54 protein-coding genes, 1 tRNA gene and 1 pseudogene (2 of these 56 running past the window's edge) are annotated in these 55,515 nt (G+C 64.7%); 30 read left to right on the top strand and 26 right to left on the bottom strand.

Annotated features, from left to right (window positions below; all coding sequences use genetic code 11):
• The 4 genes from IVA96_RS10150 to IVA96_RS10135 all read left to right on the top strand — a co-directional run.
• On the top strand, positions 1-3,259 hold the 3' portion of the coding sequence (locus IVA96_RS10150; protein WP_247276314.1) for a helicase-related protein. Its footprint begins 164 nt before the window's first position; only the last 3,259 of its 3,423 coding nucleotides appear in the window; its start codon lies off the left edge, out of view; its stop codon occupies positions 3,257-3,259.
• 22 nt (positions 3,260-3,281) lie between these two features.
• Complete coding sequence (locus IVA96_RS10145; protein ID WP_346015473.1) at positions 3,282-3,533, top strand: S4 domain-containing protein; 252 nt, start codon at positions 3,282-3,284, stop codon at positions 3,531-3,533.
• Between the two features lie 132 nt (positions 3,534-3,665).
• Complete coding sequence (gene fdxA / locus IVA96_RS10140; RefSeq protein WP_018643465.1) at positions 3,666-4,004, top strand: ferredoxin FdxA; 339 nt, start codon at positions 3,666-3,668, stop codon at positions 4,002-4,004.
• Between the two features lie 344 nt (positions 4,005-4,348).
• Positions 4,349-5,158: a CarD family transcriptional regulator gene (locus IVA96_RS10135; protein WP_247276316.1), complete on the top strand. Its 810-nt coding sequence runs from the start codon at positions 4,349-4,351 to the stop codon at positions 5,156-5,158.
• A gap of 86 nt (positions 5,159-5,244) precedes the next feature.
• Here the strand turns inward: IVA96_RS10135 and IVA96_RS10130 are convergent, their stop codons facing one another.
• From IVA96_RS10130 to cyoA, 7 genes are read right to left on the bottom strand one after another with little or no spacing between them, the layout of a single operon-like run.
• Positions 5,245-5,778, bottom strand: a complete 534-nt coding sequence (locus IVA96_RS10130; protein ID WP_247276317.1) for a response regulator transcription factor — start codon at positions 5,776-5,778, stop codon at positions 5,245-5,247.
• On the bottom strand, positions 5,768-7,174 hold the full coding sequence (locus tag IVA96_RS10125) for an ATP-binding protein (protein ID WP_247276318.1): 1,407 nt from the start codon (positions 7,172-7,174) through the stop codon (positions 5,768-5,770). The genes IVA96_RS10130 and IVA96_RS10125 overlap by 11 nt, the downstream gene beginning before the upstream one ends.
• Positions 7,146-7,997: an SURF1 family protein gene (locus IVA96_RS10120; RefSeq protein ID WP_247276319.1), complete on the bottom strand. Its 852-nt coding sequence runs from the start codon at positions 7,995-7,997 to the stop codon at positions 7,146-7,148. Before IVA96_RS10120 ends, IVA96_RS10125 begins: the two co-directional genes overlap by 29 nt.
• A 13-nt stretch (positions 7,998-8,010) precedes the next feature.
• Positions 8,011-8,391 (bottom strand): cytochrome o ubiquinol oxidase subunit IV, encoded by a 381-nt coding sequence (gene cyoD, locus IVA96_RS10115; RefSeq protein WP_247276320.1) that lies wholly within the window; start codon positions 8,389-8,391, stop codon positions 8,011-8,013.
• Positions 8,388-9,017 (bottom strand): cytochrome o ubiquinol oxidase subunit III, encoded by a 630-nt coding sequence (gene cyoC, locus IVA96_RS10110; protein ID WP_247276321.1) that lies wholly within the window; start codon positions 9,015-9,017, stop codon positions 8,388-8,390. The genes cyoD and cyoC overlap by 4 nt, the downstream gene beginning before the upstream one ends.
• A 1-nt stretch (position 9,018) precedes the next feature.
• Positions 9,019-11,016 (bottom strand): cytochrome o ubiquinol oxidase subunit I, encoded by a 1,998-nt coding sequence (gene cyoB, locus IVA96_RS10105; RefSeq protein WP_247276322.1) that lies wholly within the window; start codon positions 11,014-11,016, stop codon positions 9,019-9,021.
• 11 nt (positions 11,017-11,027) lie between these two features.
• A complete protein-coding gene (gene cyoA, locus IVA96_RS10100) occupies positions 11,028-12,191 on the bottom strand; it encodes a ubiquinol oxidase subunit II (RefSeq protein ID WP_247416973.1) in 1,164 nt (387 codons plus the stop codon).
• A 181-nt stretch (positions 12,192-12,372) separates the two neighbouring features.
• On the opposite strand from cyoA, the gene IVA96_RS10095 reads away from it, so the two are divergent.
• Entirely contained in the window at positions 12,373-13,701 is a 1,329-nt protein-coding gene (locus IVA96_RS10095) for an MFS transporter (protein ID WP_247276324.1), read from the top strand.
• Between the two features lie 22 nt (positions 13,702-13,723).
• On the opposite strand, the gene IVA96_RS10090 is transcribed toward IVA96_RS10095, so the two are convergent.
• Positions 13,724-15,115, bottom strand: coding sequence for a M48 family metalloprotease (locus IVA96_RS10090; RefSeq protein WP_247276443.1), 1,392 nt, complete (start codon positions 15,113-15,115; stop codon positions 13,724-13,726).
• Between the two features lie 133 nt (positions 15,116-15,248).
• Positions 15,249-16,100, bottom strand: a complete 852-nt coding sequence (locus IVA96_RS10085; protein ID WP_247416969.1) for a thermonuclease family protein — start codon at positions 16,098-16,100, stop codon at positions 15,249-15,251.
• Positions 16,101-16,344: 244 nt separating this feature from the next.
• On the opposite strand from IVA96_RS10085, the gene IVA96_RS10080 reads away from it, so the two are divergent.
• The 4 genes from IVA96_RS10080 (at position 16,345) to IVA96_RS10065 (ending at position 21,488) form a co-directional block, all read left to right on the top strand.
• Complete coding sequence (locus tag IVA96_RS10080) at positions 16,345-17,550, top strand: ABC transporter substrate-binding protein (protein ID WP_247276326.1); 1,206 nt, start codon at positions 16,345-16,347, stop codon at positions 17,548-17,550.
• Between the two features lie 142 nt (positions 17,551-17,692).
• On the top strand, positions 17,693-18,481 hold the full coding sequence (locus IVA96_RS10075) for an enoyl-CoA hydratase (protein ID WP_247276327.1): 789 nt from the start codon (positions 17,693-17,695) through the stop codon (positions 18,479-18,481).
• Between the two features lie 2 nt (positions 18,482-18,483).
• Positions 18,484-19,230: a hypothetical protein gene (locus IVA96_RS10070; RefSeq protein ID WP_247416964.1), complete on the top strand. Its 747-nt coding sequence runs from the start codon at positions 18,484-18,486 to the stop codon at positions 19,228-19,230.
• Positions 19,231-19,373: 143 nt separating this feature from the next.
• A complete protein-coding gene (locus IVA96_RS10065; RefSeq protein WP_247416962.1) occupies positions 19,374-21,488 on the top strand; it encodes an acetate--CoA ligase family protein in 2,115 nt (704 codons plus the stop codon).
• A gap of 172 nt (positions 21,489-21,660) precedes the next feature.
• On the opposite strand, the gene IVA96_RS10060 is transcribed toward IVA96_RS10065, so the two are convergent.
• From IVA96_RS10060 to IVA96_RS10050, 3 genes are all read right to left on the bottom strand, one after another.
• A complete protein-coding gene (locus IVA96_RS10060) occupies positions 21,661-22,479 on the bottom strand; it encodes an enoyl-CoA hydratase/isomerase family protein (protein WP_247276330.1) in 819 nt (272 codons plus the stop codon).
• A 196-nt stretch (positions 22,480-22,675) separates the two neighbouring features.
• Positions 22,676-23,836 (bottom strand): acyl-CoA dehydrogenase family protein, encoded by a 1,161-nt coding sequence (locus IVA96_RS10055; RefSeq protein ID WP_247276331.1) that lies wholly within the window; start codon positions 23,834-23,836, stop codon positions 22,676-22,678.
• A gap of 16 nt (positions 23,837-23,852) precedes the next feature.
• Positions 23,853-24,917, bottom strand: a complete 1,065-nt coding sequence (locus tag IVA96_RS10050; RefSeq protein WP_247276332.1) for an acyl-CoA dehydrogenase family protein — start codon at positions 24,915-24,917, stop codon at positions 23,853-23,855.
• 233 nt (positions 24,918-25,150) lie between these two features.
• Here IVA96_RS10050 and IVA96_RS10045 point away from each other — a divergent pair, with 233 nt between their 5' ends.
• Positions 25,151-25,936: an SDR family oxidoreductase gene (locus IVA96_RS10045; protein ID WP_247276333.1), complete on the top strand. Its 786-nt coding sequence runs from the start codon at positions 25,151-25,153 to the stop codon at positions 25,934-25,936.
• Between the two features lie 130 nt (positions 25,937-26,066).
• Here IVA96_RS10045 and IVA96_RS10040 read toward each other — a convergent pair whose 3' ends face one another.
• Together IVA96_RS10040 and IVA96_RS10035 are read right to left on the bottom strand one after the other, a co-directional pair.
• On the bottom strand, positions 26,067-26,339 hold the full coding sequence (locus IVA96_RS10040) for a GlsB/YeaQ/YmgE family stress response membrane protein (RefSeq protein WP_247276334.1): 273 nt from the start codon (positions 26,337-26,339) through the stop codon (positions 26,067-26,069).
• Between the two features lie 28 nt (positions 26,340-26,367).
• Positions 26,368-26,943 carry a YidB family protein gene (locus IVA96_RS10035; protein ID WP_247276335.1) on the bottom strand — a complete coding sequence of 192 codons (576 nt, stop codon included), beginning with the start codon at positions 26,941-26,943 and terminating at the stop codon, positions 26,368-26,370.
• Between the two features lie 163 nt (positions 26,944-27,106).
• Between IVA96_RS10035 and IVA96_RS10030 the strand changes: the two genes are divergently transcribed.
• Both IVA96_RS10030 and IVA96_RS10025 read left to right on the top strand, forming a co-directional pair.
• The gene (locus IVA96_RS10030; protein ID WP_247276336.1) at positions 27,107-28,114 is read left to right on the top strand and encodes a 2-dehydropantoate 2-reductase; all 1,008 of its coding nucleotides are present in this window, start codon (positions 27,107-27,109) and stop codon (positions 28,112-28,114) included.
• Positions 28,115-28,132: 18 nt separating this feature from the next.
• Entirely contained in the window at positions 28,133-28,336 is a 204-nt protein-coding gene (locus IVA96_RS10025; RefSeq protein WP_247276337.1) for a hypothetical protein, read from the top strand.
• A 192-nt stretch (positions 28,337-28,528) separates the two neighbouring features.
• Here IVA96_RS10025 and IVA96_RS10020 read toward each other — a convergent pair whose 3' ends face one another.
• Positions 28,529-29,158 (bottom strand): hypothetical protein, encoded by a 630-nt coding sequence (locus IVA96_RS10020; RefSeq protein WP_247276338.1) that lies wholly within the window; start codon positions 29,156-29,158, stop codon positions 28,529-28,531.
• A gap of 260 nt (positions 29,159-29,418) precedes the next feature.
• On the opposite strand from IVA96_RS10020, the pseudogene IVA96_RS10015 reads away from it, so the two are divergent.
• The 5 genes and pseudogenes from IVA96_RS10015 to IVA96_RS09995 form a co-directional block, all read left to right on the top strand.
• A pseudogene (locus IVA96_RS10015) lies at positions 29,419-29,710 on the top strand (alpha/beta hydrolase); the annotation flags it as partial.
• Between the two features lie 111 nt (positions 29,711-29,821).
• Complete coding sequence (locus IVA96_RS10010) at positions 29,822-31,339, top strand: AMP-binding protein (protein ID WP_247416957.1); 1,518 nt, start codon at positions 29,822-29,824, stop codon at positions 31,337-31,339.
• A 34-nt stretch (positions 31,340-31,373) separates the two neighbouring features.
• Positions 31,374-32,012, top strand: coding sequence for an RraA family protein (locus IVA96_RS10005; RefSeq protein WP_247276340.1), 639 nt, complete (start codon positions 31,374-31,376; stop codon positions 32,010-32,012).
• 25 nt (positions 32,013-32,037) lie between these two features.
• On the top strand, positions 32,038-32,409 hold the full coding sequence (locus tag IVA96_RS10000; RefSeq protein ID WP_247276341.1) for a cupin domain-containing protein: 372 nt from the start codon (positions 32,038-32,040) through the stop codon (positions 32,407-32,409).
• A 49-nt stretch (positions 32,410-32,458) separates the two neighbouring features.
• On the top strand, positions 32,459-33,415 hold the full coding sequence (locus IVA96_RS09995) for a tripartite tricarboxylate transporter substrate-binding protein (protein WP_247276342.1): 957 nt from the start codon (positions 32,459-32,461) through the stop codon (positions 33,413-33,415).
• 13 nt (positions 33,416-33,428) lie between these two features.
• Here IVA96_RS09995 and IVA96_RS09990 read toward each other — a convergent pair whose 3' ends face one another.
• Positions 33,429-33,788: a VOC family protein gene (locus IVA96_RS09990; RefSeq protein WP_247276343.1), complete on the bottom strand. Its 360-nt coding sequence runs from the start codon at positions 33,786-33,788 to the stop codon at positions 33,429-33,431.
• Positions 33,789-33,924: 136 nt separating this feature from the next.
• On the opposite strand from IVA96_RS09990, the gene IVA96_RS09985 reads away from it, so the two are divergent.
• Positions 33,925-34,001: transfer RNA gene (locus IVA96_RS09985), tRNA-Arg, on the top strand.
• Between the two features lie 126 nt (positions 34,002-34,127).
• Positions 34,128-35,267 carry an amidohydrolase/deacetylase family metallohydrolase gene (locus IVA96_RS09980; protein ID WP_247276344.1) on the top strand — a complete coding sequence of 380 codons (1,140 nt, stop codon included), beginning with the start codon at positions 34,128-34,130 and terminating at the stop codon, positions 35,265-35,267.
• 11 nt (positions 35,268-35,278) lie between these two features.
• On the opposite strand, the gene IVA96_RS09975 is transcribed toward IVA96_RS09980, so the two are convergent.
• Complete coding sequence (locus tag IVA96_RS09975; protein WP_247276345.1) at positions 35,279-36,424, bottom strand: acyl-CoA dehydrogenase family protein; 1,146 nt, start codon at positions 36,422-36,424, stop codon at positions 35,279-35,281.
• A 122-nt stretch (positions 36,425-36,546) separates the two neighbouring features.
• Between IVA96_RS09975 and IVA96_RS09970 the strand changes: the two genes are divergently transcribed.
• The gene (locus IVA96_RS09970; RefSeq protein WP_247276346.1) at positions 36,547-37,224 is read left to right on the top strand and encodes an alpha/beta family hydrolase; all 678 of its coding nucleotides are present in this window, start codon (positions 36,547-36,549) and stop codon (positions 37,222-37,224) included.
• 3 nt (positions 37,225-37,227) lie between these two features.
• Here IVA96_RS09970 and IVA96_RS09965 read toward each other — a convergent pair whose 3' ends face one another.
• Positions 37,228-38,202 carry a ketopantoate reductase family protein gene (locus tag IVA96_RS09965; protein ID WP_247416953.1) on the bottom strand — a complete coding sequence of 325 codons (975 nt, stop codon included), beginning with the start codon at positions 38,200-38,202 and terminating at the stop codon, positions 37,228-37,230.
• Positions 38,203-38,355: 153 nt separating this feature from the next.
• Here IVA96_RS09965 and IVA96_RS09960 point away from each other — a divergent pair, with 153 nt between their 5' ends.
• Positions 38,356-39,159 (top strand): enoyl-CoA hydratase-related protein, encoded by an 804-nt coding sequence (locus IVA96_RS09960; RefSeq protein ID WP_247276348.1) that lies wholly within the window; start codon positions 38,356-38,358, stop codon positions 39,157-39,159.
• 4 nt (positions 39,160-39,163) lie between these two features.
• Here IVA96_RS09960 and IVA96_RS09955 read toward each other — a convergent pair whose 3' ends face one another.
• On the bottom strand, positions 39,164-39,304 hold the full coding sequence (locus tag IVA96_RS09955; RefSeq protein WP_247276349.1) for a hypothetical protein: 141 nt from the start codon (positions 39,302-39,304) through the stop codon (positions 39,164-39,166).
• A gap of 40 nt (positions 39,305-39,344) precedes the next feature.
• Between IVA96_RS09955 and IVA96_RS09950 the strand changes: the two genes are divergently transcribed.
• The 4 genes from IVA96_RS09950 to IVA96_RS09935 all read left to right on the top strand — a co-directional run bounded on the left by IVA96_RS09950 (position 39,345) and on the right by IVA96_RS09935 (position 43,629).
• Positions 39,345-40,706, top strand: coding sequence for an FAD-dependent oxidoreductase (locus IVA96_RS09950; RefSeq protein ID WP_247276350.1), 1,362 nt, complete (start codon positions 39,345-39,347; stop codon positions 40,704-40,706).
• 44 nt (positions 40,707-40,750) lie between these two features.
• Positions 40,751-41,755 (top strand): ABC transporter substrate-binding protein, encoded by a 1,005-nt coding sequence (locus IVA96_RS09945; protein ID WP_247276351.1) that lies wholly within the window; start codon positions 40,751-40,753, stop codon positions 41,753-41,755.
• 283 nt (positions 41,756-42,038) lie between these two features.
• Positions 42,039-42,812, top strand: coding sequence for an ABC transporter ATP-binding protein (locus IVA96_RS09940; RefSeq protein WP_247276352.1), 774 nt, complete (start codon positions 42,039-42,041; stop codon positions 42,810-42,812).
• Positions 42,805-43,629: an ABC transporter permease gene (locus IVA96_RS09935; protein WP_247276353.1), complete on the top strand. Its 825-nt coding sequence runs from the start codon at positions 42,805-42,807 to the stop codon at positions 43,627-43,629. The genes IVA96_RS09940 and IVA96_RS09935 overlap by 8 nt, the downstream gene beginning before the upstream one ends.
• 117 nt (positions 43,630-43,746) lie before the next feature.
• On the opposite strand, the gene gtdA is transcribed toward IVA96_RS09935, so the two are convergent.
• Positions 43,747-44,787, bottom strand: a complete 1,041-nt coding sequence (gene gtdA / locus IVA96_RS09930; protein WP_247276354.1) for a gentisate 1,2-dioxygenase — start codon at positions 44,785-44,787, stop codon at positions 43,747-43,749.
• Positions 44,788-44,963: 176 nt separating this feature from the next.
• On the opposite strand from gtdA, the gene maiA reads away from it, so the two are divergent.
• Entirely contained in the window at positions 44,964-45,596 is a 633-nt protein-coding gene (gene maiA, locus IVA96_RS09925; protein WP_247276355.1) for a maleylacetoacetate isomerase, read from the top strand.
• Positions 45,586-46,098: a MarR family transcriptional regulator gene (locus tag IVA96_RS09920; RefSeq protein ID WP_247416947.1), complete on the top strand. Its 513-nt coding sequence runs from the start codon at positions 45,586-45,588 to the stop codon at positions 46,096-46,098. The genes maiA and IVA96_RS09920 overlap by 11 nt, the downstream gene beginning before the upstream one ends.
• Before the next feature lie 183 nt (positions 46,099-46,281).
• Here the strand turns inward: IVA96_RS09920 and IVA96_RS09915 are convergent, their stop codons facing one another.
• From IVA96_RS09915 to IVA96_RS09895, 5 genes are all read right to left on the bottom strand, one after another.
• A complete protein-coding gene (locus tag IVA96_RS09915) occupies positions 46,282-47,895 on the bottom strand; it encodes a benzoate-CoA ligase family protein (protein WP_247276357.1) in 1,614 nt (537 codons plus the stop codon).
• A complete protein-coding gene (locus tag IVA96_RS09910) occupies positions 47,892-49,031 on the bottom strand; it encodes an FAD-dependent monooxygenase (RefSeq protein WP_247276358.1) in 1,140 nt (379 codons plus the stop codon). Before IVA96_RS09910 ends, IVA96_RS09915 begins: the two co-directional genes overlap by 4 nt.
• Positions 49,032-49,221: 190 nt before the next feature.
• Positions 49,222-49,437: a hypothetical protein gene (locus IVA96_RS09905; RefSeq protein WP_018316432.1), complete on the bottom strand. Its 216-nt coding sequence runs from the start codon at positions 49,435-49,437 to the stop codon at positions 49,222-49,224.
• A 132-nt stretch (positions 49,438-49,569) separates the two neighbouring features.
• Positions 49,570-50,406 (bottom strand): cysteine rich repeat-containing protein, encoded by an 837-nt coding sequence (locus IVA96_RS09900; RefSeq protein ID WP_247416945.1) that lies wholly within the window; start codon positions 50,404-50,406, stop codon positions 49,570-49,572.
• A 155-nt stretch (positions 50,407-50,561) separates the two neighbouring features.
• Positions 50,562-51,563 carry an NADP-dependent oxidoreductase gene (locus IVA96_RS09895; RefSeq protein WP_247416943.1) on the bottom strand — a complete coding sequence of 334 codons (1,002 nt, stop codon included), beginning with the start codon at positions 51,561-51,563 and terminating at the stop codon, positions 50,562-50,564.
• Between the two features lie 205 nt (positions 51,564-51,768).
• On the opposite strand from IVA96_RS09895, the gene IVA96_RS09890 reads away from it, so the two are divergent.
• Both IVA96_RS09890 and IVA96_RS09885 read left to right on the top strand, forming a co-directional pair.
• A complete protein-coding gene (locus tag IVA96_RS09890) occupies positions 51,769-53,067 on the top strand; it encodes a dicarboxylate/amino acid:cation symporter (RefSeq protein ID WP_247276360.1) in 1,299 nt (432 codons plus the stop codon).
• Between the two features lie 9 nt (positions 53,068-53,076).
• Positions 53,077-54,018, top strand: coding sequence for an amino acid ABC transporter substrate-binding protein (locus IVA96_RS09885; RefSeq protein ID WP_247276361.1), 942 nt, complete (start codon positions 53,077-53,079; stop codon positions 54,016-54,018).
• Between the two features lie 184 nt (positions 54,019-54,202).
• Here the strand turns inward: IVA96_RS09885 and IVA96_RS09880 are convergent, their stop codons facing one another.
• Positions 54,203-55,003 carry an ATP-grasp domain-containing protein gene (locus IVA96_RS09880; protein WP_247276362.1) on the bottom strand — a complete coding sequence of 267 codons (801 nt, stop codon included), beginning with the start codon at positions 55,001-55,003 and terminating at the stop codon, positions 54,203-54,205.
• 364 nt (positions 55,004-55,367) lie between these two features.
• Here IVA96_RS09880 and IVA96_RS09875 point away from each other — a divergent pair, with 364 nt between their 5' ends.
• Positions 55,368-55,515: the 5' portion of a ferredoxin--NADP reductase gene (locus IVA96_RS09875; RefSeq protein WP_247276363.1), read on the top strand. It continues 626 nt past the right edge of the window; 148 of the gene's 774 nt are visible here — the first part of the coding sequence; its start codon is at positions 55,368-55,370; its stop codon lies off the right edge, out of view.

The raw sequence follows: 55,515 nt of genomic DNA, 5'->3' as shown, positions 1-55,515 counted from the left end.
GGTCTATAACAAGATCGCCGATCGCGCGGGGCCAGAGAGCGTCGCGCTCGTGACCGGCGAGGAGAAGATCAAGCCGAAGAAGCCGCGCTATTGGGTCTCGACCGTCGAGGCGATGCCGCGCGATCTCGACGTCTCCTTCCTCGCCATCGACGAGGTCCAGATCGCCTCCGACCTCGAACGCGGCCACGTCTTCACCGACCGCATTCTCAACCGCCGTGGCCGCGACGAGACGCTGCTCTTGGGCGCCGCCACGATGCGCCCGATCATCGAGCGCCTCTTGCCGGGCGTGTCCATGATCACGCGGCCGCGCCTGTCGCAGCTCGAATTCGCCGGCGACCGCAAGATCACGCGCCAGCCGCGCCGCACCGCCATCGTCGCCTTCTCCGCCGACGAGGTCTACGCCATTGCCGAGCTGATCCGCCGCCAGCATGGCGGCGCCGCCGTGGTGCTGGGCTCGCTCAGCCCTCGCACCCGCAACGCGCAGGTGGCAATGTTCCAGAACGGCGACGTCGACTATCTCGTCGCCACCGACGCGGTCGGCATGGGCCTCAATCTCGACGTCGACCACGTTGCCTTTGCCTCCGATCGCAAGTTCGACGGCTACCAGTTCCGCCGCCTGACGCCCTCGGAATTTGCGCAGATCGCCGGCCGCGCCGGCCGCGCCACGCGCAACGGCACCTTCGGCACCACCGGCCGCTGCGCCCCGTTCGAGCCCGAACTCGTCAACGCGCTCCAGAACCACACCTTCGACGCCGTGAAGATGCTGCAATGGCGCAACTCGAAGCTGGATTTCTCTTCGCTCGGCGCGCTCCAGGTGTCGCTGAACCTGGCCCCAGGGCACGAGGCGCTGACGCGCGCCCCGATCGCCGAGGACATGCGCGTGCTCGATCATGCTGCGCGCGACGTCGATGTGCGCGATATCGCGCATGGCAAGGTGGCCGTGGAGCGCCTCTGGGAGGCCTGCCAGGTCCCCGATTACCGAAAGCTGTCGCCGGCCGCCCATGCCGAGCTGGTGACGACGCTGTACGGCTTCCTGATGCAGAAGGGATGCATCCCCGATAGCTGGTTTGCCGCCCAGGTCGATCAGGCCGACCGCGTCGATGGCGACATCGACACGCTGTCGGCCCGGATCGCGCAGATTCGCACCTGGACCTTCGTCGCCAACCGCCCGGATTGGCTGAAAGACCCCGAACGCTGGCAGGGGATCGCGCGCGAGGTCGAAAATAAATTATCGGATGCGCTCCATGAACGCTTGACTGAGCGTTTCGTTGATCGCCGGACCAGTGTATTGATGCGCCGCCTGCGGGAGAACACGAGCTTGAATACTGAAATCGGCAAGACCGGCGAAGTCATCGTCGAAGGCCACGTCATCGGCCGCCTCGACGGCTTCACCTTTGCACCGGACGCTGCGGAAGCCGGCTCCGATGCGAAAGCCTTGCAGGCTGCAGCGCAAGCGGTGCTCGCCGGCGAGATCAACGCGCGCGCCGAAAAGCTGGGCAATGCACCGGACGAGCAGTTCGTGCTGACCTCCGAAGGCATCATCCGCTGGACCGGCGATGCCGTGGCGCGCCTGTCCGCCGCAGACGACGCGCTGCATCCGCGCATCCGCATCATCTCGGACGAGAGATTGACTGGGGCGCCCCGCGAGAAGGTGCAGGCCCGACTCGAGCTCTGGCTCAAGACGCATATCGAAAAGCTGCTCGGGCCGATGTTCGAGCTGTCAAAGGCCGAGGATGTCACCGGCATCGCCCGCGGCATCGCCTATCAGCTGGTCGAGGCGCTCGGCGTGCTGGAGCGGCCGAAGATCGCCAGCGAGCTGAAGGATCTCGACCAGTCCTCGCGCGCGGTCTTGCGCAAATACGGCGTCCGCTTCGGGGCCTATCACATCTATTTCCCCGGTCTGCTCAAGCCCGCCGCGCGCGCGCTCGCAGCGCTGCTCTGGGCGTTGAAGCAGGACAATGTCGATCTCTCCGCGCTGTCTGGCGCTCAGCATCTGGCATCTTCGGGCCGCACCTCGTTCCCGGTCGACAAGCAGCTGCCGCGCGATGCCTATCGCGTGCTCGGCTACAAGCAGGCCGGCGAGCGCGCCGTGCGCGTCGATATTTTGGAGCGGCTTGCCGATCTGATCCGCCCGGCGCTGGCCTGGCGCGAGAACTCGCCCGGCGAAAAGCCGGCCGGCGCGTTCGACGGCCGCGGTTTTGTGGTGACGCAGGCGATGACCTCGCTCACCGGGTCGGCCGGCGAGGACTTTGCGTCCGTGCTGCGCGCGCTCGGCTATCGCATGGAGAAGCGTCCGCCGTTGCCGCCAAAGCCTGTGGTGACCGAGACGGTCGCGGCAGAGACGCCGCCCGTCGAGGGCAGCGCGGAGACGTCGACCGAGACCGCAGCGGAGGCCGTAGCGGGTCTGTCGGCAGAAGCATCCGGTGAAGTCGCTCCCGAAGCCGTCACGGTCGAAGACGCCCCCGGCATGGAGCAGCACGACGGGGGCGCGCAGGACGCAGAGCCTGCGCCGGAAGCTCCGCCTGAGGCTGCCGTCACGCCCGAAGATGCGCCCGGCATCGCGCCACCGGCGGAAGAGATTGCTGCGCCGGCAGAGGCTGCCGGCCTCGAAGCCGCTGCCGCCGAGACCGCGGCAACGGAAGCTGCTGCATCGCCTGATGCTGCCGCGCCTGAAGCCGTCGCGCCTGAGGCTGCGGCGACGCCGGCCGAGCCCGAGCTCGTCGAGGTCTGGCGTCCCGGCGGCCGTCACGAGGATCGCAAGCCGCGCCACGAGCGCCATCGCCATCAGCGTCACCATCAGCCGCGTCCGCAGGCGAGTGCAGAAGGCAGCACGGCCGCGTCCGGCGAAGCAGCCGAAGGCGCGAAGCCGGGCGAGCGCCATCGTCATGGTGGTGGTCATCGCCGCGACGGGGCCAAGGATTTTCGCAAGGGCCGCGAAGGTGGTGGAGACGGTGCGCCGCGTCCCGAGGGGCGTGACGACAGGAATCGCCGTTTCGAGGGCAAGGACCGCGACAACAAGGATCGCGATCGCAACCGCGACAACAAAGGCAAGTTCGGCGGCGATCGCGACAAGGGCCGCGACAACCGTGGCCGCGACCGCGACAAGGGCCGCGACCGCCGCGACCGCGAGTCCGGTCCGTCGCTGCGTCCCTATGCCTCCAGCGCGAATCCGCGCGAACGCGATCGTCCTGTTGATCCGAACTCGCCCTTCGCAAAGCTCGCAGCGCTGAAAGAGCAACTGGCGGGGCGCAAGGAGTAATCCTACGACCGAGCGGCAGCGCATCGACAAATGGCTGTGGCACGCCCGGGTGGTGAAGGCGCGCACCTCCGCCGCTGAGCTGGTGGTCACCGGCCACGTTCGCGTCAACGGCGCACGCGAGACATCGCCGGGGCATGCGATCAAGGTCGGCGACGTGCTCACCATCGCGCTCGATCGCACCGTGCGCGTCTTGAAGGTCATCGCCTTCAACGAGCGCCGCGGCGATGCCGCCTCGGCCCGCGTGCTCTACGAAGAGCTCGGCGAGCGCAATTAATTGCGCGGTGCATTCATTTCTTGGCTGGTCAAACGCACACAAGTGTCATGATCGGCCGTTCCCGACCTTGCGGCGCCGGGCCATCCGCGCTACGCAAGCCGCGACTTTTGAAAGAGCTTTTCGGAGCGTTGGATGACTTACGTCGTCACTGAAAACTGCATCAAGTGCAAGTACACCGACTGCGTCGAGGTCTGCCCGGTCGACTGTTTCTACGAGGGCGACAACATGCTCGTCATCCATCCCGACGAGTGCATCGATTGCGGCGTGTGCGAGCCGGAATGCCCCGCCGACGCCATCAAGCCGGACACGGAACCGGGCTTGGAAAAGTGGCTCCAAGTCAACGCCGACTACGCCAAGAGCTGGCCCAACATCACCCAGAAGAAAGAATCACCCGCCGACGCCAAGGAATTCGATGGCATGGAAGGCAAGTTCGAGAAATATTTTTCTCCGAACCCGGGCTCGGGAGACTAATTAGGGCCCAAACTTAACCCTAATAGCTGCGTTACCGCCGAAAACCAGCCCTGAAGACCCCTAAATCATTGATTTTTGCGGGAAATGTGCTATATTGGGCACATTAAGCCGAACCCCGTCAGCCCCGTTGGCCCCTCTGGGTTCCCGTGAAACCAAATGTCGAACAGGGGCGTGGCAGTTTCCGCGCGCAGGCTGTGTCACAGAAAACGCGTAAAAAGAGTACTTCAGCGAGGGCTTCCCATAAGGAGGCCAAAAAAGTCGCCGCGGCCAGCCGTAGCGCATCCAAGGGTCGGACCGCGACGAAGGCGCCGGCTGCAAAGTCCTCGAAGAACAAAAGAAGCGCAATGCCTAACAAGACTGCCAAATCGGCCGCGAAAGCGACCGTTGCCAAGCCTGCTGCTGCCAAGGCTCACCCGGCGAAGGCTCACGCTGCCAAGCCCGCCGCGCCGAAGGCTCCCGTTGCTGCTGCTCATGCCAAGGCTCCTGCCGCTACCAAGCCGGCCGCCAAGCCCGCTGCTGCGCCGAAAGTCGAGGAAAAGAAGGTCGTCACCCAGCGTCAGGGCTTTAAGGCCAACGAATTCGTCGTTTATCCCGCTCACGGCGTCGGCCAGATCCTGGCCATCGAGGAGCAGGAGATCGCCGGTGCCAAGCTCGAGCTGTTCGTCATCAACTTCATCAAGGACAAGATGACGCTGCGCGTTCCGACTGCCAAGGTCGCCAATGTCGGCATGCGCAAGCTGTCCGATCCGGCGCTGGTCAAGAAGGCGCTGGAGACCCTCAAGGGCCGCGCCCGCGTCAAGCGCACCATGTGGTCGCGCCGCGCCCAGGAATATGAAGCGAAGATCAATTCGGGCGACATCGTTGCGATCGCGGAAGTCGTGCGCGACCTCTACCGCTCGGAGTCGCAGCCGGAGCAGTCCTACAGCGAACGCCAGCTCTATGAAGCGGCGCTCGACCGTCTGTCCCGCGAGATCGCGGTGGTGCAGCATTCGACCGAGACCGAGGCGGTCAAGGAGATCGAGGCCCAGCTTGCCAAGAGCCCGCGCCGCAACGCCAAGGCGGAAGCCGCCGAGGGCGAAGCAGATACGGATGCAGAGGGCGATACCGACGACACCGATGGCGACGACACCACCGTTGCCGACGAGGCTGCGTAAGCAACCCGTCGTATCGATTGCAACAGATCAAAGCCCGGCCGTTCGGCCGGGCTTTTTGTTTGGGGGACGCTGGTCCGGACGACACCTTATTTGACCGGCCGTTTCTCCAGCTTCCTTGCCAGCGTCCGCCGATGCATGCCGAGCCTTCGGGCCGCTTCCGAGATGTTGAAATCCGTCTCGATCAGGGTCTGGTGGATGCGCTCCCATTCCAGCGTCTTGATCGATGTCGGTCGTGCATCGAGCGCGACCTCGGCGTTGCCTTCGGCCTTGTTGAAGGCGGCCTCGATGTCGTCGGTGTTCGACGGTTTTGCCAGGTAGTGGCAGGCTCCCAGCTTGATGGCCTCGACGGCGGTCGAAATGCTGGCAAAGCCGGTCAGCACCACGATCAGCATGTCGGGATCATGCGTGTGCAAGAGCTCGACGCAGGCAAGCCCGGAGGCGCCGCCGAGCTTGAGGTCGACCACGGCGTGGCCGAACGAGCGCTCCTCCAGCACTTGGCGTACCTCTTCGATCGAGGCGGCGAGCACGACCTCGTAGCCACGGCGCTCGAACGAGCGTTTCAGTGTGCGGGCGAAGCCGGCATCGTCCTCGACGACGATGAGCGAGCGGTCAGGCGTCAAAATTCCCTCCGATCGCGAGCGTTGCGAGCGGCAGCGTGAGACGAACGGTGGCGCCGCGCTTCCTGTGGTTCTCGGCGGTCACGCTGCCTCCTAATTTGCGCACCACGTTCACCACCAGGAACAGGCCGAGCCCGCCGCCGGCGCGGCCCTTGCTGGACTGATAGGGCTTTCCGAGCTGCGCCAGCATCTCCGGCGCAAAGCCCGGGCCGCGGTCGCTGATCGACAGCACGAGATTGTCGCCCTCGCGCTCGGCGACGAGCTCGACCCAATCGCGCGAGACCTCATAGGCGTTGTCGAGCACGTTGAAGATCACCTGCTTCAGCGCGATGTCGGAGACGATCGCGACGTCCTCGCCGAAGGTGTTGACGAAGTAGAGCGTCCGCGCCGAGCGCGCGTCGCGCCATTCCTCCACCAGCGCGGTGACGAACGCCGTCACCGTCGTCGGCGAGGAGCCTTCGCCGCGTGCTTCGCCCGCCGACACCAGGATGCCCGTCACGATCGATTTGCAGCGTTGCAGCGAGGTCTCCATCTCCGCGAGATCCTCGGCGAGCTCCTGATCGGCGGCGAGATCTGGCATGCGGCGCCAGTCGCTGAGGATCACCGAAAGCGAGGCGAGCGGGGTGCCGAGCTCGTGGGCCGCGCCGGAGGCGAGCAGGCCCATGCGCACGATGTGATCCTGCTCGGCCGCGTGCTGGCGCAGCGCCGCCAGATGCGCGTCGCGCTCGCGCAAATTCCTGTTGATGCGGGTGACGAACACCACCAGCAGCACGGCGTTGAGGACGAAGCCCAACAGCATGCCTGCTACGGTGAGGCTGTAGGTCTCGCTGATGGGATTTGGCGGCAGGTCGAGCGGCCTGTAGGCGAGCGTCAGCCACACGAAACTCGCGCAGGTCAGCGCAACCAGCGACCAGGTCGAGCGGGCGTCGAGCAGCACCGCGCCCAGCGTGACCTGGAGCAGGAACAGCGAGGTGAAGGGATTGGTGGCGCCGCCAGAGAGGTAGAGCTGCGCGGTCAGCGCGGCGACGTCGAGCATCAGCGCGACCAAAAGCTCGTTGTTGGTGATCGCCGCGCGATGGCGCACCCAGACCAGGCTGGAGACGTTGAGCAGCACCAGCGCGCCGATCACCGCGCCCATCCGTTCCAAGGGCAGGGGGATGCCAAGCCCGAAATGCACGGCGCCGATGGTCACGATCTGGCCGACCACCGCGGTCCAGCGCAGCTGGATCAGCAGCGCCATGTTCTTGCGGTTGGTCTCGTCGTCGGTGGGAGCAGTGCCGATCAGCTCGCCGCGCGCGTCCTCCTGCGATTGCAGCGTCACGGCCAGCTCGCCGCCATGGGCCAGCGTCCGGGGGCTCGACTTTGCGTCGTCAGGTCGGCTCGACGATCGTTCCAGCATCTGATCCCGTCCTGCGGGCAGCGGCGTCGGAGCCGCCGGCCGGTTCGTGGACGAAGCGTTTGCGGCGCAATAGCCCGCCGCCGAATGTGACGAAAAGTCGACCGGCTAGCATGAAAGCCAGGGCAAACCACGTCAGTGCGTAGATCAGGTGGTTATTGGGAAAGCGGATCACGGTCAATCCGCCGATCGGACCGCCGGCAATTTGTGATCCGGCGTCGGCATCCACGAAAAAGGGCGCGACCTCGTGGAGGCCGCGTGCCGCCGCGATCGCGGCGACATCCCGCGAGTACCAGCGGTTGTGCTGCGGCACGTTGTTCCTGAGGAATCCGCCCCTGCGCTCCGTGATGCGCAACAGACCCGTGATCTCAACCTCGCCGTCGGGATTGCCGTCCCGGCGCGTCGAGGCGTCGCGCCGCTCGGAGGGCACGAAGCCGCGGTTGATCAGGACCTGCGTGCCGTCGCTGCGCAGAAGCGGCGTCAGCACCCAATAGCCGGGGCCTTCCTCGGTGACGGCCTGCACCAGCGTCTCGCGGTCATGCAGGAAACGGCCGGTGAGGGTGACGTGCCTGTACTCGTCGTTCGCGGTGGAGATCGTGGGCCACGCAGCGGGCGAGGGAACCGGCTGGGCCGGGGCATGAACGCGCTGCTCGACCCGGTCGATCAGCGCCAGCTTCCAGGCGCGGCGTTCGACCTGCCAGATGCCCAGCGCGATCAGAACGGCAATCGCCGTGAGCGAGAGGACCGTGAGCCACAGGGAGGGGGATCGCGCAGCCTTGCCGCGCGTCCCGCCTGCCTTGTTCGTCCCGGTCCAGATCTTGCTCACGTCAGAGGCTCGCTCACTTCATTCCGCTCATCTGATGAATCGGCATCATGTTGCTGTTGAGGTGGTTCATCACCCACAGCGAACCGGAAAGCGCGATCACCACCATGACGATAGTGAAGATCAGCGCCATCATGCTCCAGCCGTTCTCCGACGTCGTATTCATGTGCAGGAAGTAGATCATGTGCACGACGATCTGCACGACTGCGAAGGCCATGATGAGCAGCGCGGTGATCTGCTTGCTCGGCAGCGCGCCGCTCATCACCAGCCAGAACGGGATCGCGGTGAGCACGACCGAGAGCACGAAGCCGAGCATATAGGTCGAGAACGTGCCGTGGGCGTGGCCGTCGCCATGGTGATGATCGTCGGCGTGCGCGGCGTGAGTATCGGTGTTCATCGCAGAACTCCCAGGAGATAGACGAAGGTGAAGACGCCGATCCAGACTACGTCGAGGAAGTGCCAGAACATCGACAGGCACATCAGGCGGCGGCGGTTGGCTTCGATCAAGCCGAACTTCCAGACCTGCACCATCAGCGTCACCAGCCAGATCAGGCCGCAGGAGACGTGCAGGCCGTGGGTGCCGACCAGGGTGAAGAACGCGGACAGGAAGGCGCTGCGCTGCGGCGTGGCGCCCTCGTGGATCATGTGGGCGAACTCGGTGAGCTCGATGCCGATGAAGGCGAGGCCGAACAGGCCGGTGATCGCCAGCCAGATCTGCGTCTGGCCGACCTTGTTCTGCTGCATCGTCAGCATGGCGAAGCCGTAGGTGATCGACGACAGCAGCAGCATCGAGGTGTTCACCGCGACCAGATTCAGGTCGAACAGGTCCTTCGGCGCCGGACCGGCGGCATAGTTGCCGCCGAGCACGCCGAAGGTGGCGAACAGGATCGCGAAGATGAGGCAGTCGCTCATCAGATAGATCCAGAAGCCGAGCGCGGTGCTCCAGCCTTCCGGATGCGGGTGCTCGTCGGCGAGGTAGAAGATCGGCTCGCCAGATTGGGTGGGATTGATCGCGACAGTCATTTTACTTGGCTCCGGCGAGCAGTTTGGTGCGCGCGTCCTCGGTCCGGATGACGTCTTCAGCCGGAATGTCGAAGTCGCGGTGATAGTTGAAGGTGTGACCGATACCGACGGCGAACATCGCGATGAAGCTCGCGGCGGCCAGCCACCAGATGTACCAGATCAGGCCGAACCCCATCGCGGTGGCAAGACCGGCGAGGATGATGCCGGTGCCGGTGCTGCTGGGCATGTGGATCGGCTTGAACCCGTTGAGCGGACGCTGGTAGCCGCGCTTTTTCATGTCCCACCACGCGTCGTTGTCGTGCACGACGGGCGTGAAGGCGAAGTTATAGTCCGGCGGGGGTGAAGAGGTCGCCCATTCCAGCGTGCGTGCATCCCAGGGATCGCCGGTGACGTCCTTGAGCTGCTCGCGCTTGAGGAAGCTCACCGCGAACTGCACCAGCATGCAGATGATACCGAGCAAGACGAGCCCGGCGCCGATCGCGGCGATGACGAACCAGATCTGGAGCGAGGGATCGTCGAACACGCGCAGGCGGCGGGTCACGCCCATTAGGCCGAGCACATAGAGCGGCATGAAGGCAAGATAGAAGCCGGTGACCCAGAACCAGAACGACAGCTTGCCCCAGAACGGATCGAGCTTGAAGCCGAACGCCTTCGGGAACCAGTAGCTGATGCCTGCGAACGCGCCGAACACCACGCCGCCGATGATCACATTATGGAAGTGCGCGATCAGGAACAGGCTGTTGTGCAGGACGAAGTCGGCCGGCGGTACCGCGAGCAGAACGCCGGTCATGCCGCCGATCACGAAGGTCAGCATGAAGGCAATGGTCCACATCATCGGTAGCTCGTAGCGGATGCGGCCGCGATACATCGTGAACAGCCAGTTGAACATCTTCGCCCCCGTCGGGATCGAGATGATCATCGTGGTGATGCCGAAGAACGAGTTGACGCTGGCGCCCGAGCCCATCGTGAAGAAGTGATGCAGCCAGACCAGGTACGACAGGATGGTGATGACGACCGTGGCGTAGACCATCGAGGTGTAGCCGAACAGCCGCTTGCCGGAGAAGGTCGAGGTGACTTCCGAGAAGATGCCGAAGGCGGGGAGAACTAGGATGTAGACCTCGGGGTGGCCCCAGATCCAGATCAGGTTCACGTACATCATCGGGCTGCCGCCGAAATCGTTCGTGAAGAAGTTGGTGCCGACGTAGCGGTCGAGCGAGAGCAGCGCGAGCACGACCGTGAGGACGGGGAAAGAGGCGACGATCAGGACGTTGGTGCAGAGCGAGGTCCAGGTGAACACCGGCATCCGCATCATGGTCATGCCCGGAGCTCGCAGCTTGACGATAGTACAGACCAGGTTGATGCCGGATAGCGTCGTGCCGACGCCGGCGACCTGAAGCGCCCAGATGTAATAGTCGACGCCGACGTCGGGACTGTAGCCGATGTTCGACAGCGGCGGGTAAGCCAGCCAGCCGGTGCGGGCGAATTCGCCGATGAACAGCGAGGCCATCACCAGCACTGCGCCGCCGACCGTCATCCAGAAGCTGAAATTGTTCAGGAACGGGAACGACACGTCGCGCGCGCCGATCTGGAGCGGCACGACGTAGTTCATCAGGCCGGTGACCAGCGGCATCGCCACGAAGAAGATCATGATCACGCCGTGGGCGGTGAAGACCTGATCGTAGTGATGGGCGTTGAGATAGCCTTCGGAACCGCCAAAGGCGAGCATCTGCTGGCCGCGCATCATCAGCGCGTCGGCGAAGCCGCGCAGCAGCATCACGATGCCGAGGATCATGTACATGATGCCGATGCGCTTGTGGTCGACGGTGGTGAACCACTCGCGCCACAGATAGCCCCAGAGACGGAAATAGGTGAGGGCGCCGAGCAACGCGGCGCCGCCGAGCGCGACCACCGCGAAGGTGCCGACGACGATCGGCTCGTGCAGCGGCAGCGATTCGAAGCCGAGCCGGCCGAAGATGAGCTTGAGAAGATCAGGAGACATGCGGGATCTCTTTAAGAATCTGACTTCGGACGCTGTCCGAGGAAGAAGGACGAGGACTTCAGCGGCGTGAACGACGGCCGCTTCAGGCCGGCGCCGAGCAGCGGCGCGGTGTCGGTCGGCGCCTTGATTGACGCGGTGGTCGCGGCGCCTTGCGGCGCATCCGGGGTGCAGGTGCCGGCAACGAAGCTCGGCTCCAGCCCAAGCGCCGTGCCGCGGCGGGCGTATTTGTCGTAGGCGAGCGGCAGCGTATTGTTCACGCCCTGATGGCCGGCTCCGCCCTTGGCGTCAATCGCCATCATCTCGCTCTGGCACATCTTGCCGGTCTCGACGCACATATTAAGGATCAGGCGGTAGAGATCGGAATCGATCGTGCCGTAGCGCCGGACCGGTTCGTTCTGACTGGGTTTTTCGAGCTGGAGATATTCGGCGCGGCCGAGCGAGCCGCCGGCCGACTTGGCGCTGGCGATCCAGGCATCAAAGCCCTTGTCGTCGAGGCCCTGGAAGTTGAAGTGCATGCCGGAGAAGCCGGCGCCGCTGTAATTCGCCGAAAAACCCTTGTAGGTGCCGGCGTGGTTGACGACGGCGTGGAGCTTGGTCTCCATGCCCGGCATCGCGTAGATCTGGCCGGCGAGCGCGGGGATGTAGAACGAGTTCATCACCGAGGACGCCGTGATGCGGAAGGTGATCGGACGGTCGACCGGAGCTGCGAGCTCGTTGACGGTGGCAATGCCGTAGTCCGGGTAGATGAAGAGCCATTTCCAGTCGAGCGCGACGACGTCGACCTCGAGCGGGGCCTTGGATTGATCGACGGCGCGCTCGGCATGGATGCGGCCGAGCGTGCGATAAGGGTCGAGCAGATGCGTTCCCATCCAGGTCAGCGCGCCCAGGCAGACGATGATCAAGAGCGGCGCCGACCAGATCACCAGCTCGAGCTTGGTCGAGTGGTCCCAATCCGGCTCGTAGCGAGCCTCAGTGTTGGACTGGCGGTAGCGCCAGGCGAACAGCACCGTCAGCGCCATCACGGGGACGACAATCAGGAGCATCAGGACGGTGGAGATGATGACGAGGTCGCGCTGCTGGGCAGCGATATCGCCGGCGGGCGCCAGCACGACGTAGTTGCAGCCACTAAGCGCAGCCGCCAGGGGTAGCAGCGCCAGAATCTTGAGACGGGACACGAGCCGAGCCTTTGAGAATGAGTTTCCTTTGCCGGCCCAACGGGTAGCTGCGGCGCAGCAATCCGGACATTGGACAATTTGTCCAATGTTGCAGTGCGGAATGTTGAGTCAGAGAGGTCCAGATTGCCTGGCGTCCCGCCGGGCGGTTGGCTTTGGTTTTCAGGACGTTAAGGGCGCACGCATGGCGACGGCACAGACCCCCGCAATGGCAGACCTCCACTCGGGCGAGCACGGCCACGACCAGGCGAGCCCCGGCGAGATCGCCATCGGCGTCATCATTGGCCGTACCTCGGAATTCTTCGACTTCTTCGTCTTCGCGATCGCCTCCGTGATCGTGTTCCCCCGCCTGGTGTTCCCGTTCGCGAGCGAACTGACGGGCACGCTCTATTCCTTCATGATCTTCGCGCTGGCCTTCATGGCCCGCCCCATCGGCACCGTCATTTTCATGACGATCGACCGCGCCTACGGCAAGACGGCCAAGCTGATCTCGGCGCTTTTCCTGCTCGGCACTGCCACCGTCGCGATCGCGTTCCTGCCGGGCTATCACGAGATCGGCGTTGCCGCGATCTGGCTGCTGGCGCTGGCGCGTATCGCGCAGGGTTTGGCCTGGGGCGGCGCCTGGGACGGTCTCGCCTCGCTGCTGGCGCTGAATGCGCCGCCCTCCAAGCGTGGCTGGTACGCAATGGTGCCGCAGCTAGGGGCCCCGCTCGGGCTGATCGTGGCGAGCGCGCTGTTCGCCTATTTCGCCGGCAACCTCTCGGCCGACGATTTCTTCGACTGGGGCTGGCGCTATCCGTTCTTCGTCGCCTTCGCCATCAACGTCGTGGCGCTGTTCGCCCGCCTGCGCATGGTGACGACCGAGGAATATGCTTCGCTGTTCGAGACTCGCGAATTGCAGCCGGCGCGCATCTCAGACACCGTCGCGCGCGAAGGTCAGAACATCATGCTCGGTGCGTTCGCGCCGCTGGCGAGCTTCGCGCTGTTCCACATGGTGACGGTGTTTCCGCTGTCCTGGGTGTTCCTGTTCACCCGCGAAAGCCCGGTGCGCTTCCTGATCATCGAAATCGTTGCTGCCGTGTTCGGCGTCGCCGCGATCGTGATCTCCGGCATCATCGCCGACCGTGTCGGCCGCAAGTCGCTGCTGATGGGATCGGCGATCGCGATCGCGATCTATAGCGGCTTCGCCCCGCAGCTGCTCGACGCTGGTGCGTTCGGCGAGACCATCTACATGGTGATCGGCTTCATCCTGCTCGGCCTGTCCTTCGGCCAGTCCTCGGGCGCGATCGCCTCGAATTTCAAGCAGACGTACCGTTACACGGCGTCCGCACTGACGTCGGATATGGCCTGGCTGTTCGGCGCCGGCTTCGCGCCGCTGGTGGCGCTTTTGCTCGCCACCAATCTCGGCGTCATCGCCTCGGGTGCGTACCTGTTGTCGGGCGCGTTCTGGACCCTGCTCGCGCTCTGGCTCAGCGGCCAGCGCGAGGCCGGCGACATGGACGCGGGGCGGTAGCCATCCGGGCTACGCGTCGATGTCAATCCGCGACGATCTTCACCCGATCACGCACCTTCACCTGCGCGTTGCGGTCGAGGCCGTTGAGCACGCGGAAACGCTCGGCGGGATGGTCGACGCCGGCCATGCGATGGGAGAGCGATTCCACGGTGTCGCCGGGCTGCACCGTGATGACCTTGATCCGTAGCGGGCGCGCGGCCTGGATCTCCTCGAGCGTCAGGCGGCGGAATGAATTGACGGTCTCGCGCGCGTTGCGGTCGCTCTCGGTCGACTTCTGCCTGGCCGCGAAGATGAAGCGGTAGACGTCGCTGCCGAAGCGCAAAGCATAGACCTTGAACTGCCACTGATCGCCCTTGGCGGTGGCGGATGCCGCCGGAAAGCCGTTGATGGTGAGATCCTCGGTGGAAGCCTTCTCGACACCTTCCATCCAGCCGGAGTTCAGGTAATCGCCGAGCGACTGCTCGGCGGGCACGCGCACCACGTCGAAGCGCATCGCCTGCGAGCCACCCTCGCGCACGCCGATCACCGCCTGCGCGGTGTTGTCGAGCGTGAAATTGTCCGGCGCCTGGAAGGTAAAGCCGAGCTTGGGATGCAGGAACCTGCGGCCGCGGACAAAGCCTTCGCTGGGGTCTTCGCCATAGACGAGATTGTCGATCGCGGCGAGATAGGTCTCGCGGTCGCGCTCGGCGCCTTCGGGCGCTGCATATTGTCGCGCGATGGTCTGCGCATTCTGCACGCGCTCCGGGGTGGCCGGATGCGACGAGGTGAAATCCTGCGCGCGCGGATCGAGCGAGCTTTTCCCGGCCTTCAGCTCGGCATTACGCTCCATCGCCGAGAGGAAGCGCGCCGCACCGTAAGGGTCAAAATGCGCGCGGGCGGAAATGCCGACGCCGATGCCGTCGGCCTCGATCTCCTGCTTGCGCGAGAAGCTCGCCATGGTGAGCTTGGTCTTGGCGAGCGCGAGCGCGGTCAGATCTGGATCGTTGCTCATGTCGGTGACGACACGGGTGACGATCGCGGCTTGGCGCGCCTGGTCCTCGCGCATCGCGGCGTGCTTGGACAGGACATGCGCCATCTCGTGACTGAGCACGGAGGACAATTCCGAGGTGTCGCTGGCGAGCGCGAGCAGGCCGCGCGTGACGTAGAGCTGGCCGTTCGGCAGTGCGAACGCATTCACCGCGCCGGAATTGAGGATGGTGACCTTATAGCCCTGATCGGGGCGGTCGGAGACGGCGACCAGCCGGTCGACGGTCTTGCTGACGAGCGATTCCAGCCGCGGATCGTCATAGGTGCCGCCATAGCTCGCCAGGATGCGCTCGTGCTCCTTCTCGGTGGCCGGGGTCTGCGCGACGGCGGGTTTCGGCTTGGGCATCGCGACAGCCGGTGGGGTCGCGGCGGCCTGGAACCTGCCCATGTCGCCGCAGCCGGCGAGAAGCCCGCCCAGAACAAGGCACAGCGCGGCCGGCGCAGCCCGCAGGCGGCGGCCATCACCTCGTTCGTGCCGTTCTAGCACCCCATTCACGTCGCTTAACCCGTGCCCGGCCCTTTTAGGGCCTTACCCCTGTCGGCTCGTTTGCGCCCAGCAACTCGACCTGTCCCACGAGGCGTATATCGATACGCGGCCCCGTATTCCCTTCAACCCAGCCCCGAACGCGAATACGTCGATTCTCCAAGGACTTGAGGGTAATTCCGGCGTTTTCGAATGCCGGCAGCGTGCGCCTTGAAATAGTCGCCGCAAAGCCCCGTGTCCAGTTTCGTCCGAAGTTGAGGTAGGTCATTGCCCCAGCTTGCCGGACCGACAGGACTTTGCCCTCGACCACCATAAAACGCCCAATCCCTGCCAAAATATCGTCCGGACTTTCCGCGTTTTTTATGGCCGACGGATCAGCCCAGCTGCCCATTTTTTGGCGCCGCGCCTCGGCTTCCGACGCCATCAGGGCGGCCGCGCAGTCCTTGTCCGTGATCTCGGCGGAGACGATGGCATCGCCTTGGGCGAGCAGCGTGGCCTGTACCGAGATATCGCTCTCGCCGACGAACACAAAAGCGCCTTGCCGGCCGTAGCGGTCAGGTGTGTCGTCTGTGCCGCGCAGGGCCACGTCGCGGCCGGCGAGCAGCGACGTCAGGGCCTGCTTTGTCGTCGCCGTCGTCTCGATGCCGATCAGGCGGATTTCGCGGTCATCGTCGAGACGCACGCTGCGCGCATCGACGATGGCCGCGACGCGGCCTTCGCCCTGAGACTCGAACTGGCATGGGCTCGCGGATGCGCTGTGACCCGCGACGAGAAGAAGTGCGACGATGAGGTGAAGGCGTGGCGTCACGTGACCCGGAGAGGTTGTATTGCGTGCCAAGCTTAGCTCATGCGTAGTGGCTCGCGAAGAGGCTTCCTCATACTCCGTCATTGCGAGCGCAGCGAAGCAATCCAGAGCCCCTCCGCGGAAAGATTCTGGATTGCTTCGCTACGCTCGCAATGACGTGGAGACATTTGTCCGCGCCTCACCATTCCGCTTTGCGGAAAACACACGCGGCAATCGTGCGCACGCAACGTACCTTCGCTTGCTGCGCTCTCGCGCATACGGCATGATTGCAGCAACACCAATAGCCAAGCCGCCATCAGAGCACGGCGCGATAAGGGAGACCTTTTTCATGAAGCGTATTTTGTCGGTCATTTTTGCCGCAGCGTTTGCCCTGAGCGCGAGCGCCGTGCAGGCGGAGGACAAGCCGCCGCTCAAGATCGGCGGCATCCTCGACATGTCGAGCCTCTATGCGGACATCACCGGCCCCGGCAGCGAGACCGCGGCCAAGATGGCTGTCGAAGACTTTGGCGGCGAGGTGCTGGGACGCAAGATCCAGGTGCTGGCGGCCGACCATCTCAACAAGGCCGATCTGTCCGCCAACATCGCCCGCGACATGCTCGACAATCAGGGCGTCGAGATGATCTACGACGTCGCGGCCTCGGCGACCGCGCTCGCCGCCGGAGAGATCGCGAAAGCGCGTAACAAGATCATCATCTTCAACGGCCCGGGCTCGATCCGCCTCAGCAACGAAGCCTGCGGTCCCTATACCGTGCACTACGTGTTCGACACGTTCGCCCAGGCCAACGTGACCGGCCTTGCCGCGGTCAAATCGGGCCTCGACACCTGGTTCTTTCTCACCGCCGATTATGCCTTCGGCCAGGATCTGGAGAAGGATACCAGCAACGTCGTCACCAAGACCGGTGGCAAGGTGCTCGGCAGCGTGCGTCATCCGCTCAACACCTCGGATTTCTCGTCGTTCCTGCTGCAGGCGCAGGCCTCGAAGGCCAAGGTGATTGGGCTCGCCAATGCCGGCGGCGACACCGTCAACGCCATCAAGCAGTCGGCGGAGTTCGGCATCATGAAGGGCGGCCAGAAGCTGTCGCCGCTGCTCGCCTTCGTCACCGACATCGACTCGATCGGGCTTGAGACCGCGCAGGGCCTGCTGCTGGCCGAAGCGTTCTACTGGGACATGAACGAGGAGACGCGCGCCTTCTCGAAGCGCTTCCAGGAACGCGTGAAGCGGCCGCCGACCTCGGCGCAGGCCGGCGTCTATTCCTCCGTCACGCATTATCTGAAAGCGGTGAAGGCAGCCGGCACGACCGACGCTGCGGCGGTCATGAAGGTGATGAAGGAGACGCCGATCAACGACTTCTTCGCCAAGGGTGGCAAGATCCGCGAGGACGGCCGCATGATCCACGACATGTACCTGTTCGAGGTGAAGAAGCCGTCGGAATCCAAGGGCCGCTGGGACGATTACAAGCTGCTCGCCACCGTCCCCGGCAATGAGGCGTTCCAGTCGCTGGAGCAGTCGCGCTGCCCGCTGGTGAAGAAATGACAGCGTGACGAACTCGCAACGTCATTGCGAGGAGCGAAGCGACGAAGCAATCCAGACTGCATCTGCGGAAACACTTCTGGATTGCTTCGCTTTGCTCGCAATGACGGTGTGGTGATAGCTAAAACAACAAGGGAGACGTCCCATGAACGACATGGTCCTGCAAAAGCTCGAAGGCGGGCTGCTCACCATCACGATGAATCGCCCGGAGCGGAAGAACGCGCTCAACCCCGACATGGTCGCCGGACTGGTCGAGGCGGCGCGGCGCGCGGCCGATGATCCGGAGGTGCGGGCGGTGCTGTTCAAGGGCGCGGGCGGCAGTTTCTGCGTCGGCGGCGACGTCAAGTCGATGGCGGAGGGCCGCGCGCCGCTGCCGTTCGAGCAGAAGCTCGCAAACCTGCGCCGCGGCATGGAGGTCTCGCGCATCCTGCATCAGATGCCAAAGCCCATCGTGGCGCAGCTCGACGGCGCGGCGGCCGGCGCCGGCCTGTCGATGGCGCTGTCCTGCGACCTGCGCATCGCCAGCGAATCCTGCAAGATCACCACGGCCTTCGCCAAGGTCGGCTTCTCCGGCGATTACGGCGGGACCTATTTTCTGACGCAACTGCTCGGCAGCGCGCGGGCGCGCGAGCTCTATCTGATGTCGCCGGTGCTGACTGCAAAAGAGGCGCATGCGATCGGCATGGTGACGAAGGTGGTTCCCGACACCGAGATCGACGCTGCCGCGCACGAGCTCGCGCTGTCGCTGGCGCAGGGCCCATCGATTGCGCTTGGCTTCATCAAGCGCAACATCAACAATGCCGAGCATCTGGCGCTGGAGGATTGCTTCGATGGCGAGGCGATCCATCACACCCGATGCGGCGACACCGAGGACCACAAGGAGGCCGCCAAAGCCTTCGTCGAGAAGCGCAAGCCGACCTTCAAGGGCGCATGACGATGGCGCCCTATATCCGGCTGCGTCAGATCTGCCTGGTGGCGCCGCAGCTTGAGCCTGTCATCACGGACATCGCCAGGATCATGGGCCTCACTGTGTGCTATCGCGACGGCAATGTCGCGAAATACGGTCTGGAGAACGCGCTGCTCCCGGTCGACACAATCCTGCTGGAAGTCGTGGCGCCCTTCAAGGACGGCACCACGGCCGGCCGCTTCATTGAGAAGACCGGCGGCCGCGGCGGCTACATGGCGATCTTCTGCTGCAACGATCCGGACGAGCGCGGCTGCAACGCCAACGCGCTGGGCGTGCGCACCGCCAACGTCATCGACCATGCGCCCTATCACGGCGTGCAGCTCCACCCCCGCGACTGCCGCGCCGCCTTCATCGAGTTCAATCACACCGAAGGCAGCGACGACATTCTCGGCGTCTATCCGCCGGCGGGACCCGACTGGCAAAAATTCATCCGCAAGGATGTGACGCAGGCGCTGAGGACCGTGGAGATGCAAAGCCCAGACCCGCAGGGGCTGGCGGAGCACTGGGGTAAGATCATTGGTATTGCGCCGCGCGACGCCGAACTGAAGCTGCCCAATGCAAGCTTCCGATTCGTGAAGGGGGCCAGCGAGATCATGAGCGCGCTGGAGTTTCGGGTGGCTGACGTGGCGGGCGTGCTGCATGCGGCCAAGGCGAAGGGGCTGGCCGTTGCCGGCAACGAGTTCTTGTTAGGTGGTGTAACGTTCCGCGTCGCTTGATTTGTCGGCTCATCTCTCACCGTGTCGTCGTGCCCGGGCTTGTCCCGGGCATCCGCGTTCTTGAGCTGGAATGACGGCGTTGGATGGTCGGGACAAGCCCGGCCATCACGGATAGACTAATCGAAAAACAACAGGGACACGCCATGCCGCATCCGCTCGACAGCTTCTTTGCGCCCGCGAGCATCGCGCTGATCGGGGCCTCGCGCGATCACGAGAAGATTCCGGGGCGGCTTTTGTCGATGCTGCGCAAGAACGATTATCCCGGCAAGATCTATCCGGTGAACCCGAACTATGCCGACATCGACGGGCTCGCCTGCTGTAAATCGATCGCCGAGATCGGCGCTCCGGTCGATCTCGCCGTCATCGTCATTCCGGCCCGCGCAGTGCTGCCAGCGCTCGAGCAATGCGCCGCCGCCGGGGTCAAGAACGCCGTCATCATCTCCTCTGGCTTCGCGGAGGAGGGCGGCGACAGCGCAGCAATGCAGGACGCGATCGCGGCGCTGGCGAGACGCACCGGCATGCGGATTTCCGGCCCCAATGCCGAGGGCTTCTTCAGCCAAATGCAGCGCGTGGCGGCCACCTTCAGTCCCGCAGCGGACGTCAAGCCGGGTGTGGTACCGCTGGTCGCTACGCAAAAGCGGATCGGCATCGTCGCGCAGAGCGGCGGCATCGGCTTTGCCTATTATCATCGTGCGAAGGCGATCGGTATCGCCGTGAGCTACGTTGTCAGCGCCGGCAACGAATCCGATCTCGGCGCCGGCGAGTTCCTGGACTATTTGGTGCAGGACGCCTCGACCGACGTGATCCTGCTGTTCATCGAAGGCATCCGTGACGTCGACAAGTTTCTGGCCGCGGCGCGGCGCGCTGCCGAGACGAGAAAGCCCGTCATCGTGACAAAAGTCGGCCGTTCCGGCGCAGGCCAGCGGGCGGCAGCCTCGCACACGGCGAGCATGGCCGGCTGGTCGACGGCCTATGACGCGGTGTTCGCGAAATACGGATTCATCGTCTCCAACGATCTCGACGAGGCGCTGACGATCGCGGCGCTGCTCGCCAGCAATCCGCTGCCAAAGGGCGATCGCGTCGCCGTTGTCACCGTCTCCGGCGGCGCCGGCATCTGGGCCGCGGATGCTGTGGCACTGCAAGGCTTGCAGGTGCCGGAGCTCTCCGAAATGATCCAGGCCGGGATCCGAACGCTGATGCCATCCTACGGCACCGCACGCAACCCGATCGACGTTACGGCGCAAGGCGTGACCTCCGGCGGATTGCAGAAGAGCGTCGACCTGCTCACCGCCTCCGACGAGGTCGACGCGGTGCTGGTCGTGCTCTCACTGTCGAGCGAGGTGCGCAAACCGTTCGACGAGGCCGAGCTGACGCCGGCGCTGGCGGCGCAGAAGAAGCCGGTCGCGTTCTATTCCTACACGGTGCCCTCCGACTTCGCGCGGCGGGAGCTCGCGAAGTCCGGTGTCGTGGTCCTCTCCGGTTTGACTCATGTCGGCGTCGCGATGCGGCGGCTCGTCGACTACGCAATGTTCAATCTGCCGAAGCCCGCGGACGAGACGCGGTTGCCGGTGCGCGATCTCTCTGCGCATTTGAAGCAGCAGGCATTGTCCGAGGCCGACAGCAAGGCATTGCTCCGCGGCGCCGGCATCGGGCTGCCGGACGAAGTGTTGGTGACGGAAAAGGCCGGGCTGGATGAAGCCGTCGCCCGCGTAGGCTTTCCGCTGGTGATGAAGATCCAGTCGCCCGACATCGCGCACAAGAGCGAAGTCGATGGCGTGCGGGTCAACATCACCACCAAGGGCGAGGTCTTCCTGGCATTCGAAGCGTTGCTCAACAATGCGCGCAGGCAGCGGCCGGCGGCGGTCATTCAAGGTGTGCTGGTCGGGCCGATGGCGAAGAAGGGCGTCGAGATCATCGTGGGAACGATGACGGACAAGACATTTGGCCCGATGGTGATGGTGGGGCTCGGCGGCGTCACGACCGAGCTATTCCGCGATGTGATCTATCGTCCGGCGCCTGTCGGTGCGGAGGAGGCCGGCGCGATGCTGGCAGGATTGAAGGCTGCGCCGCTCCTGAACGGTTTTCGCGTAGGGGCGAGGGCGGATGTCACGGGTCTGGCGCAGCTCGTCGCCGATATCTCCGTGCTTGCCGCACGGCATGCAGCGGAGATCGCGGAGATCGAGCTCAACCCGGTGCTGGTGCACCCGGAGGGGCAGGGCGTGACGATCGTCGACGCGCTGGTGGTGGGGCGCACTTAAACCCTCTCCCCTTGTGGGAGAGGGGGGCTCGCCGCATCCCGGCGAGACGGGTGAGGGGTATCTCTCCGCAAATACGGACTTGATCGCATGGATAGATACCCCTCATCCGGCGCTTCGCGCCACCTTCTCCCACAAGGGGAGAAGGAACAAAGAGGTGCCTTCACCCGACGAGCTACCTTCCCCTAAAATTCGCCACGCGCCGTTCTTCCGTCGCCTTCACGCCCTCCTTAAAATCCTCCGTCGCGCGCAGCCGCGTCTGCTCGGCGAGTTCGTGATTGGTCGCCGCCATGACGCGGTCGGCCAATCCGGCGCGCATCGTGGCGCGGGTGGAGAGCAGGCCGAGCGGGGAGCATTCGGCGATCTCGCTGGCGAGCTTCATCGCGGCCGCCTTGACCTGGTCCTGCGGCACCAGCTCGTTGGCGAGGCCCCATTTGTAAGCCTCCTCGCCGGTGACGCGGCGGCTGGTATAGAACATCAGCTCGGCGTTGTTCTTGCCGATCAGCTCGGGCAGCGTCACGGTCAGGCCGAAGCCGGGATGGAAGCCGAGCTTGGTAAAGTTCGCGGAGAAGCGGGCTTCGGGACAGGTGACGCGGAAGTCCGCGGAGACCGCCAGGCCCAGGCCGCCGCCGATGGCAGCGCCCTGCACGGCGGCGACGATCGGCTTCTTGGCGCGGAAGATGCGCACGGCCTGGATGTAGAGATGGTTGATCGGCCCGAGACTGTCGGCCGGATCGCCCTTGGCGGTCTTCTCCGCTTCGCGCGCTTCCTGCGCCTGCCGCGCCGGATCGCCGAAATTGGCGCCGGCGCAGAATGCCTTGCCCTGTGCCGATAGAACCGAGGCGCGGATTTCGATGTCGCGGTCGAACTCGTCGAGCGCATCCGCGATCTGGTTGATCAGCGAGATGTCGAAGAAGTTGAGCGGCGGGCGGCGGATCTCGATGGTGCCGACATGTCCGACCTTCTCGACGCCGATGTCATTATAGGTGCTCATAGGTTGTCTCCAAACATCTCGATCTCTCAGTAGCGAAGAACCACCTCTCCCATCGGGAGAGGTCGGCGCGTAGCGCCGGGTGAGGGGCTGCGGTCCTGGTGAGGGCGTAACCCCTCACCCGATTTGCTGACGCAAATCGACCTCTCCCTATGGGAGAGGTGGCCGGAGCGAGCCGCGATCGTGTCGTCCATTCGTCCTAACGCAAGCCCAGTCCGCGGGCGATGATGCCGCGCAGCACCTCGGTGGTGCCGCCCTGGATGGTGAGTTTCGGTGCGGTCTTGATGGCGAAATCGAGCTGCCGCTCCAGCGTCTCGCGGTTGGTCGCGGTCTCCTCGACGAAGGCGGCGAGATCGCGCACCCGGTGCGGCAGCTGCTGCTCCCAGACCGTGCCGATATCCTTGACGATGGACGCTTCCACCACCGGCTCCTTGCCGGCCTGCAGCATGCCGGCAACCGAAACCGACATGCGCCGCATGGTGTGGAGCTGCGCAACCAGGCGCCCGATGCCCTCGGCGCTGCGCGTGTCCGGGTTGGGGCCGATCGCGCGCACCAGCTCGGTCAGCACGTAATAGGTTTCGAGGAAGCGTTCGGGGCCTGAACGCTCATAGGCAAGCTCCGATGTCGCCTGCTTCCAGGCGCCATCGACCTCGCCGAGCACATGATCGTCGGGAATGAAGTGATCAGTGAAGACGACCTCGTTGAACTCGTACTGGCCGGTGATCTGGCCGATCGGGTTCACCTTGATGCCCGGCTGCTTCATCTTGACCAGGAACTGGGTCAGGCCGTGGCGGCGGTTTTCCTTGGTCGGCGGCGAGGTCCGGAAGATCGCGATCATGTAGTCGGCAATATGCGCCGACGAGGTCCAGATCTTGGTGCCGTTGATGAGATAGCCGCCGTCGGTCTTGGTCGCGCGTGTCTTTGCCGCGAACAGGTCGGAGCCGGAGTTCGGCTCGCTCATGCCGATAGCGAAACAGATCTCGCCGCGGCAGATGCGCGGCAGGATCTCCATCTTGATGTGCTCGGGCGCATATTTCAGCAGCACCGGTCCGCTCTGGCGATCGGCGACGAAGAAGCGCCGCGTCGGCGCATTCGCCACGCGCATCTCTTCGGTCACGACGTAACGTTCGAGGAACGAGCGCTCCTGGCCGCCATATTTTTTGGGCCAGGTCATGCCGAGCCAGCCCTTGGCGCCGACCCGGCGCGAAAATTCCGGCGCGTCGGTGTCCTCGCGGTTGGGCTTGTGCGGATCGAAGGTGCCGGCGGCAATTTCTTCGGCGAGGAAGGCGCGCACTTCCTTGCGCAATTGCTCGCATTTTTCGGGGAGGCGGATCGGATCGAAACGGAGGGCAGCGGTCATTGTGGTCGTCCCCTGATCAGCGCGAAGCCACGAGCGGCCACAATTCATCGGCGCCGCGGTTTGCAACGAGCCTGCCGAGCTCGACGGCCCAATGGCTCTCCGACCCGAAATCGTCGCGCCATGCCAGCGCCCGCAGCGAGTAGCGGTGCAGGATATGCTCCATGGTGAAGCCGATCGCGCCGTGGACCTGGTGCGCGATGGCGCCGCCCTTTTCCGCAGCTTCCGCGCAACGGATTTTTGCGGAGGCGGCTTCGAGATAAACCTCGTCGTCGAACGCCTTGGCGTTCGCAATCGCATCGGCGGCAGAGGTCGCGGCCGCCAGCGCTGCGGCGGATTCACCAGCGAGGCGTGCGAGATTGTGCTGCACCGCCTGGAATTTCGAGATCTTCTTCTCGAAGGCGACGCGCTCGTTGGAATAGCGAACGGAGATATCGAGCATGGATTCCAGCGCGCCGGCGATCTGAAGGCTGCGCGCGACGCCGCCCATCAGCATCAGCGTGGTCTGCTCAAAGCTTTGTGGCGCGGGCTTGAGGGTGACGGGCTGAACCTTATCGAGCGTCACGGTGTCGCTGTGGTCGTAGCCGACATTGAGCCCGGCTTCGATCCGGGACTTGTTCGCATCGACCAGCGCGATGGACATGCCGTCCTTGCCCCGCGCCAGCACCGCAAAATGCTTCGCCGCCTTGGCAAAGGGCACGCCGCGCGCGCGGCCGAAGAGCGCGCCGTCGGCATCGAGCGTGATGTGATCCTTTGGCGAGGCCGGCAGCACCGTCATCTCGCCCTCGGGCGAGGCAATCTTGGCCTGCGCGAGCAGCCAGCCCGCGAGCATGGTCTCGGCCAGCGGAACCGCGACCGCAAAGCGGCCCGCAGCGTTCAGAAGGGCAAAGCCGTCGGCAAGGCTGGCGCCGGAGCCGCCGAGGTCGTCAGGCACCCACGAGAGCGGCAGGCCGGCCTCGCTCAGCGCCTGCCACAGCGGCGCCTGCCACGAATTCTTCTTGTCGTTGTTGATGGTTTGCGGATCGGCGAGATCAGCGAAGATTTTTTCCGCGGTCTCGACGACGATATTGTCACTCTCCGCCACAGCGTTCCCCGTGCTTTGCCATTGGCGCGTCCGCCCGTGGATGGGCGCGCGGTGTCTTCTTGCGCCCGATGATCGGAAAAAGCCATGGCCCTGACAAGCGTTGATCGCAGGCCAACCTGCAGCGCCGGCATGGGCGACAAGCTAATTCCGCTTAGCGGAGTTTGCTCGATTTGCAGGGCGCGGCAAACTCGCTAAACAAGACGCCGACATCAGATCAGGGAGGAACATCAGGGATGGCAAAGGACAGCTTGTGCGCAGTCGTGACGGGGTCGGCATCCGGCCTGGGTGCTGCAACCGCGGAAATTCTCGCGCGGAGCGGGGCCCGGCTCGTCATCAACTATTCCTCGAGCCAGAAGGAAGCCGAGGCCACGGCTGAGCTCTGCCGCAAGGCCGGCGCCGCGGAAGTCCTGGTCGCGCAGGGCGACGTCTCAAAGGATGACGATTGCCGCAAGATCGTCGCAGCGGCGGCCGGGTGGGGCCGGCTCGACGTGCTCGTCAACAATGCCGGCACCACCAAGCACGTCGCTCACGCCGATCTCGACGGCTTGTCGGCGGAAGATTTCCAGCGGGTCTATGGTGTCAACACCATCGGATCGTTCCAGATGGTACGCGCGGCACGCAGCCTGCTCGAGGCCGGCGCCAAGGCTTCGGGCCGGTCGTCGGCGGTGGTCAACGTGTCCTCGGTCGCCGGCATCAGCGGCGTCGGCTCGTCGATCGCCTATGCCGCGAGCAAGGGGGCGCTCAACACCATGACCTTGTCGCTGTCGCGCGCGCTGGCGCCGCTGATCCGCGTCAATACGGTCTGCCCCGGCTATATCGACACGCCCTGGTTCACCAAGGGCCGCGGCGAGGCCGGCGCAAAACAGGTGCGCGACAGCGTGGTGGCGAAAGTGCCGCTCAAGGTCGCCTCGAGCGCGGAAGACATCGCGCAGCTCGTCTGCTTCCTCGCGATGCCGGCCTCCAGCAATATGACCGGCGAGGTCGTGCGCATGGATGCGGGGATGCATTTGATTACGTGACCCCTGTCATTGCGAGCTAAGCGAAGCAAATCCAGAAAGCGTCCGCGGCGACGGTCTGGATTGCTTCGTCGCAAGAGCTCCTCGCAATGACGCCGTGTGAGGCGGCAGGCTCCCCTACGGCCTGCGGCGATCATCCCTTGATCACGCCGCTGGCCACCAGGCGGTGCCAGATGAACAGCACCACCACGGCGCCGATCGTGGCCATGATGAAGCCGGCGCCCTGGTCGGGGCTGTAATGGCCGATGGCCTGGCCGACGAAGGTCGCGAGAAACGCGCCGGCGATGCCGAGGATGGTGGTGAGGATGAAGCCGCTCGGATTGTTCGGCCCCGGCGCGAGCCAGCGCGCGATGAGGCCGGCAACGAAGCCGACGAGGATGATCCACAACAGGCCGCCCATGCTCATGACAGTGCTCCCCTCCCTTTGACGACAATCAGATGCGGCCCGAGAGCTCGTCCTCGGTCGGCAGCCTTCCGTCCGGCGTCAGATGGTCGACCACCTGCGGCAGATACTGGCTGAGGCCGGAGAGCAGCTCCTCGCGCGACAGGCCGCTCTGGGCGGACAGGCTGTCGATCTGGTCGGCGCCGAGCGCGCTGGCGAGATCGCCCGGTGCAATCGGCTTGTTCTCGCCCTTGCCGACCCAGGAATTTGCGGCGTCGCCATGGCCGCTCTGCTGGAGCTGGTTGAGGAGATCGCCAAGCCCGCCGCTCAGCACGGTGCCGGCCGCGCCGCCCGCTAGCAGGCCGCCAAGGCCGCCCTTCAGCAAGCCTCCGAGACCGCCAAGCCCACCGCTGTCTGCGGTGTTCACCGGCGGCGGCGCAGGCGTCGGCGACGGTTGCGGGGCCGTGCCAGATTGGTTTGCGGTGATATGCTTGAAGGCTTTCCAGGCGAGCAGGCCGAGCAGCGCCATGGTCATCGGCGACATGCCGCCGGAGGATTGCTCGGAGCTGGGCGTGCTGGGGCCGCGCGGGCCGTTCTGCATGCCGTTGAGGACGTCGAGTAGACCCATCGTGCTCTCCCTTTGGCGTCTCGTTCGGCGAGCGCTCGCCGCTGACAGGCCCCCGGGGCGAGAACATATGGGGCAGTCATGACGGTTACAAGGCGGCTGCGACGCGATGGGCAGCCGGCTTCGCCTCTGCTATCGAAGGCCGGTCATTCAGGGAGCGAGATCAGTGCTTACGGATCGACCGATCGTGGTGGCCGGCGCCGGCGCCATCGGCTGTTTCGTCGGCGGCATGCTGGCGGCCGCGGGCCGCCGCGTCGCGCTGCTGGTGCGGCCGCGGGTGAAGGGCGAGATCGAACACTTCGGCCTGCGGCTGACGGACCACGATGGCTCCGAGAACAAGCTCGGTGCTGGCCAGCTCGCTTTGTCGGAGGACCCTTCGATCTTCCACAGCGCCGGCATCGTGCTGGTGACGGTGAAGAGCGCCGACACCGCCGATGTCGCGGAGCAGATCGGGCAGCATGCGCCGCACGACGCCGTCGTGGTCTCGCTTCAGAACGGCATCGGCAATGTCGCGGTGCTAGGCGAGCGTCTCGGCGGCCGGCGCGTGCTCGCCGGCATGGTGCCGTTCAACGTGATCGCGATGGGTGAGGGCCGTTTCCACCGTTCGACCTCCGGCGATATTCATATCGGAGAGGATGCGGAGAACACGGCCGCGGCGCTCTCGGTTCCGGGGCTCACCATGCGCGCGAGCCGCGACATCACCGGCGTGCAATGGGGTAAGCTGATCATCAATCTGAACAACGCGCTCAGCGCGCTCTCCGACATGCCGCTCGCCGCTCAATTGGCGAGCCGCGACTGGCGAAGGCTGTTCGCGGACCAGATGGCCGAGGGCCTCGCCGCGCTGAAGGCCGCCGGCATCGCGCCGGTTTCGGCAACGCCGATCCCAATGGGATGGACGCCGACCTTGCTGAGGCTGCCAGATGTAATCTTCAATGCGATCCTGGGCCGCACGATGAAGATCGACCCCGAGGCGCGTTCCTCGATGTGGCAGGACCTGAAGCAAGGGCGCAAGACCGAGATCGACTATCTTCAGGGCGCGGTCATCGCGCTGGCCGAACAGAACAATATCGACGTGCCGCTGATGCGCCGCATTGTTGCGTTGATCAAGGAAGCCGAAGTCGCGGGCAAGGGCTCACCCGGGCTGACGCCACGGCAGATTCGCGGATCAGCGTGAGCGCGAAGGAGCAGTGCGATGAAGCGTTGTTTGATGATCGGGCTCGCGCTGGCTGCGCTCTGCGGCGCATCCACGTTCGCTGATGCAAGACCGCCGACGGTCGTGAACTCTCCGGGCTATGACGCGCGATTGCAGGAGAGCCGCAAGGCGTTGAGCGCTCCGCCAACGGCAGCGGCGCCCGCAATCAAACCCAAGCGCACTAAGAAGAAGCACGCGAACTGACGCCACGCTCTGCGCCGCCGTCCCGGACAAGCGCGCCCAAAGCGCGCGCCGATCCCCGACCCATAATCACAGGATTGGGTGTGGCGAAGACTCGTGGTTGCCGACTGCGTGCGACAACTCCTCCCTGTGGCGATGGGTCTCGGATCTGCGCTTAAGGTTGTCCGGGACGACAGCGGAGTTGGGAGCGGCCAGCTAACCCTTCTTCGCCGGCTTGCTCTGCGTTGGATTGAACAACTTCTTCAAATCGTTCAAGCTTTCCGACAGGCGCGGCCACTCGCAGGAGAACGAGCCCTTGGTGCAGGGCGCGCCCTTCGGCTTCGGGCCGACAGTCTGCTGCACCTTCGGCCGCTCAACCGGGACGGGCACGCGTGCGCGTTCGACCTCGGTTCGCAGTGCGATCTGCTGGAGCTGCTGGACCTGTTGTTCCTGCTGCTCGCGCTGCTGTCGCGCGGTGGCTTGGGCCGCTTCATTGCTGCGGCGCTGACTGGCGAGATAGGCGGTGTAGGCTTCGTCGATCTTCTTCTGCTCCTCGGGGGTCGGATTCGGCCCGGCGATGTCGAAGGTGCGATCCTGGAGGAAGTCGTAATAGGAATAGCCGCCGCCTGCCTTGCGGCGGCCAGCGAACTTGGCGTTGCAATCGGCGAGCGCCGCCGTCTTCTCAGCCTTGGTCGGAGATTTCTCGGCGGCGTCAGCGCATTGCTCGAAGTCGACCGGCGCGCGCTTCCACCATTGCGCCCGGGCATGCGGCAGCGTCAGCAGAAATAATCCTGCTGCGGTAACGAGAAGCGGCGCCGCACGACGCGATGCAACTACGACCGACATTTTACGAGAGCATTCCTTGCACGACTCAACCCCACCTGAGTCGAGCCGGATTTTTGCCTCTTTATCGCCGGCTTGTCACCCATGGAACCCGGGAATTTCATGGCTGGGCTGCTGACATTTTTTGCTTGACGTGGCGCGGGAGTCACAGCCGCGCGGCAGGTGATGCGCTTAAACTTTTATTGGTCTGAATTCGAAGGAGAATGTCCGTTGCGAGCGCTGGCAGGTATCGTCGCAACCGCCCTGGTGCGAACGTGGCGCCGGCCGCGCTCGAACAGCGCTATGTCGAGCGCGAGGTGATCTATCTGCTCGGCACCCTCGAACCAATCCGGAGCATCGCGCGCTCGACAAGAGCTGCATGGCGAAGGCGCAAGGCGCCACGCGCTACGCCCGCGGACATGCCTATGCGGAGGCGATGGCCAAGCGCAACCACCGCACGCCCAATCACAAGATCTGGACGTTCCCGGCGTCGGCCATGACGGCGACCAGATGCTGACCTCGCGGTGCGGGCTCGCGGCACTGTTCGATAGTGCGGGCTGCAGCGCGGAGCGCTGATGCGCATGCCTTGAAGGCTTGTGCCTTGAAGGCTTGGCTTTGGCTGTTACACTTCGCACTGTGAGCGCCTCATCGTGAGGCGGCGCCAAAAAGACGAAGTGGAAACGCCTGATGCTGCTGCCTCTGTCCGACGTGCCGCGCTGGTACGCTGAGCGCAAACCGCACGGCACGATCGCCGTCCGTCATGGGCAGGAGACGCTGACATGGGACGAGCTCGAGCGTGGCGCCAACCGGCGCGCGCGGGCGTTCATGGCCAAGGGCGTCAAGCCCGGTGACTTCGTCGCGATCGGATTACCCAACAGCAACGCGTTCTTCGAGACATCCTTTGCGGTGTGGAAGTGCGGGGCAACGCCGACCTCGCTGTCGTGGCGGCTGCCGCGCGGCGAAGCCGCCGCGGTGCTCGACATCCTCAAGCCGGCGCTGGTGGTCGGCGGCGAGGCCGATTGGAACGCGCCGAACCGTCTCCCGGCTGATTTCGTGCCGCAAGGTTTTTCGGACGAGCCGCTCGACCCGCCGGTGGCGCGCTACTGGAAGGCCATGACCTCAGGCGGCTCGACCGGCCGTCCCAAGGTGATCCTCGACCATCATCCGGCAGTGACCGACACCGTCGCTGCGCCGCCGCTGAATATCCCCTTCGGGGTCTCACTGCTCAATCCCGGCCCGCTGTATCACAATGCGCCGTTCATCGTGTCGCATTACGCGCTGTTCGCCGGCGGCAAGCTCACCGGCCTCGTCAAGTTCGACGCTGAGGAGACGCTGCGGCAGATCGAACGCGAGCGCGTGCAATGGGTCAATTTCGTGCCGACCATGATGCACCGGATCTGGGCGCTGCCGGAGACCGTGCGCAACGCCTACGATGTATGGAGTCTTCAGACGGTTTTCCATATGGCTGCTCCGATGCCGCCCTGGCTGAAGGAGAACTGGATCGCCTGGCTCGGGCCCGAGCGGATCTGGGAGCTCTATGGCGGCACCGAGCGCCAGGGCGCCTGCATCATCTCCGGTACGGAATGGCTGACGCACAAGGGTTCGGTCGGCAAGATCGGCGACATGGCGAAGCTTCGCATCATCGGCGAGGACGGCAACGATGTCGCGCTTGGCGAGACCGGCGAGATCTATTTCCTCAACAATGACGGCACGGACGCGACCTATCACTATCTCGGCGCCGAGCCGAAGCGCCGTGCCGACGGCTGGGAATCGCTTGGCGATATCGGCCGGCTGGATGCGGAAGGCTATCTCTATCTCGGTGACCGTCTTGCCGACATGATCCTGCGCGGCGGCGCCAACATCTATCCGGCCGAGGTTGAGGCCGCCGTCTCCGCCTGTCCCGGCGTGCGTTCCTGCGTCGTGGCGGGATTGCCCGATCCGGAATTGGGCCAGCGCGTCCACGCCATCATCGAGCCGGAGCCCGATGCCGACGGTCAGGCCATCGCTGATGGCGTGGCCGATTTCCTGAAGGACAAGCTCAGCCGCTACAAGCACCCGGAGAGTTTCGAGATCGTCAACGCGCCGCCGCGCGATGATTCCGGCAAAGTCCGCCGCACCCTGTTGCGCGACGAGCGCGCGGCGTGGATGAAGGAGGGGCGCGCCTTCCGGATTTGGCCGGCGAAGGCGCGGGCGCACGCCGAATAAGACAAAAACACGGACAAGAACACGGAAGGACGACATGACGATCACCATCGCAGCGAGCAGCGTGCCGAAGCCGCCGGCGAGCATCATCGCAGGTTTCGGCGACGCGCCGACCTCGGTGATCTCAGACAATCTGGCCCGGCTGCCGGGCGCAGTGGGGTTAAGGCCCTTTCATCGCGGCGGCAAGCTGGTGGGAGCGGCCTTCACGGTGCGCACCCGTCCCGGCGACAATCTCGCCATCCACCGCGCGCTCGAGCTGGTCGGCCCTGGCGACGTCATCGTGGTCGATGGCGGCGGCGACGAGTCGCGAGCCCTGGTCGGCGAGATCATGAAGAACATCGCGCAATGGCGCAAAGCCGAAGGCTATGTCATCGACGGCGCGATCCGCGACGTTGCGGCGTTCGCGGCCGACGACTTTCCCTGCTACGCCCGCGCGGTGATCCATCGCGGCCCCTACAAGAACGGCCCCGGCGAGATCAACGTGCCGGTCACGATCGGCGGCAGCGTGATTGCGCCCGGCGATATCGTCGTCGGCGACGAGGACGGCGTGGTGTCGTTTCCCGCCGCGGGCGCCGCGGCTCTGCTGGAGGCGGTGCGCGTCCAGGTCGCGCGCGAGGAGGAGACGCTGAAGGCGATTCGCGAGGGGCGCTACCAGGGCTCCTACGGCAAGTCCTGATCAGGCGACGACAAGAGAGGATGGCATGAGCCAGAAGAATGAATTCCACAATATCGATGATCCCAGCGACGGGCTGTTTCGCGAACTCGCGGCTGGGGTGACCACGCGCATCTTCTCCGGCGAGCAGGCGATGCTGTCGGTGGTGACGCTCGCGCCGCACGCGCAGGGCACGCTGCACCATCATCCCGAGGAGCAATGGGGCGTGCTGCTCGACGGCTCCGCCATCCGCGTCCAGGGCGATGAGGAAATCCCGGTCAAGAAGGGCGATTTCTGGCGCACACCCGGCAACGTGCCGCACACGATGCGCGCCGGCCCCGACGGCGCCCGCGTGCTGGACATCTTTAGTCCACCAAGGCCAGAATACAGGAAACCGGGATCCGGTTTCGGGACGACCTGAAGCGCTCAAAAGAAAAAGCAAAGCGCGCGGGGATCAAAGGGAGGGGACCATGACGATCACGCGACGTACGCTCCTGGCTGCGCCGGCCATCCTCGCAATGGCGCAGGCGGCGGCGCAAGGGAGCAAGATCACGCTCGTGGTGCCGTTTCCGCCGGGCGGATCGACCGACGCGATGGCGCGGCTGTTGCAGTCCAATCTGCAAACCAGGCTTGGCCGCATCGTCGTGGTCGAGAACAAGTCGGGCGCCGCTGGCGCGCTCGGAGCGGCGCAGGTGGCCAAGAGCCCCGCGGACGGCTCGACATTTTTGGTGACGTTCGATTCCCATGCGGTGATTCCATCCATCCTCGACAAGCCGCCGGTGGATGTCGAGCGTGAGCTGATGCCGGTCCTGCTGATCGGCACCGCGCCTTACGTCATCGCGGCCGGCGCCGGCCGTCCCTACAAGAGTTTCGCGGACGTGGTGGCGGCCTGCAAGGCGACGCCCGGCGCGGTGAAATATGCCTCGGTCGGCATCGGCACGCTCGGCCATCTCGCCATGACCGTGCTCGGCAGCAAGGCCGGTGTCGAGATCATGCACGTACCCTATCGCGGCGGCGGCCCGGCGATGAACGACGTGCTCGGGGGCCATGTCGATCTGATTGCGGGATCGGCGGCGCTGGTCGCAGCCCAGCTCGGCACCAACATGCTGCGACCGATCCTGCAGCTTGGCCGCGAGCGGCTGCCGGCACTGCCGGACACGCAGACCGCGATCGAGGCGGGCTTTCCGGACTTCGAGACGCTCGCCTGGTGGGGCATCTTCGCGCCCGCCGGCACGCCGCCGGACATCGTTTCGGCCATGGCGACGGCCTCCAAGGAGATCCTGAGTGAGCCCGCGACCGCCGCCCAGCTCAAGGACACCCAGCACATGACGCTGCTGCTCGAGGACGGCGCCGCGTTCAAGGGCTTCTTCGACAAGCAGGTCGCTTATTGGGGCAAGGTGGTAAAGGATAACAATATCAGGGCTTAGCTATCCGGCCTCTTCAAACTCCGCGGAGCGGCCGCGCGAAGCTGAGCTCATGGCCATCGGGGTCGGTGAGATGGAAATAACGTTCGCCCCATTCCGCATCGCGCGGCGTGGTCGAGGGCCGCCATCCGGCGGCGCGCGCCTGCTCAAAAGTCGCGTCGACATCGGCGACATAGAAGATGACGCGGCCCCACCAGGACCAGCGCTTGTCGTCCGGCTGTGCCGTCAGGTTGAGATAGCCGGTCCCGGCGCGAAAGCTGGTAAATGCCGCGGCTTTTCCGCCATAGAGGAGCTCGAACCCCAGCGAATGATAGAAGTGAACGGCGCGCGCCATGTCGTGCGTGCCGAGGGTGATAGCGCTGATGCTTTCGATCATGGGAGCTGCTCCGCAGGGTCAACCCAGACGCGATTGTACAGCCTCCTCGCTCGGCTTGGCGATGACCCGCCTTGCGGCTGGCGAACGGCATCCTGCTCTGCTATGAGGGGGCCGAACCCGCAACTCCGGGTTCCGCGGTCCCGTAGCTCAGCCGGATAGAGCGGCGGTTTCCTAAACCGTAGGTCGGAAGTTCGAGTCTTCCCGGGATCGCCATTTTCAGGGCACCGTTACGGTTTGCCACGCCGCTCGGCGCAAAAATTGCTAGAAGCGAGCGGCTTCCTTCCTTGCTGGCCCGGCCGACGTGCCCGCCACACCTCACAGCACTATCCGGAGACGACGATGCCTTTCGACCTGATCCTGCGCGGCGGCCGTGTGGTCGATCCGTCCCAGAAGCTCGATGCCGTGACCGATGTCGCTTTTGCCGGCGGCAAGGTGGCAGCGGTCGGCAGCGGGCTCAAGGCCGATCCGGGCACCGAGGTCCGTGACGCGTCACGCTACATCGTGACGCCGGGGCTGATCGATCTGCACACCCATGTCTATTGGGGCGGCACCTCGCTCGGCATCGATGCCGAGGAGTTCTGCCGCCTCTCCGGCGTCACCACGGCGGTGGATACCGGCAGCGCCGGGCCGGGCAATTTCGCAGGCTTTCGCAAGCATGTGATCGAGCCGAGCCAGGTCCGCATTCTCGCTTATCTGCACGTCTCGCATGCCGGCATCTTCGGCTTCTCGCACCGGATCATGGTCGGCGAGAGCGAGGAGCTGCGGCTGATGAATCCGATCGACGCGGCCAAGGTGGCGGATGCCAATCGCGATCTCATCGTCGGCATCAAGGTGCGTGTGGGCCTGCACTCCTCGGGCACGTCCGGAACCGTGCCGCTCGACATCGCGCTCCAAGTCGCGAACGAGGTCGGCATGCCCCTGATGGCGCATATCGATCACCCGCCGCCGAGCTATGAGGAGGTGCTGGCCCGCCTGCGCCCAGGCGACGTGCTCACCCACGCGTTCCGCCCCTTCCCCAACACGCCCGCGACCGCGCAGGGCACGGTGAAGAAGGCGGTGCTGGATGCACGCGAGCGCGGCGTGCTGTTCGACATCGGTCACGGCAAGGGCTCGTTCGCGTTCAAGACCGCGCGCGCGATGCTCGCCAACGGCTTCTATCCGGACACGATCTCGTCCGACATCCACATGCTGTGCATCGACGGCCCCGCCTATGACCAGGTCACGACCATGTCGAAATTCCTGTGCATGGGCATGGAGCTACCGGATGTGATTGCGGCTTCGACGGTGAATGCGGCGATGGCGCTGCGCCGCCCCGAGCTCGGCAGCCTCAAACCGGGCAGCGTCGGCGACGCCACGCTGATCTCGGTCAAGCAGGGCCAGTTCGATTACGAGGACGTCGTCGGCGAGCACCTGATCGGCGATCGCAAGATCGTCTCCGACGGTGTCGTTATCGGCGGCCGCTGGTGGCATCCGAATTGAGCAGGACGCGATTACAGCGACCTTGCAATCAACAGCTTCATGATCTCGTTGGTGCCGCCGTAGATCTTCTGGATGCGGGAATCGATGAAGATGCGTGAGATCGGGTATTCCTGCATGTAGCCGTAGCCACCGAACAGCTGCAGGCATTCGTCGGCGGTCTCGACCTGCTTCTCCGAGCACCAATATTTCGCCATCGACGCCGTGACCGTGTCGAGGTCTTTTGCGATCAGGCGCTCGATGCACCAGTCGACGAAGACGCGCGCGATCATCGCCTCGGTCTTGCGCTCGGCGAGCTTGAACGCGGTGTTCTGGAAGTCCATCAGCGGTTTGCCGAAGGCTTTCCGCTCCTTGGTGTAGTCGGTGGTGAGCTTGATCGCACGCTCCATCGCGGCGACGGCGCCGACCGCGAGCGCGAGGCGCTCCTGCGGCAATTGCTGCATCAGCTGGACAAAGCCCTGGCCTTCCTCCTTGCCGAGCAGGTTGTCCGGCGGCACGGTGACATTGTCGAAGAACAGCTCCGACGTGTCGGAGGCGTGCAGGCCGATCTTGTCGAGGTTGCGCCCGCGCCGATAGCCTTCAGTGCCCGCCGTCTCGACCACGATCAGCGAGATGCCTTTCGCGCCCGCCTCGCCGGTACGTGCGACCACGATGACGAGATCAGCGGCCTGGCCGTTGGTGATGAACGTCTTCTGGCCGTTGATGACGTAGGAATTGCCCTGCTTCTTCGCCGTGGTCTTCACGGCCTGCAGATCCGAGCCCGTGCCGGGCTCGGTCATGGCGATGGCGCCGACCATCTCGCCCGAGGCCATCTTCGGCAGCCAGCGCTTCTTCTGCTCCTCCGAGCCGTAATTGAGAATATAGTGCGCGACGATGGCGCTGTGCACGGAGACCCCCGTCGTCAGCTCCGGCACCGTGCTTTCGAGATCGTCCAGCACCGCCGCGTCATAGGCGAAGGTGGCGCCCAACCCGCCATATTCCTCCGGCACGCTTGCCAGCAGCGCCCCCATCTCGCCGAGCCCGCGCCAGGCGAAGCGGTCGACCATTTTCTGCTCGCGCCATTTTTGCGCGTGCGGCGCCAGATCCTTGGCGAGATATTTCCGGAACTGGTCGCGGAAGATTTCGAGCTCTTCGGTCATCCAGGAGGAGCGGTAGGACATGGTTACCTCGGTTAATGCGGCTGTCCGGCTTGGTAGGCCGGCAGGGCGCGGCAATTATTGTGTTTTCAGGCTGCGCCAGTGACGCTACCAAGGCGGCCGGAAATGCATCAGGGTGTCTGATTTTGGCTGCCAAAACTCAAGAGCTCAAGCTCGACATCGAGCGCATCGGCACAGTCTCGGCGATCCTGACGCAGCCGGCCGAGGCGCGCGCCTGCTACGTGCTGGCGCACGGCGCAGGCGCCGATATGCGGCATGCGTTCATGGAGAAGGTCGCACAAGGTCTCGCTGACCGCGGCATCGCGACGCTTCGCTTCAATTTCCCGTACATGGAGAAGAAGCAGCGGCGTCCCGATCCACCGGCGGTCGCCCACGTCGCGATCCGCGCGGCGGCCGTGGAGGCGGCGCGGCTGTGCCCGGGATTGAAGCTCGTGGCCGGCGGGAAGTCGTTCGGCGGGCGCATGACCTCGCAGGCGCAGTCCAAGGCCCCATTGCCTCACGTCAAAGGGCTCGCCTTCCTCGGCTTTCCCCTGCATGCCGACAAAAAGCCGTCGGTCGATCGGGCCGAGCATCTCGCCGCCATCGCAATCCCGATGCTGTTCCTGCAGGGGACGCGCGACGGGCTTGCCGATCTCGGCCATCTCAAGCCGGTCGTCGCGCGGCTCGGAGCGAAGGCGACGCTGCATGAGATCGAGGGCGGCGATCACTCCTTCGCGGTCCTGAAAAAGTCCGGCCGCAGCAATGACGAGGCGCTGACAGAGGTGCTCGACACGCTGGCGGCTTGGATCGATGGGCTTGCCTGAAGCTCACGCCGCATAGAGCCCCTTGTCGCGCGCCTTCTGGATCGCCAGCGCGGCGATCAGGTCGAGGGCAGGCGTCGATAGGCCGGCGGCGCGCGCGAAGGCGGCCGGCGCCTTCACCAGCACGTCGATCTCCATGGCGCGACCGAGCTCGTAATCCTGGAGCAGCGATGGCTTGTGATTGGGGGCGGGGCCGCTGCGGGTCACGCGCTTGACCTCGGGGATGAAGTGCTGGGCGATGTCGTTGGCCTCGTTCAGCATGCGCGGAATGACTTCAGTGAAGGCGGGATCGTCGCGCACGCCGCGCGCGGTCTGGCCGGTGAGCAGGCACAGCACCGACAGCGACATGTTAGTCAGGAGCTTTGACCAGATCGCCTCGCGGATCTCGGCCACCGGCGGCGATTCCAGCCGGGCATCGTTGAAGACACCGCGCAGCCTGGTGATGCGCTCGGAATTGCGGTCGTCGCATTCGCCGATCAAGAGGCGGTTGCGGTCCGGGGTGAGGTTCTGCACCACGCCGGGCGCGATCACCTCGTTGGACGAGAAGACGATGCCGCCGACGATGCGTCCCTTCGGGATGCAGGCGCGCAAGCGCCCGCCGGGATCGAGAAACGAAATGTCCGGCGGCGTGGGGTGTCGCGGCGGCAGGCCGATGCCGTACCACCAGGGAATGCCGTTCTGCGCGAACACGATCGCGGTGTCGTCTTGCAGCAGCGGCTTGATGCTGGAGACCAGTCCCTGAAGCGCGGTTGCTTTCAGCGTCGAGATCACGACGTCCTGCGGCCCGAGTTGGGCCGGATCGCCGGACGCGTTCACCTTGGCGCCGACCTCGGAATCGCCGACGCGCAGCTTGAGGCCGCCGGCGCGCGCCGCCTCCAGGTGCGCCCCCCGCATCACGCAACTGACCTCATGGCCCGCGCGTGCCAGCCGTACCGCAATGTGGCTGCCGACGGCGCCCGCGCCGAAAATGCAGATGCGCATGTCTGTGTCCCGTCCTGATCTCTTGCCGCCTGGTGCCAGCATGACACAAGCCGCCATGCGATGGACGCGGCCGCCCCACGCCGGAAAGATATGGATCAGGGCGCGCGGCCTCGGCCATAGTGCGCGGCAAACAAATCGACCGGAGGATCGCCGATGACCGCCAATCCAGTGTTGTGGACCCTCGACGAGCGCGGCGTTGCGACCGTCACCCTGAACCGTCCCGAGGTCAACAACGCCTATGACGGCGCGTTGATCGCGAGCGTGCTCGCGGCCATGGACGATCTCGGCAAGAAGCAGAGCCTCCGCGTCGTCGTGCTCCGGGGCAATGGCAAGCATTTCCAAGCCGGCGCCGACCTCAAATGGATCAACGGCGTGCGACCGCAATCGACCCAAGCGAACGAGGCGGCCTCGCGAGCGACCTTCGAGGCCGTGCAGCGGCTCAACACGCTGCCGGTTCCGACGGTCGCGCTGGTGCAGGGCGGCTGCTTCGGTGGCGGCACCGGCGTGATCGCGGCCTGCGACGTCGTGATCGCCGCGGACAACGCCCTGTTCTCGATCACCGAGGTGCGCTGGGGCCTGACCGCCGCCATCATCATCCCGCAGCTCTGCGACGCAATGAGTGTACGGCAAGTCCGCCGCTACGCGCTGACCGGCGAGCGCTTTGGCGCCGAGGACGCCCGCCGCATCGGCCTCGTCCACGAGGTGGTGCCGCTCGCCGAACTGGAGGCCGCAGGCAGCAAGGTGGTCGAGCAGTTGCTCGCCAACGGGCCGGAAGCGATGGCCGAAACCAAAATGCTCGCGATGGAGAGCTCGTTCGGCGGCATGGCGGTGGACGATGCCGCTTACACGCGCCTCGTGCACCTGCATTCGGTCAAGCGCCAGAGCGCAGAGGCGGCGGAAGGGCTGGCCTCGTTTGCCGAGAAGCGGGCGGCGAATTGGCGGGGCGGCAAAGGTTAGGCGTTCAGCAGCCGCGGCAGATGTTGTTGATGCTGCGATAGACGGCATCATCGTCCTGCCGCATCCGGCGCAGCGTTTCCAGTGTCCTGCGCTCGTCGATCGCGAGCTTTTTTGGTGGATTGTAGCTCAGTGCGCACTGATCCATAGTCGGCCTCAAGCAAGAGAGTTGTGAACAGGGACGCGTCATGCGGGCGATGATCGAAGAACCGGCACGACAGGTGCCGCTCTATGGCGAATATGAAGTCGTCGTGCTCGGCGGCGGCCCGGCCGGCATCGTTGCGGCGGCGTCAGCGGCGCGCGCGGGGCGGAAGACTCTGCTGGTCGAGCGCTACGGCTTTCTCGGCGGCATGGGCACGGCAGCCGGCGTCACCAATTTCTGCGGCCTGCACGGCAATGTCTACGGCGAGCATCGCCGCTTGGTGCAGGGCATGGCCTCGGAGCTGCTGGCGCGGATCGATCGGCTCAACGGTCTCAATGCGCCGCACCTGATCCTCGGCAAGGTCTTTGCCCAGGCCTATGACACCGCCGCCTACAAGATCGCGGCCGACGAGCTGCTTGCCAGCCATAAGGTGCACATCCTCTTTCACGCGCTCGGCGCCGGCGTGGTGATGGGCGATGACCGCCGCATCGATGCGCTGATGGTCGAGACCAAGGCGGGCCGGCAGGCGGTGCGATCTGAGATCTTCATCGACTGCTCGGGCGACGGCGATCTCGCGGTGTGGGCCGGCGCGCCGTTCGAGATCGGCGACGAGCATGGCCATCCGATGTACCCCTCGATGATGCTGCGTCTCAACGGCATCGATCCTGCGAAGGCAGGGGAGGCCTGGCGAACCATTCCGCAATTGATGGAGAAGGCCACTGCCGCCGGCACGCACAAATTCCCACGCAAGAGCGCGATCGTGCGGCCGCAAAAGTCCGGCATCGAATGGCGGGTGAATTTCACGCAAGTCGCGCGCGAGGACGGCCACGCCATCAATGGCGTCGAGCCCGACGACCTCACCCGCGGCGAGATCGAGGGCCGCAAGCAGGCGCTCGCCGCGTTCGAGTTCCTGCGCACTGTGCCGGGCTTCGAAAATTCCTACATCGTCGACCTGCCGCCGCAGCTCGGCATCCGCGAGACCCGCCGCATTAGCGGCGGCTACCAGCTCAGCGGCGAGGACGTGCTCGGCTGCGCTTCGTTCGAGGATTCGATCGGCGTCAATGGCTGGCCGATCGAGGCCCATGTGCCCGGCGACGTGGTCTTCACCTTTCCGCCGATCCCGGACTCGCGCGGCTATAACGAGCTGCCGTACCGGATGCTGGTGCCCGAAGGCGTCGACAATCTCCTGGTCGCCGGCCGCTGTGCCTCCATGACCCATGAGGGCCAATCGGCGGCACGGGTCTCCGGTGCGTGTTTCGTGATGGGGGAGGCGGCCGGTTCCGCTGCCGCCCTGGCGCTGGCCGGAAACCGGATGCCACGTGACATCGCCGTTGAAAAATTGCAGGAAACGTTGAAACGGCAGGGCGCCTTCATCGGGCGGGACCAGACGGTGCCCAAGGGCCTGTAGCGGACTGCAAGAGAATGCCCAAGAGAAGCACTGGAGGAAATGGGATGATGGGGATGGCGCGGCTCGCGCTGGTGGGCCTTTTGGCGATCACGGCGATGAGCACGGCCCGGGCCGAAGACGCGCTGAAGGCGAAGATCGGCGTGCTTCGTCTGTCGTCCTCCGCGCCGGTCTTCATTGCGCAGGACAAGGGCTATTTTCGCGAGGCCGGCTTGGAGGTCGAGCTGAAGTTCTTCGACGCGGCGCAGCCGATCGCGGTCGCCACCACATCGGGCGACGTCGATTTCGGCATCACCGCCTTCACCGCCGGTCTCTACAATCTCGCCGGCAAGGGGACGCTGAAGGTGATCGGCGGCATGAGCCGCGAGAAGGCCGGCTATCCCCTGATCGGCTATTTCGCCAGCAACAACGCCTATGCCGCCGGCCTGAAGACGCCGAAGGATCTTGCGGGCAAGCGCGTGGCGGTGACGCAGGTCGGATCGAGCTTTCATTACTCGCTCGGGCTGCTCGCCGACAAATATGGCTTCAAGCTCGCGGACGTGAAGATCGTGCCGCTGCAATCGCTGTCGAATGCTGCGGCTGCGCTAAAGGGCGAGACCGTCGATGCGGCGCTGCTTCCGGTCTCGACGGCGCGAAAGCTGATCGATGAGGGCGGCGCGAAATTTTTGGGCTGGGTCGGCGACGAGACGCCCTGGCAGTTAGGGGCGGTGTTCGCTTCGCCGAAGACGCTGACCAACAAGGCGCTGGTGACAAAACTGCTCGCCGCTCTGGCGAAGGCCGATCGCGAATATCACGACGTCATCCTCGCGGCGATGAAGGACGGTGTTGCGCCGGTCAACGACCAGACCAAGCCGCTCTTGGAGATCATTGCCAAGTATACCAACCTCCCGGTCGAGCAGGTGGTTGGCAACTGTGCCTATATTGACCCCGACGGCAAGCTGGATGTGAAGAACGTCGACAACCAGATCAAATGGCTCCAGGAGCAGGGTTTTGCCGACAAGGGCTTTGATGCGAACGCGATCATCGCGAAGGACTATGTGAAGGCGGATTGATGCTGACGATGCAGACTCTCGTGACGGGCAACCTGCCACCTTCCCCTGAAGGGGGAGGGTCGATCGTGCCGGCGATGCGCAGCATCGTCCGGAGCGAGCGGGGTGGGGTGAGCCATGGCGGTGGTCTGTCCGTCGTTCGCTCCGAGTACTCGCGGAAAGTCCGGGAGCAGGCATTGTCAGCATCCATGTGGATAGACCGCCACCCCATCCCGGTTTGCATTTCGCTTCGCTGCATGCAAACCGACCCTCCCCCTCCAGGGGACGGTGAAGAAGGCGGGCGCGCATGGATCTGATCGCCAACCACATCTCTCATCGCTTCGGCGACCTCGCCGTGCTCGACGACGTCTCGTTCACCGTCAGCGCCGGCGAGGTCGTGGCGATCGTCGGTCCCTCCGGCTGCGGCAAGAGCACGCTGCTGTCGATCCTCGGCGGCCTCTTGCAGCCGAGCTCGGGTGCGCCCGAGCTGCGCGGCCAGCCGCCGGCGGACAGCCTCAATCCGCTGACCTTCGTGTTCCAGGATTTTGCGCTGCTGCCATGGGCGACGGTCGAGGAGAACGTCGAATTCCCGTTGCTGCACACGCAGCTTTCAGCAACGCAGCGTCGCGCGCTGGTCGAGGACGCGCTGCGCCGCACCGGCCTGACTGAATTTCGCAAGACCTTTCCAAAACAGCTCTCCGGCGGCATGCGCCAGCGCGTCGGCATTTCGCGCGCGCTTGCGGTCAAGCCTGCGATCCTGCTGATGGACGAGCCGCTGTCGGCGCTGGATTCGCAAACCCGCGAACTGCTGATGGAGGATTTCGTTCGCCTGCTCGCCGACGGCGGCATGGGCGCGGTCTACGTTACCCATAATCTCGAAGAGGCAGCGCGGCTCGCCGACCGCATCGTGGTGCTGTCGCGGCGGCCCGGCCGCATTCGCGAGGTCGTGACCGTGCCGATGACGCGTGCAGAGCGCGGCGAAACCGCTGCGCGGGAAAAGCTGCTGGCGCTACAAAGCCAGATCTGGTCGCTAATCCGCAACGAGGCGATCGACGCCGAACGCGAGGTTCAGCATGCTTGACCGTGCGCCGGCGGAAGGCGCTTCGAGGGACCAAGCGACTCGACGCGTCCGCTTCCGCGGTGCGGGCTTCGTGCCTGCGTCGAGCCGCTTCGGCGGCTGGATCGCGCTCGCGCTCGTCATCGCGATCTGGCAGGCCGCCGGCACCGCGGGCTTCGTCAATCCGCTGTTCCTGCCGGCGCCGTCGGCGATCGTACGTGCGATCTATCAGCTCGCGATCTCTGGCGCGCTCTGGCAGCACGTTTCGGCCTCGCTGCTGCGCATCGGCATCGGCTGGTTGCTCGGGACGGCGGCGGGCGTTGCCGTCGGGTTCGCCATCGGCCTGTCGCGGCTCGCGCGCAGCGTCGGCATCACCTTGATCTCGGCGCTGTTCCCGATCCCGAAGATCGCGCTGCTGCCGCTCCTGATCCTTTGGCTCGGCATCGGCGAAGAGCCGAAGATCGCGACCATTGCGCTCGGCGTCTTCTTCTCGACCGCGATCTCGGTCTATAGCGGCGTCGACGCGGTGCCGCGCAACCTGATCCGCATGGCGCAGAGCTTCAACGTTCCGTTTGCCACCATCGTGCGCAAGGTGATCTGGCCTGGCGCGCTGCCCGCGATCCTCGCTGGCTTCCGCATCACCGCCTCGGTCGCGCTGCTGCTCGTCGTCAGCGCCGAGATGATCGGCGCGCAATACGGCATCGGGGCCTTCGTGCTCCAGGCCGGCAATCTGATGCAGACGGATCAGCTGCTTGCGGGTGTGGTGATTCTGTCGGTGTTCGGGCTGGCCGTGGGGAAGGTGATCGGCTGGCTGGAGACAAGGCTGCTACACTGGCGGTGAGCACCGCTGTCATTCCGGGGCCCGCGAAGCGTGAACCCGGAATCTCGAGATTCTCAGGTGCGCAAGAGCGCACCATAGTTCGATGCTTCGCATCGTCCCGGAATGACGGGTCAACCCTCACGCGTTCCCGCGATCTTCCCGAAACAGATCCAGCTTCTGCTGCACCGGCCGGTCCGAAAAGCTGAACAGCACAGCGTCCTCATCCGCCTCGTGCGTGACCCAGTGCCAGCTCGGCACCACGAACAGATCGCGCGGGCCCCATTCGAAGGTCGCTTCCCCAATCCGGCTGCGGCCGCGGCCTTCGATCGGGCAGAACACCGTGGCATCGGTCGAGCGATAACGCGCGGTCTTAAAAGCCTTCGGCAGCAGCTGGATGAAGGTGCCGATGGTCGGCATTGCGAAATCGCCGGTCTCGGGATTGCTGAACTTCAGCTTCAGGCCGTGGCAGGCGTCCCATTCCTGACACACGCGGGCTTTCTCCAGCGCTTCGCGGGTGTAGGCATAGGGATAGCTGAAGATCGGCGAGGTCTTCGAGCTCCGCTTTACGTCGACCGGCAGCAGGTTGTGGCCGTAGCGCGCAAAGCTGTCGCCGGCAGGTCTTGTGATCTTCTGCTGGTCCTCCTTTGAGCCTTCCGCAAAGGAGCAATCGAAGAACTGCACCAGCGGGATATCGAGGCCGTCGAGCCAGAACATCGGCTCGCTGGTCTCGTTGGAATGATCGTGCCAGGTCATCGACGGCGTGATGATGAAGTCGCCGGGCTCCATCGCAGTGCGCTCGCCGTCGACCGCGGTGTGTGCGCCCTTGCCTTCGAGCACGAAGCGCAGCGCGGACTGGCTGTGGCGGTGCGCGGGCGCGACGTCGCCGGGCACCACCATCTGAACGCCGGCATAGAGCGAGGTCGTGATCTTGGACTGGCCGCGCAGGCCCGGGTTCTCCAGAACAAGCACGCGCCGCTCGGCTTCCTTGGCAGTGATCAGCTTGCCGGCTTCCGTCATGTAGTCGCGGATGATGTCGAACTTCCATAAGTGAGGCCGGCAGGCGCTCTTCGGCTCCGGCGTGATCAAGTCGCTCATCACCGTCCACAGCGCGGTGAGATTTTCGCCGTCGATCTTCCGGTAAAACGCCTCGCGTTCCGGCGTCTTGGTCACGGCTTCCATGGTGCGGCTCCCGCTCGTTTGTTGATTTGACAGTATACTGACGATATAGGTAGCGTCAACGTGAGGGATGTTGGTCGTACATTTCGGGGCGATGCGGCAGCATCGAACCCGGAATCTCGAGGTTCCGGGTTCTCGCTCCGCGAGCCCCGGAACGACAAGAACCAAGGGAGGTCTCAATGAAGCTGCACGGCTATTTCCGCTCCAGCGCCGCCTATCGCGTGCGGATCGCGCTGAACCTCAAGCGCCTCGGTGCCGAGCATCTGCCGCATCATCTGCGCAAGGGCGAGCAATGCGCGCCCGCCTATCTCGCCATCAATCCGCAAGGCCTGGTGCCGGCGCTGGAGGACGATGCAGGCGAAGTGCTGACCCAATCGGTCGCGATCATCGAATGGCTCGACGAAACGCACCCCAATCCGCCGCTGCTGCCGAAGGACCCGCTGCGCCGAGCCAAGGTGCGCGCGTTCGCGCTCGCGATCGCCTGCGACACACATCCGGTGCAGAACCTGAAGGTGCTGGCGCGGCTGCGCGAGCTCGGCCTTGCCGAGGAGAAGGTCCAGGACTGGGCGGCCTGGGTCAACCGCGAGGGGTTGTCGGCCTGCGAGGCGCTGATCAGGGACGAGCCGGGCCCGTTCTGCTTCGGAGACGCGCCGACGCTGGCCGATCTCTGTCTGGTGCCGCAGCTCGCCAATGCGCGCCGTTTCGGCGTCGATGTGTCGGCCTATCCACGCCTGCTTCAGGCAGAAGCCGCCGCCAAGGCAATGCCGGCCTTTGCCAATGCCGCGCCGGAGAAGCAGCCCGATGCCGAGTAAGCCTCTTCCTCCGATCACGATGGATGCGGTCTATGCCGCGCCAGGCTATCTGTTCCGGCGCATGCAGCAGATCGCGGTCTCGATCTTCATGGAGGAGTGCAAGGCGTTCGACCTGACGCCGGTGCAATATGCGGCGCTGATCGCGGTCCACACCCATCCCGGCATCGACGCGACGCGTCTGTCGGCGGTGATCGCCTTCGACCGCTCCACGCTCGGCAGCGTGATCGAGCGGCTTCAGGCCAAGGCCTATATCGAGCGCAAGCCGGCGCCCGAGGACAAGCGGATCAAGCTGCTCTATCTGACCAAATCAGGCGCCGCGATCCTGCGCGACATCATCCCCGCCGTGGAGCGAGCCCAGGCGCGCATGCTGGAGCCGTTGAAACCCGCCGACCGCAAGGCGCTGCTGGAGCTCTTGGTGCAGCTGGTCGATCTCAACAACGAAGCCTCACGCGTGCCGCTGCGGGCCGAGGATGCGCTGGAACGTCTGGGGAAGGGCGGGTGACGGACTCCAGTTGTGTAGCGACGCTGTCGCCTCGATCTCAACTGTCATTCCCCGAAGGCGGGGATCCAGTACGCCGCGGCTTCTCGGCTGAATCACATTTGTCTCGGAATACTGGATCGCCCGCCTTCGCGGGCGATGACAGCGTGGTATGGTCACGTGAGCGTATCCCTCACATCCTCGGCCTCACATTCGCAGCAACGCCTGCCGGTCGATCTTCCCCGTGCCCGTCTTCGGCAGCTCGTCGATGAAGATCACCTCGCGCGGATATTTGTAGGGCAATAGCTTACCCTTCACATAATCCTGGAGCTTGCGCGTCGTCTCGCTCTGATCAGTGGTGCGGTTGTTCATCACCACCACGGCCTTCAGCGTCATGCGCCGGTCCGGCAGTTCGGCGGCGAACACCGCGCATTCGCGAATATCAGGGTGGTCGGCGAGGCAGAGTTCGACCTCCAGCGGATAGACCCACTGGCCGGAGATCTTGATGAGATCGTCGGCGCGGCCACGGAAGAAGTGGAAGCCTTCGGCATCGCGCACGAAGCGATCGCCGGTGTAGATCCAGCCGCCCTCGCGGATCGTCTCGGCGGATTTGTCCGGCCGGTTCCAGTACAGCGGCGTGTTGGAATCGCCGCGCACCCACAAGATGCCTTCCTCGTTGTTGGCGACGTCGCAGCCGTCCTTGTCGCGCAGCGCAACCTCGTAGCCGGGAACGCGCAGGCCGGCGGCGCCGAGCTTCTTCCGCTCGGGACGGTTGGAGAGATAGATGTGCAGCACCTCGGTCGAGCCGAGGCCTTCGACGATCTCGAGGCCCGTGAGCGTCTTCCAGCCGTTGAAGACTTCGGCCGAGAGCACCTCGGCGGCGGAGAGCGCCATACGCAGCGACGAGAAATTCGTCTTGTCCGCGTCTTCGGCCTTGGTCAGCGATGTATAAAGCGTCGGCAGGCCGAAGAACACCGTCGGCTTGTATTGCTCGATCGCCGAAAAGATCGATGCGGGCTTCGGCTGGCCTGGCAACAGCAACGTTGCCGCGCCCGCCGAGAATGGGAAGGTGACGGAATTGCCGAAGCCATAGGCGAAGAATATCTTCGGCACCGAAAAGCAGATGTCGCCAGACGTCAGCTTCAACACGCTCCGGGCAAAGGCGGCTTCGCTATAGGCCATATCGTGCTGGAGATGCACGATGCCCTTGGGCCGGCCGGTCGAGCCGGAGGAGTACATCCAGAACGCCATCTCGTCGCGATCGGTGTTGGCTTCCGCGAGTTCGGCCGGGAACTGCATGAGCCAGCTTGCCGCTGCGATCGCAACAGGCGCGGCGTGGTCGCGCACCTCGCCATTGACGACGATCAGCGTGTGCAGACCCGTGTCCCTGCAAGCTTCCGCATTGAAGCGCGCGCAGAATTCGGCATCCACCACCGCAACGGCAGCGCCGGAATCGGCAAGATAGAACTGCAAGAGGTCCGGCGGCGTCAGCGTGTTGATCAGGAGCGGCACGAAGCCGGCGCGCACCGCGCCGAAGAAGGCGGCGGGATAGGTCGGCGTGTCGTCGAGAAACAAGAGCACGCGGTCGCCGCGCTTGAGGCCGAGCGAGGCAAGCCCGTTGCCCCAGCGGCAAGCCTCGGCGCAGAGCTCGGCATAGGTCCGCGTGCCCGCCGGGCCGATGAGCGCGAGCTTGTCGCCGCGCCCCTTGTCGAGATTGTCGAACAGCACGCGGCCGGCGTTATAGATTTGCGGAACGGCAAAGCCGATCTCGCGTGCGCCGGGGCTGTCCGCGGGCACCTGGTCGCGAATCTCGTTGCTCATGCCGCACCCCCGCCGTTCTTGGCCGCCTCGTAGCGCGCCATGAAGGCCGGGGACATCGCCCGCAGCCGGGAATCGTCGATACGGCCGGACCGGGTGATGTAGCTATAGGCGAAATCCATCACGGGCAGCTTCATATGGTCGGCGAAGTGCTCGTACCAGAACGCGCTGGTGCGCGCGGCATCGACGAGTTTTTGCACGATCGGCTTGCGCGCGGCCTGGTACCGATGCAGCGCGGTCGACAAATGCGCATCCGATTCCAGCGCCTTGACCAGCGCGATGGCGTCTTCGATCGCGAGCCGCGTGCCCGATCCGATCGAGAAATGCGCCGAGTGCAGGGCATCGCCGAGCAGCACGATGTTCTTGAACGACCAGTGCTCGTTCCAGACCCAGGGAAAGTTGCGCCAGACCGATTTGTTGGAGACGAGGCAATGGCCGCCAAGCGTGTCGGCAAACACCTCCTCGCAAACGCCCTTGGACTGCTCGACGTCCTTGTAGGCGAAGCCGTAGGCCTGCCATGTCGCGTGGTCGCATTCGACCAGGAAGGTGCTCATGTTCGGCGAGTAGCGGTAGTGATGGGCGTTGAAGGCGCCGCGGTCGGTCTTCACGAAAGTCTGCGACAGCGTGTCAAAGCGTTTCGAGGTGCCGTACCAGACGAACTTGTTGGAGGAGTAGGACAGCGAGGTGCCGAAATCGCCCTCATAGGCCCGGCGCACCAGCGAGTTGAGGCCGTCGGCGGCGACGATGAGATCGTGGCCGTTCAGTTGGTCGATCGCATGGATCTGGGTGTCGAAGCGCGGGGTGACGCCGGCATCGAGCGCGCGCTGCTGCAGGAACTTGAGCAGCTCGAGCCGTCCGATCGAGGAGAAGCCGACCCCGTCGATGGCGACGCTGTCCCCGTGCAGGTTCAGCGTGATGTTCTCCCAGCTCTCCATATGCGGCGCGATCGCGTCGACCGTTTCGGGGTCGTCGGCGCGCAGGAATTCCAAAGCCTGGTCCGAGAACACGACGCCAAAGCCCCAGGTCGCGTCGGCCGGGTTCTGTTCGAACAGGTCGACTTGATCCTCGGGGTGACGCCTCTTCCAGAGATAGGCGAAGTAGAGCCCACCGGGCCCCCCGCCAATCACGGCGATCCGCAACGTCTGCCTCCCTAATTGACAGTATACTCACTATCTAGGGGTAGACTAATGTGCTCCGGCGTCCGGCGCCAGCGGAATTATGAAAGACGAGGCGCGCCGAAGCTCAGTCCCGAACGCGCGTTTGGCGCGTGTCCGAAGCAGTTTCGCGCCCAAGCATAGCCAAACCACGCGGGCTTGGCCATGCGCACCGTCAGACGCAGCGCTTCACGTAGACCCCGTTCACCAGCACCCTGGTGCAGCGGACGGCCGGAACCGGCTTGCGGACCACGACCGCCGCGTTCGGCCCGGCGCAGCCGGCGCGATACACGCCGCGGGCGCAGACCACCGCATTGGCGTCGGTGGCCTCGAACGTCATGGTTGCTGCGAAGGCGAGGAGTGCAGAAGCGACGAGCAGCAATGAACGCATGTTGTCCTCCCGGTCTGGTCGTGATCGAAATCGGATCCTTGCAAAAGACTTGTCGTTGCAGGCGTGCGGGAATTCATTCGCGCACGCTGCCAATCATTGCCCCTGTGCCTTGGCGCGCGATCGTGCGCCGCCTCATCGCACTGCGAACGGGGCGAGCACGTCCTTGCACGCGGGCGATAGCGAGGCGGCATTGCTGGAGATGCATTGAATGATGCGGCCGCCGCCGGGCGCGACGCCGGCGCAGAGCGTGCGGATGTCGGCGCCGCAGGCCGACCTTGCGATGAACAGTTCTTCGCGCGGCCGCAGCGGGCGCAAAGCGATCGCCGCTGGCGCGGCCGCCGGCGCTGCTGCCGCGGGAGCTGCACCCGCGGGCGCTGCCGTTGCAGCCGCGCCACCGCCGGACGCCGCACTCAACGCGCTCTGGCAGGCCGGCGAGACCTTGGCCTTGTTCTTCTCCAGGCATTCGAGCGCGGGGGCGCCGCCCGGCGGCACGCTGGCGCACACCTTAGGATAATCGGCGCGGCACGCGCTCCTGACCGCCGCAACCTGCGCGCTGCTCGGCTGCGTGGCGGCAGCAGCCTTCGGCGCCGGCGCGGCGGCCGGCTTTGCAGCGGGAGCGGAGTCAGCCTTCGGCGCGGCAGGCGCCGCTGCTGCCTTGGGCGCAGCCTCGGTCTTCGGCGCAGCGGGCGCAGCTTCGGTCTTCGGAGCCGAAGCAGGCTCTACCGCGCGGACCGCGATCTGGCATCCCGATGACAGGCTGGACATGTTCTTTGCCAGACATTGATACGCTTCCACGCCGCCGGGCGTCACGCTCGAGCAATGCGCCATGAAGTCCGAGCGGCATGCCGAGCGGATGGCGCTCTTCTGCGCCTCGGTCGGCGTTTGCGCCAACGCGCCTGTTGCAGTTGCGAAGAACGCTGCCGTCAGCAACACCTTGCGCGTTGATGCATGTTTCAACGTGTTGAACATCTGGCTGATTTCCTGCCCTGTCGGTCACGCCGACGACTCTTAAAATGTAATGCAATCGCAATCGTCGCGAATGATGCCTCGCGCGTGGCATCATTCGCCGCTTTGATCTCTCCTGCAAGTCAATTATGCTGGTGCAATTGCGCCGTGGCGGCGTCTCAGAGCCTTATCATGCGCTTGCCGCGGTTCTCGCCCGCCAGCAATCCAATCAGCGCGTGCGGTGTGTTCTCGAGGCCATCGATAATGTCCTCTTGCACCTTCAGCTTGCCCGATTTGACCCACGCTTGGAGGTCTGCCAGTGCGCGCTGGCTGTCCTTCATGTAGTCCATCACGATGAAGCCCTGCATGACGAGCCGCTTCACCACGATCAAGCCGGGCACGCCGCGCGGGCCGTGTGCGGCGGGCGCGCCGTCATATTGCGAGACCGCACCGCAGCAGGCGATGCGGCCGTAATTGTTCATCTGCGGCAGGCAGGCTTCCAGAATGTCGCCGCCGACATTGTCGAAATAGACGTCGATGCCCTTGGCTGCAGCTGCGCGCAGCGCCTTGAACACCGCGCCGTCCTTGTAGTCCACGGCCGCATCAAAGCCGAGCTCGGAGGTCAGCCAATTGCATTTGTCGGCGCCGCCGGCGATGCCGATCACGAGGCATCCTTTGATCTTGGCGATCTGTCCGACGAGTGAGCCGACCGAGCCCGCGGCCGCGGAGACCACGACCGTCTCGCCCTCCTTGGGCTTTCCGATCTCCAGCAGGCCGAAATAGGCGGTCAGGCCGGCGATGCCGAACACGCTGAGCAGATGCGTCATCGGCTCGAGTTTCGGCATCTTGGTGAGATGCTTCGCCGGCACCGCGGCATATTCCTGCCAGCCGGTGTCACCGAACACGATGTCGCCCGCCGCCAGCTCCGGCGCCTTCGAGCTGACAACCTCGGCAATGGCGCCGCCGGCCATCACGCTGTTGGCTTCGACGGCGGAGCGATAGGTCGCGCCGTGCATCCAGGCGCGGTTGGCGGCGTCGAGCGAGATGTATCGCACGCGCAGCAGGGCCTCGCCGTCCTTCGGCTCCGGCACTGCGTTCTCCACCATCTTGAAATGCTCGGGCCCGAGCTTGCCGCTGGGCTTTTCCATCAGGAGAATCTGGCGATTGATGTTGCCGCTCATGGCGTTCCCCTCTCCGATCGTTTTATTGATGCAGCGGCAGCCAAGAAAACGTGCAAGCCGCATTTGTTGTGCGCTGCATGAAAGCTAGATCGCGGCGTTCCATTTCACAACGAGAACATCCGGCCAACACGAGCACACGCAAAGCGTGTTGCGTCGCTGTGATATCTGCGACATCATGAAGCGCCGGTGTACGTGGGGGTAAGCGATGTCCAACAGGTTCACGCAATACATTCTGGCCGCGATGGTGCTGGGCATTGTCATGGGCTCGGCGATCTACAATTTCCTGCCCGACACGCGCGCCGACTGGGCCTCGTCCATCAACCTGATCGCCATGATGTTCCTGCGCCTGATCAAGATGATCATCGCGCCGCTGGTGTTCGCGACCCTGGTCGGCGGCATCGCCCATATGGGCTCCGGCTCCAAGCTCGGCCGCATCTTCGCCAAGACCATGGGCTGGTTCGTCAGCGCCTCCTTCGTGTCGCTGCTGCTCGGCCTCATCATGGTGAATTTGCTTCAGCCCGGCGCGAACTTCCCCGGCACGCTGCCCGCGGCGGGCCAATCGACAGGCCTGCCGGTTTCCGCCTTCTCAATCGAGAAATTCTTGACCCATTTGATCCCGACCTCGATCGCGGACGCGATGGCGCAGAACGAAATCCTCCAGATCGTGATCTTCGCCGTGTTCTTCTCGGTGGCGATGGGCGCGATGCCCGAGCGCTCTAAGCCGATCCTGGCGCTGATCGACGACATCGGCCACATCATGCTAAAGGTGACGAGCTACGTGATGTTGTTCGCGCCACTCGCGGTATGGGCCGCCATCACCGCGACGGTCGCCAAGAACGGCCTCTTGGTGCTCTGGAAGCTCGTCGTCTTCATGGGCGGCTTCTATCTCTCGCTGGCGATCCTGTGGACCATCCTGGTCATCGTCGGCTTCATTGTGATCGGGCCACGCTACGGCCATCTGCTGAAGCTGATCCGCGAGCCCCTGATGATCGCCTTCTCGACCGCGAGCTCGGAAGCGGCCTATCCGAAGACGCTGGAGGGCCTCAACCGCTTCGGCGCCTCGTCGCGGATCTCGAGCTTCGTGCTGCCGCTCGGCTATTCGTTCAACCTCGACGGCACGATGATGTACTGCACCTTCGCCAGCGTCTTCATCGCGCAGAGCTACCACATCGACATGCCGCTCGGCACCCAGCTCGCCATGCTGGCGACGCTGATGATCACCTCCAAGGGCGTCGCCGGCGTGCCGCGCGCCTCGCTCGTCGTGATCGCCTCGACGCTGGCGCAGTTCAACATCCCCGAGGCAGGCCTCTTGATGATCATGGGCATCGACACCTTCCTGGATATGGGCCGCAGCGCCACCAACGTGATCGGCAACACGCTGGCGACCTCGGTCGTGGCCAAATGGGAAGGCGAACTCGGGCCCGAGCACGAGCTTGGACCTAGTGATGCGGTGCCCGAGGATATGGTGCCCGGTGAAGTGCCCGCAATGGCCGGCCATGGGTAGGAGCGAACCATGGGCCAGTTCCTGGCGAGGTCACTGACCTCATTCTGCCTGTGGCTCGCGGCATGTTTGCTGACGACTTCGTTGTTCGTGAGCTCGGCATTCGCCCAGACCGGCAGCGAAGGGCTCAGCCCGACGCTGTCGGCCATCAAGAAGGCGCACGCGGTGCGGCTCGGCTATCGCGAGAGCTCGCCGCCGTTCTCCTTCCTCGACCAGGCGGGTCGCCCGATCGGCTACAGCCTCGAGCTCTGCGAAGCCATCGTCGAGGAGATCGGCATCGAGGTCGACGATCCCAATCTCAGGATAGATTACGTCAAGGTCACCTCGGACGACCGCATCGAGGCCGTGCTCCAGAACAAGATCGACCTTGAATGCGGCTCGACCACCGCCAATGCCGAGCGCGGCAAGCGCGTTGCCTTCTCGCCACTGATGTTCGTCGCCGGCACCAAGCTGATGGTGCCGAAGGCGTCGAACGTCCGGTCGCTGACAGATCTGAAGGGCAAGACCATCGTGGTGACGAAGGGCACCACGAACGAGCAGGCGATCCAGGCAGCCGACAAGAAGCTCTCGCTCGGTCTTAACATCGTGACCGCGCCGGATCACGAGCAGTCGTTTCAGATGGTGAACGACGGCAAGGCGGATGCGTTCGCGACCGACGACATCCTGCTCTACGGCCTGATTGCGCGTCACAAGGCCCAGGAATATTTTCGCGTGGTCGGGGACTATCTGTCCTACGATCCCTACGGCATCATGTTCAGGAAGGGCGAGCCGCAACTCGCCGCCGTGGTCGAGCGCGCCTTCCGCAAGCTCGGTTCCAACCGCGACCTCATCCCGCTCTACAACAAATGGTTCACAGCCAGGCTTCCCACCGGCGAACGGCTGAACGTACCGATCTCGCTGCAACTGGAAGAAGCCTTCAAGGCGATGGACGATTCGCCGGGCGCGAATAATTAGGCGGCTTTCTCTCTTACCCTCCCCTTGAACGGGGATGGTCGAAGCGCGAGCGGGGGTGGGGTAATCTCTCCCCACGGGCAGTGTTCGAAGTGGAGAGATCACCCCACCCCGCTGCGGATTCCGCTTCGCGCCGTGCACAGCGACCCTCCCCCTCCAGGGAGGGTGGGCACCTGCGCCGCCGCTGCTAACGTCCGGCAAACACCCGGTCCAGCGCCGCGTCGTACGTCGCCTGCACCAACTCCGGATGCAGCTTCGCCAGCGACTCCATCATCACGCCGGAATTGATCTCGAGCACGCACCAATCGGCGTCGACGCGCACCACGTCGATCGACGCAAAGGCGATGCCGATCGCGCGCGCGGCATCGATCGCGAGCTTCACGCAAGCCGTTCGAACCTCGCCGCTCTCCAGCAATACCGGCTTTGCGCCGCCATCAAGATTGTGTCGCCAATCTCTGCCACGCTGCTTGCCGTAGACGACGAGGGGTACATCATCGAGCAGCACCACACGGACCTCGTCCTCGATCGCGACATAGGGCGAGATCACGAGGCCGGCACTCATCGAAAAAACCTCGCCAACCGCGTGATCCAGTTCCGCCTCCGTCGTCACCTTGAACACCGAGCGCCCCGATGTCCCCTCATTCGGCTTCACCACCACGCCTTGCGGATGGCCGTGAAGCAGCTCAAGCATTGCACCTCGCCAGGTGGGGCCAACGACATTCTGGCCGAGCTTCGGGTTGAGGAACAGTTGATGCGGAATGCACGGCACGCCCTCCAGCGCCAGCGCCTCGGCGGTGGCCGATTTGTCGTTGGCGAGACGATGCGCGATGGCGCTGTTGAGGCCGATGTCGTAGCCGAAGGCGAAGCGGCGCGTCTTGCCCCGGCGCATCGCAACCAGCCAGCCGCTGGCATGGACATCGACCGCAATGCCATGGTCCGCGCAATAGCGCCTGATCGCCTGGATGAAGATCCGCTCGCCGCTCGCCATGGTTTCGGTCGTTCCTGTCGCCAAAAGCCGCGAAAATGCGGGAAACGGCGCCAAACCGGGGTCAAAATCAGAGCTATTCTTAATGAAATTCTCGTTAGCGCCACGGAAATTAACTGCTGCCATCGAGCCCCCCAGGGAAAAGAAATTGCCCGCCGCGCGCGCGGGGCAGCAAATCCATTAATGATGCGCCCAATTCCGCCCAAATGCCGGTTTGGTCGGCACCAATTGCTTCCGAAACGAGGTTGATTATTGGTCTCAATGGCGTAGATCACACACGCCGCCAGGCAAATGGTGCTCGCCCCGCCGTCAGGGGCAGGGCGATGCTTTTGCCCGAAAACCGCAAATATTCGGAAGATCGAAAATCATGAGCGCGTTTTACCGAGAAAAGGTTCTTTCCGTCCACCACTGGACCGACACGCTGTTCAGCTTCCGCGCCACGCGTGATACCGGCTTCCGCTTCCAGAACGGCCAGTTCGCCATGATCGGCCTCGAGGTTGATGGCCGCCCGCTGC

The organism is Bradyrhizobium sp. 159, assembly GCF_023073795.1.
GTDB lineage: Bacteria > Pseudomonadota > Alphaproteobacteria > Rhizobiales > Xanthobacteraceae > Bradyrhizobium.
The sequence above is the reverse complement of the archived record's forward strand: the minus strand, read 5'-3'. Positions and strand labels throughout refer to the sequence as shown.

Coding starts and splice junctions, on each gene's coding strand:
- fdxA (WP_018643465.1), top strand. CDS start 3,666: ATGACTTACGTCGTCACTGAAAACTGCATCAAGTGCAAGTACACCGAC.
- IVA96_RS10135 (WP_247276316.1), top strand. CDS start 4,349: ATGCCTAACAAGACTGCCAAATCGGCCGCGAAAGCGACCGTTGCCAAG.
- IVA96_RS10125 (WP_247276318.1), bottom strand. CDS start 7,174: ATGCTGGAACGATCGTCGAGCCGACCTGACGACGCAAAGTCGAGCCCC.
- cyoD (WP_247276320.1), bottom strand. CDS start 8,391: ATGAACACCGATACTCACGCCGCGCACGCCGACGATCATCACCATGGC.
- cyoC (WP_247276321.1), bottom strand. CDS start 9,017: ATGACTGTCGCGATCAATCCCACCCAATCTGGCGAGCCGATCTTCTAC.
- cyoB (WP_247276322.1), bottom strand. CDS start 11,016: ATGTCTCCTGATCTTCTCAAGCTCATCTTCGGCCGGCTCGGCTTCGAA.
- IVA96_RS10095 (WP_247276324.1), top strand. CDS start 12,373: ATGGCGACGGCACAGACCCCCGCAATGGCAGACCTCCACTCGGGCGAG.
- IVA96_RS10090 (WP_247276443.1), bottom strand. CDS start 15,115: ATGGGCAGGTTCCAGGCCGCCGCGACCCCACCGGCTGTCGCGATGCCC.
- IVA96_RS10085 (WP_247416969.1), bottom strand. CDS start 16,100: ATGACGGAGTATGAGGAAGCCTCTTCGCGAGCCACTACGCATGAGCTA.
- IVA96_RS10080 (WP_247276326.1), top strand. CDS start 16,345: ATGAAGCGTATTTTGTCGGTCATTTTTGCCGCAGCGTTTGCCCTGAGC.
- IVA96_RS10075 (WP_247276327.1), top strand. CDS start 17,693: ATGAACGACATGGTCCTGCAAAAGCTCGAAGGCGGGCTGCTCACCATC.
- IVA96_RS10070 (WP_247416964.1), top strand. CDS start 18,484: ATGGCGCCCTATATCCGGCTGCGTCAGATCTGCCTGGTGGCGCCGCAG.
- IVA96_RS10065 (WP_247416962.1), top strand. CDS start 19,374: ATGCCGCATCCGCTCGACAGCTTCTTTGCGCCCGCGAGCATCGCGCTG.
- IVA96_RS10060 (WP_247276330.1), bottom strand. CDS start 22,479: ATGAGCACCTATAATGACATCGGCGTCGAGAAGGTCGGACATGTCGGC.
- IVA96_RS10055 (WP_247276331.1), bottom strand. CDS start 23,836: ATGACCGCTGCCCTCCGTTTCGATCCGATCCGCCTCCCCGAAAAATGC.
- IVA96_RS10045 (WP_247276333.1), top strand. CDS start 25,151: ATGGCAAAGGACAGCTTGTGCGCAGTCGTGACGGGGTCGGCATCCGGC.
- IVA96_RS10040 (WP_247276334.1), bottom strand. CDS start 26,339: ATGAGCATGGGCGGCCTGTTGTGGATCATCCTCGTCGGCTTCGTTGCC.
- IVA96_RS10035 (WP_247276335.1), bottom strand. CDS start 26,943: ATGGGTCTACTCGACGTCCTCAACGGCATGCAGAACGGCCCGCGCGGC.
- IVA96_RS10025 (WP_247276337.1), top strand. CDS start 28,133: ATGAAGCGTTGTTTGATGATCGGGCTCGCGCTGGCTGCGCTCTGCGGC.
- IVA96_RS10020 (WP_247276338.1), bottom strand. CDS start 29,158: ATGTCGGTCGTAGTTGCATCGCGTCGTGCGGCGCCGCTTCTCGTTACC.
- IVA96_RS10010 (WP_247416957.1), top strand. CDS start 29,822: ATGCTGCTGCCTCTGTCCGACGTGCCGCGCTGGTACGCTGAGCGCAAA.
- IVA96_RS10005 (WP_247276340.1), top strand. CDS start 31,374: ATGACGATCACCATCGCAGCGAGCAGCGTGCCGAAGCCGCCGGCGAGC.
- IVA96_RS10000 (WP_247276341.1), top strand. CDS start 32,038: ATGAGCCAGAAGAATGAATTCCACAATATCGATGATCCCAGCGACGGG.
- IVA96_RS09995 (WP_247276342.1), top strand. CDS start 32,459: ATGACGATCACGCGACGTACGCTCCTGGCTGCGCCGGCCATCCTCGCA.
- IVA96_RS09990 (WP_247276343.1), bottom strand. CDS start 33,788: ATGATCGAAAGCATCAGCGCTATCACCCTCGGCACGCACGACATGGCG.
- IVA96_RS09980 (WP_247276344.1), top strand. CDS start 34,128: ATGCCTTTCGACCTGATCCTGCGCGGCGGCCGTGTGGTCGATCCGTCC.
- IVA96_RS09975 (WP_247276345.1), bottom strand. CDS start 36,424: ATGTCCTACCGCTCCTCCTGGATGACCGAAGAGCTCGAAATCTTCCGC.
- IVA96_RS09965 (WP_247416953.1), bottom strand. CDS start 38,202: ATGCGCATCTGCATTTTCGGCGCGGGCGCCGTCGGCAGCCACATTGCG.
- IVA96_RS09960 (WP_247276348.1), top strand. CDS start 38,356: ATGACCGCCAATCCAGTGTTGTGGACCCTCGACGAGCGCGGCGTTGCG.
- IVA96_RS09955 (WP_247276349.1), bottom strand. CDS start 39,304: ATGGATCAGTGCGCACTGAGCTACAATCCACCAAAAAAGCTCGCGATC.
- IVA96_RS09950 (WP_247276350.1), top strand. CDS start 39,345: ATGCGGGCGATGATCGAAGAACCGGCACGACAGGTGCCGCTCTATGGC.
- IVA96_RS09945 (WP_247276351.1), top strand. CDS start 40,751: ATGATGGGGATGGCGCGGCTCGCGCTGGTGGGCCTTTTGGCGATCACG.
- IVA96_RS09940 (WP_247276352.1), top strand. CDS start 42,039: ATGGATCTGATCGCCAACCACATCTCTCATCGCTTCGGCGACCTCGCC.
- IVA96_RS09935 (WP_247276353.1), top strand. CDS start 42,805: ATGCTTGACCGTGCGCCGGCGGAAGGCGCTTCGAGGGACCAAGCGACT.
- gtdA (WP_247276354.1), bottom strand. CDS start 44,787: ATGGAAGCCGTGACCAAGACGCCGGAACGCGAGGCGTTTTACCGGAAG.
- maiA (WP_247276355.1), top strand. CDS start 44,964: ATGAAGCTGCACGGCTATTTCCGCTCCAGCGCCGCCTATCGCGTGCGG.
- IVA96_RS09920 (WP_247416947.1), top strand. CDS start 45,586: ATGCCGAGTAAGCCTCTTCCTCCGATCACGATGGATGCGGTCTATGCC.
- IVA96_RS09915 (WP_247276357.1), bottom strand. CDS start 47,895: ATGAGCAACGAGATTCGCGACCAGGTGCCCGCGGACAGCCCCGGCGCA.
- IVA96_RS09905 (WP_018316432.1), bottom strand. CDS start 49,437: ATGCGTTCATTGCTGCTCGTCGCTTCTGCACTCCTCGCCTTCGCAGCA.
- IVA96_RS09900 (WP_247416945.1), bottom strand. CDS start 50,406: ATGTTCAACACGTTGAAACATGCATCAACGCGCAAGGTGTTGCTGACG.
- IVA96_RS09895 (WP_247416943.1), bottom strand. CDS start 51,563: ATGAGCGGCAACATCAATCGCCAGATTCTCCTGATGGAAAAGCCCAGC.
- IVA96_RS09890 (WP_247276360.1), top strand. CDS start 51,769: ATGTCCAACAGGTTCACGCAATACATTCTGGCCGCGATGGTGCTGGGC.
- IVA96_RS09885 (WP_247276361.1), top strand. CDS start 53,077: ATGGGCCAGTTCCTGGCGAGGTCACTGACCTCATTCTGCCTGTGGCTC.
- IVA96_RS09880 (WP_247276362.1), bottom strand. CDS start 55,003: ATGGCGAGCGGCGAGCGGATCTTCATCCAGGCGATCAGGCGCTATTGC.